Source organism: Streptomyces sp. NPDC101181 (assembly GCF_044767975.1).
GTDB lineage: Bacteria > Actinomycetota > Actinomycetes > Streptomycetales > Streptomycetaceae > Streptomyces.
Genome location: NZ_JBIWOX010000003.1, coordinates 1 through 57671 on the forward strand (window position 1 = coordinate 1; position 57671 = coordinate 57671).

At 72.9% G+C, this 57671-nt stretch carries 39 protein-coding genes and 1 rRNA gene (1 of these 40 running past the window's edge); 21 read left to right on the forward strand and 19 right to left on the reverse strand.

Features of this window, described 5'->3' with window-relative positions:
- Positions 1-95, forward strand: a 5S ribosomal RNA gene (rrf, locus tag ACIRRU_RS06750); the annotation flags it as partial.
- 97 nt (positions 96-192) lie between these two features.
- On the opposite strand, the gene ACIRRU_RS06755 is transcribed toward rrf, so the two are convergent.
- The 5 genes from ACIRRU_RS06755 to ACIRRU_RS06775 are packed head-to-tail and all read right to left on the reverse strand — an operon-like array spanning position 193 to position 5682.
- Positions 193-1506: a DUF58 domain-containing protein gene (locus tag ACIRRU_RS06755; RefSeq protein ID WP_403677062.1), complete on the reverse strand. Its 1314-nt coding sequence runs from the start codon at positions 1504-1506 to the stop codon at positions 193-195.
- Between the two features lie 10 nt (positions 1507-1516).
- Positions 1517-2545: an AAA family ATPase gene (locus ACIRRU_RS06760; protein WP_403677064.1), complete on the reverse strand. Its 1029-nt coding sequence runs from the start codon at positions 2543-2545 to the stop codon at positions 1517-1519.
- The gene (locus ACIRRU_RS06765; RefSeq protein WP_403677067.1) at positions 2542-3780 is read right to left on the reverse strand and encodes a DUF4350 domain-containing protein; all 1239 of its coding nucleotides are present in this window, start codon (positions 3778-3780) and stop codon (positions 2542-2544) included. The genes ACIRRU_RS06760 and ACIRRU_RS06765 overlap by 4 nt, the downstream gene beginning before the upstream one ends.
- A complete protein-coding gene (locus ACIRRU_RS06770) occupies positions 3777-4466 on the reverse strand; it encodes a DUF4129 domain-containing protein (protein ID WP_403677069.1) in 690 nt (229 codons plus the stop codon). The genes ACIRRU_RS06765 and ACIRRU_RS06770 overlap by 4 nt, the downstream gene beginning before the upstream one ends.
- A 4-nt stretch (positions 4467-4470) precedes the next feature.
- Positions 4471-5682: a hypothetical protein gene (locus tag ACIRRU_RS06775; RefSeq protein ID WP_403677072.1), complete on the reverse strand. Its 1212-nt coding sequence runs from the start codon at positions 5680-5682 to the stop codon at positions 4471-4473.
- A 140-nt stretch (positions 5683-5822) separates the two neighbouring features.
- On the opposite strand from ACIRRU_RS06775, the gene mtnA reads away from it, so the two are divergent.
- The 7 genes from mtnA to ACIRRU_RS06810 all read left to right on the forward strand — a co-directional run bounded on the left by mtnA (position 5823) and on the right by ACIRRU_RS06810 (position 14328).
- On the forward strand, positions 5823-6965 hold the full coding sequence (mtnA, locus tag ACIRRU_RS06780; protein WP_403677075.1) for an S-methyl-5-thioribose-1-phosphate isomerase: 1143 nt from the start codon (positions 5823-5825) through the stop codon (positions 6963-6965).
- Between the two features lie 4 nt (positions 6966-6969).
- The gene (gene mtrA, locus ACIRRU_RS06785) at positions 6970-7659 is read left to right on the forward strand and encodes a two-component system response regulator MtrA (protein WP_007448372.1); all 690 of its coding nucleotides are present in this window, start codon (positions 6970-6972) and stop codon (positions 7657-7659) included.
- A gap of 1 nt (position 7660) precedes the next feature.
- Positions 7661-9700, forward strand: coding sequence for an MtrAB system histidine kinase MtrB (gene mtrB / locus ACIRRU_RS06790; protein WP_403677078.1), 2040 nt, complete (start codon positions 7661-7663; stop codon positions 9698-9700).
- Entirely contained in the window at positions 9690-11564 is a 1875-nt protein-coding gene (locus tag ACIRRU_RS06795; RefSeq protein WP_403677081.1) for an LpqB family beta-propeller domain-containing protein, read from the forward strand. The genes mtrB and ACIRRU_RS06795 overlap by 11 nt, the downstream gene beginning before the upstream one ends.
- Before the next feature lie 78 nt (positions 11565-11642).
- Entirely contained in the window at positions 11643-12371 is a 729-nt protein-coding gene (locus ACIRRU_RS06800; protein ID WP_403677083.1) for a ComF family protein, read from the forward strand.
- 325 nt (positions 12372-12696) lie between these two features.
- Positions 12697-13386 (forward strand): ribosome hibernation-promoting factor, HPF/YfiA family, encoded by a 690-nt coding sequence (hpf, locus tag ACIRRU_RS06805; RefSeq protein ID WP_403677086.1) that lies wholly within the window; start codon positions 12697-12699, stop codon positions 13384-13386.
- 183 nt (positions 13387-13569) lie between these two features.
- A complete protein-coding gene (locus ACIRRU_RS06810) occupies positions 13570-14328 on the forward strand; it encodes a response regulator (protein ID WP_403677089.1) in 759 nt (252 codons plus the stop codon).
- A 42-nt stretch (positions 14329-14370) separates the two neighbouring features.
- Here ACIRRU_RS06810 and ACIRRU_RS06815 read toward each other — a convergent pair whose 3' ends face one another.
- Positions 14371-15558: a winged helix-turn-helix domain-containing protein gene (locus tag ACIRRU_RS06815; protein WP_403677092.1), complete on the reverse strand. Its 1188-nt coding sequence runs from the start codon at positions 15556-15558 to the stop codon at positions 14371-14373.
- Positions 15559-15610: 52 nt separating this feature from the next.
- Positions 15611-16222 carry a GNAT family N-acetyltransferase gene (locus tag ACIRRU_RS06820; protein ID WP_403677096.1) on the reverse strand — a complete coding sequence of 204 codons (612 nt, stop codon included), beginning with the start codon at positions 16220-16222 and terminating at the stop codon, positions 15611-15613.
- Between the two features lie 241 nt (positions 16223-16463).
- On the opposite strand from ACIRRU_RS06820, the gene secA reads away from it, so the two are divergent.
- A complete protein-coding gene (secA, locus tag ACIRRU_RS06825; RefSeq protein WP_403677099.1) occupies positions 16464-19292 on the forward strand; it encodes a preprotein translocase subunit SecA in 2829 nt (942 codons plus the stop codon).
- Between the two features lie 68 nt (positions 19293-19360).
- Here the strand turns inward: secA and ACIRRU_RS06830 are convergent, their stop codons facing one another.
- Positions 19361-19804, reverse strand: a complete 444-nt coding sequence (locus ACIRRU_RS06830; RefSeq protein ID WP_403677102.1) for an Rv3235 family protein — start codon at positions 19802-19804, stop codon at positions 19361-19363.
- A 278-nt stretch (positions 19805-20082) separates the two neighbouring features.
- On the opposite strand from ACIRRU_RS06830, the gene ACIRRU_RS06835 reads away from it, so the two are divergent.
- The 3 genes from ACIRRU_RS06835 to ACIRRU_RS06845 all read left to right on the forward strand — a co-directional run bounded on the left by ACIRRU_RS06835 (position 20083) and on the right by ACIRRU_RS06845 (position 26866).
- Positions 20083-20589: a DUF6912 family protein gene (locus ACIRRU_RS06835; RefSeq protein ID WP_403677105.1), complete on the forward strand. Its 507-nt coding sequence runs from the start codon at positions 20083-20085 to the stop codon at positions 20587-20589.
- Between the two features lie 105 nt (positions 20590-20694).
- Positions 20695-21372: an HAD family hydrolase gene (locus tag ACIRRU_RS06840; RefSeq protein ID WP_403677108.1), complete on the forward strand. Its 678-nt coding sequence runs from the start codon at positions 20695-20697 to the stop codon at positions 21370-21372.
- Between the two features lie 469 nt (positions 21373-21841).
- The gene (locus ACIRRU_RS06845) at positions 21842-26866 is read left to right on the forward strand and encodes an NAD-glutamate dehydrogenase (RefSeq protein WP_403677111.1); all 5025 of its coding nucleotides are present in this window, start codon (positions 21842-21844) and stop codon (positions 26864-26866) included.
- Positions 26867-27030: 164 nt separating this feature from the next.
- Here ACIRRU_RS06845 and ACIRRU_RS06850 read toward each other — a convergent pair whose 3' ends face one another.
- On the reverse strand, positions 27031-27822 hold the full coding sequence (locus ACIRRU_RS06850) for an ABC transporter ATP-binding protein (protein WP_363199815.1): 792 nt from the start codon (positions 27820-27822) through the stop codon (positions 27031-27033).
- Complete coding sequence (locus tag ACIRRU_RS06855; protein WP_403677114.1) at positions 27815-28774, reverse strand: ABC transporter permease; 960 nt, start codon at positions 28772-28774, stop codon at positions 27815-27817. Before ACIRRU_RS06855 ends, ACIRRU_RS06850 begins: the two co-directional genes overlap by 8 nt.
- 142 nt (positions 28775-28916) lie before the next feature.
- On the opposite strand from ACIRRU_RS06855, the gene ACIRRU_RS06860 reads away from it, so the two are divergent.
- Complete coding sequence (locus ACIRRU_RS06860) at positions 28917-29525, forward strand: TetR/AcrR family transcriptional regulator (protein WP_403677117.1); 609 nt, start codon at positions 28917-28919, stop codon at positions 29523-29525.
- A 25-nt stretch (positions 29526-29550) separates the two neighbouring features.
- Here ACIRRU_RS06860 and ACIRRU_RS06865 read toward each other — a convergent pair whose 3' ends face one another.
- Both ACIRRU_RS06865 and ACIRRU_RS06870 read right to left on the reverse strand, forming a co-directional pair.
- Complete coding sequence (locus ACIRRU_RS06865) at positions 29551-30789, reverse strand: hypothetical protein (RefSeq protein WP_403677120.1); 1239 nt, start codon at positions 30787-30789, stop codon at positions 29551-29553.
- 230 nt (positions 30790-31019) lie between these two features.
- The gene (locus tag ACIRRU_RS06870) at positions 31020-34586 is read right to left on the reverse strand and encodes a CDP-glycerol glycerophosphotransferase family protein (protein WP_403677123.1); all 3567 of its coding nucleotides are present in this window, start codon (positions 34584-34586) and stop codon (positions 31020-31022) included.
- 101 nt (positions 34587-34687) lie between these two features.
- Between ACIRRU_RS06870 and ACIRRU_RS06875 the strand changes: the two genes are divergently transcribed.
- The 6 genes from ACIRRU_RS06875 to ACIRRU_RS06900 all read left to right on the forward strand — a co-directional run bounded on the left by ACIRRU_RS06875 (position 34688) and on the right by ACIRRU_RS06900 (position 45390).
- A complete protein-coding gene (locus tag ACIRRU_RS06875; RefSeq protein WP_403677126.1) occupies positions 34688-35887 on the forward strand; it encodes a CDP-glycerol glycerophosphotransferase family protein in 1200 nt (399 codons plus the stop codon).
- 133 nt (positions 35888-36020) lie between these two features.
- Positions 36021-36809, forward strand: coding sequence for a methyltransferase domain-containing protein (locus ACIRRU_RS06880; RefSeq protein ID WP_403677129.1), 789 nt, complete (start codon positions 36021-36023; stop codon positions 36807-36809).
- An 11-nt stretch (positions 36810-36820) separates the two neighbouring features.
- Entirely contained in the window at positions 36821-37705 is an 885-nt protein-coding gene (locus ACIRRU_RS06885) for a TylF/MycF/NovP-related O-methyltransferase (protein WP_403677132.1), read from the forward strand.
- Positions 37706-37952: 247 nt separating this feature from the next.
- Positions 37953-41399, forward strand: coding sequence for a CDP-glycerol glycerophosphotransferase family protein (locus ACIRRU_RS06890; protein ID WP_403677135.1), 3447 nt, complete (start codon positions 37953-37955; stop codon positions 41397-41399).
- Positions 41396-44251: a CDP-glycerol glycerophosphotransferase family protein gene (locus ACIRRU_RS06895; RefSeq protein WP_403677137.1), complete on the forward strand. Its 2856-nt coding sequence runs from the start codon at positions 41396-41398 to the stop codon at positions 44249-44251. The genes ACIRRU_RS06890 and ACIRRU_RS06895 overlap by 4 nt, the downstream gene beginning before the upstream one ends.
- Complete coding sequence (locus tag ACIRRU_RS06900) at positions 44248-45390, forward strand: glycosyltransferase (RefSeq protein ID WP_403677140.1); 1143 nt, start codon at positions 44248-44250, stop codon at positions 45388-45390. Before ACIRRU_RS06895 ends, ACIRRU_RS06900 begins: the two co-directional genes overlap by 4 nt.
- Before the next feature lie 42 nt (positions 45391-45432).
- Here ACIRRU_RS06900 and ACIRRU_RS06905 read toward each other — a convergent pair whose 3' ends face one another.
- Positions 45433-49260 (reverse strand): hypothetical protein, encoded by a 3828-nt coding sequence (locus ACIRRU_RS06905; protein ID WP_403677143.1) that lies wholly within the window; start codon positions 49258-49260, stop codon positions 45433-45435.
- On the reverse strand, positions 49257-49697 hold the full coding sequence (locus ACIRRU_RS06910; RefSeq protein ID WP_403677146.1) for a hypothetical protein: 441 nt from the start codon (positions 49695-49697) through the stop codon (positions 49257-49259). The genes ACIRRU_RS06905 and ACIRRU_RS06910 overlap by 4 nt, the downstream gene beginning before the upstream one ends.
- A 150-nt stretch (positions 49698-49847) precedes the next feature.
- Between ACIRRU_RS06910 and ACIRRU_RS06915 the strand changes: the two genes are divergently transcribed.
- Positions 49848-50432, forward strand: a complete 585-nt coding sequence (locus ACIRRU_RS06915; protein WP_403677149.1) for a tetratricopeptide repeat protein — start codon at positions 49848-49850, stop codon at positions 50430-50432.
- An 81-nt stretch (positions 50433-50513) separates the two neighbouring features.
- Here ACIRRU_RS06915 and ACIRRU_RS06920 read toward each other — a convergent pair whose 3' ends face one another.
- Positions 50514-51350 carry an SDR family oxidoreductase gene (locus ACIRRU_RS06920; RefSeq protein ID WP_403677152.1) on the reverse strand — a complete coding sequence of 279 codons (837 nt, stop codon included), beginning with the start codon at positions 51348-51350 and terminating at the stop codon, positions 50514-50516.
- 64 nt (positions 51351-51414) lie between these two features.
- Here ACIRRU_RS06920 and ACIRRU_RS06925 point away from each other — a divergent pair, with 64 nt between their 5' ends.
- Entirely contained in the window at positions 51415-52059 is a 645-nt protein-coding gene (locus tag ACIRRU_RS06925) for a TetR/AcrR family transcriptional regulator (protein ID WP_403677154.1), read from the forward strand.
- Between the two features lie 123 nt (positions 52060-52182).
- Here the strand turns inward: ACIRRU_RS06925 and ACIRRU_RS06930 are convergent, their stop codons facing one another.
- From ACIRRU_RS06930 to ACIRRU_RS06945, 4 genes are all read right to left on the reverse strand, one after another.
- Positions 52183-54477 (reverse strand): CDP-glycerol glycerophosphotransferase family protein, encoded by a 2295-nt coding sequence (locus tag ACIRRU_RS06930; protein ID WP_403677157.1) that lies wholly within the window; start codon positions 54475-54477, stop codon positions 52183-52185.
- A gap of 207 nt (positions 54478-54684) precedes the next feature.
- Positions 54685-55596, reverse strand: a complete 912-nt coding sequence (locus tag ACIRRU_RS06935; protein WP_403677161.1) for a carbohydrate ABC transporter permease — start codon at positions 55594-55596, stop codon at positions 54685-54687.
- Positions 55593-56879, reverse strand: coding sequence for a carbohydrate ABC transporter permease (locus ACIRRU_RS06940; RefSeq protein ID WP_403677164.1), 1287 nt, complete (start codon positions 56877-56879; stop codon positions 55593-55595). The genes ACIRRU_RS06935 and ACIRRU_RS06940 overlap by 4 nt, the downstream gene beginning before the upstream one ends.
- A 106-nt stretch (positions 56880-56985) precedes the next feature.
- A protein-coding gene (locus ACIRRU_RS06945) for an ABC transporter substrate-binding protein (RefSeq protein WP_403677167.1) crosses the window boundary here: on the reverse strand, positions 56986-57671 show its 3' portion. Its footprint extends 679 nt past the window's final position; only the last 686 of its 1365 coding nucleotides appear in the window; its start codon lies beyond the right edge, outside the window; the stop codon is at positions 56986-56988.

The following is a 57671-nucleotide window of genomic DNA, read 5'->3' on the forward strand; positions in this document are numbered from 1 at the left end:
AAACGCCCGGTTACATTCCGAACCCGGAAGCTAAGCCTTTCAGCGCCGATGGTACTGCAGGGGGGACCCTGTGGGAGAGTAGGACGCCGCCGAACAATTATTGTGGGGGAGCCCCGTACCGTATGGTACGGGGCTCTCCTGCGTTCAGGGGCTTTTCCGTAGCCCGGGCTCCCCCGCGCTCTCCCGACGCCCCTAGAGGCGGCCGGCGGACTTGAGCGTCAAATAGGCGTCGGAGAGCGCCGGTGCCAGATTGTCGGGGGGCGCGTCTACGACTGTGACGCCATGGCGTCGGAGCCTGTCCGCCGTTCGACGCCGGTCGGCCTGGGCCTGACGAGCCGCGGCGGCCTCGTACACCGCCTCTACAGTGCCCCGTCCTGCGGCCAATTCCTCGACCCGGGGGTCGGACACGGCGGCCAGGAGGACCGTGTGGCGCTGGGTCAGTTGGGGCAGCACCGGGAGAAGACCCTCCTCGACCGGAGCGGCCTCCAGTGTCGTGAGGAGCACGATGAGGGACCCTCGGGGGGCTTCGGCGAGGGCCGCCGTGCTGAGGCCCCGGGCATCCGTCTCGATGAGCTCCGGCTCAAGTGTGGCCAGGGAGTTGACGACGGTCGCGAGAACGTCGCCTGCGGCGGTACGGCCCTGCACACGGGCTCGGACCCGGCGGTCGTAGGCGAGGAGGCTCACCCGGTCGCCTGCTCGGGTCGCTAGAGCGGTGAGGAGCAGGGTGGCGTCCATGGCGGCGTCGAGACGGGGAATGTCTCCTACCCGACCGGCGGATGTGCGTCCGGTGTCCAGGACGATCATGATGTGCCGGTCACGTTCGGGGCGCCAGGTGCGCACTGCTACGGCGGACTGACGCGCGGTGGCACGCCAGTCGATGGACCGGGTGTCATCGCCGGGCACGTAGGCGCGCAGGCTGTCGAACTCGGTGCCTTCACCACGGGTGAGAACGCTGGTGCGGCCGTCTAGTTCCCGTAGCCGGGCCAGCCGGGACGGCAGGTGCTTGCGGCTCGTGAACGGCGGTAGGACGCGTACGGTCCACGGTGCCCGGTGATGGCCTTGGCGCGCGGCGAGTCCGAGAGGTCCGTAGGAACAAACCGTGATGCGCTCGGCATGGCGGTCTCCGCGGCGGGTGGGCCGCAGAACCGTGGTCAGGCGGCGCTGCTCCCCGGCGGGGACTGTCAGAGTGTGCCGGGGTGAGGGGCCGCTGGCGCCCTCAGGCCAGCTGCTCGGTGGCCAGGCGTCCCGCAGCTGGGAGCGGAGACGGCGTCGCGACGTGTTGGTCACGGTGAGTTGCACTTCGGCCGAGCCGCCAAGTCGAACGGATGTATCACCGGATCGGGTGAAACGAAGCGTCCGCACTGGTGCTGCCAGGGCATAGTCGCAGAGAATCGCTAGCGAGAGCGGTGCGTTCACCGCGACCATCCCCATCCAGCTTGGGGCCAGGATGCCTACGGGGAGTGACCCGAGGGCAGCCAGAAGTGCGGTACGTCCGGTGAGGGCCATGGTCACTTCCTCATCGGGGGACGGGGACGTGGGCGAGCACCGAGGCGATGACGGAGTCGGGGGTGACTCCCTCCATGTCAGCCTCGGGCCGCAGGTGCATGCGATGACGGAGCGTGGGGAGCGCGAGGGCCTTCACATCGTCCGGGGTCACGTAGTCCCGGCCGGTGAGCCAGGCCCAGGCGCGGGCGGTCGACAGCAGAGCGGTGGCACCTCGGGGTGAGACACCGAGGGTGAGTGAGGGGGAATCACGAGTGGCGCGGCAGATATCCACGACGTAGCCGGCGATCTCGGGGGAGACGGTGGTCTTCGCGACCGCTTGACGTGCTGCTTCCAGGTCTGCGGGACCGGCGACTGGGCGTATCCCGGCAGCCTTGAGGTCGCGCGGGTTGAAGCCGTCGGCATGACGGGTGAGTACGTCGATCTCGTCCTGGCGTGAGGGGAGAGGGACAGTCAGTTTGAGGAGAAACCGGTCCAACTGCGCTTCGGGCAGAGGGTAGGTCCCCTCGTACTCGACGGGGTTCTGGGTCGCGGCCACCAGGAAGGGATCCGGCAGCGGCCGGGAGGTTCCGTCGACAGTGACCTGGCGCTCCTCCATGGCTTCCAGAAGGGAGGACTGGGTCTTGGGAGGGGTGCGGTTGATCTCGTCGGCGAGCAGCAGGTTGGTGAAGACGGGGCCGGGCTGGAAGGAGAACTCCGCGGTACGCGCGTCGTAGACCAAGGAGCCGGTGACATCGCTCGGCATCAGGTCGGGGGTGAACTGGACGCGCTTGGTATCGAGTTCGAGCGATGCTGCGAGCGCGCGCACCAAGAGGGTCTTGGCGACACCGGGCACACCTTCGAGCAGTACATGACCACGGCACAGCAGTGCCACGACGAGTCCGGTAACCGCGGGGTCCTGGCCGACGACTGCCTTGGCGATCTCGGATCGCAGAGCTTCGAGGGATGCGCGGGCCCTGTCGTACGGCTCCGGTTCCGCGGCAGCCGTGGGGCCGGGCGGGGCCACCGCGGGCTCGGCCGGCTCTGGGGTCGGGGCGCTCATGAAGTGCGTACCTCTCTTTCGAGGGCGTCGAGTTGATCGGCAAGGAGGACAAGCGCCGCGTCGGTGGCGGGAGCCGGGCCGAAGAGCAGGGTGCTGAGGTCGTGGTCCGGGGTGGTGAGGCGTGAGGAAAGGGCGGGGAGGAAGACGGCCGGGGTGTGGGCGTCCCGGCTGGGCACTCCGATGAGGGGCGCTGTGCGGGCGCGGGTGGCGGACCGGAGCGCGTCGGCGGCCCGGTCGCGGGCCTTGGTCCTGCGGTAGAGGAGGGCGCGGCCCTCGGTGGCCTCGGACGCGCGGATGGCTACGGGCAGGCGTTCCGTGACCAGGGGGCCGAGGCGTCGGGCTCGCCAGATCGCTGCGAGGACTGCGGCCAGGAAGAGCTGGGACGTTCCCCAGAGCCATCCGGAGGGGAGCAGGTCGAGGAGGCCGCTCTCTCCCTGAGCGTCCTGACGGGCGCCGTCCTCCCTCTCGCCGCCGGAAGCACCGTCGTCGGTCGTGGCCGACGGATCAGTCAGAGAGGGGAGGTACCAGACGAGATGCGGTCGGGATCCGAGGAGTTGAAGAGCGAGCGAGGCGTTGCCGAGCTGATCGAGGCGCTCGTTGTGGAGGAGGGCCGGGGAGCCGATGAGGACGGTGTCGCCGTGGTCCTCGGCAGGGAGGACGACCAGGCTGGGCAGGTTGTCGCTCGGGTAGCAGGCGGTGGCCGTGGTGTCCTGCGTGAGGTAGCGGATGCCGCCCATGTCGGCTGTGCCGGCCCGGCGGGCGGCGGGCAGGTCGCAGGAGGGGCTGAGTGCGCCGACCGTCTGGTGGGTCTCGGCGCGTACACCGGGGGCCAGGCGGGACACCGCGCGGGTGCCGGGCGCGACCAGGAGGGTGCGTCCGGCGGAGGTGGAGGTCGCTTCGGCCAGGCGCTGCTGTTGCGTGGGGGTGAGGAGGTTGGGGCCCGCGACGAGAAGGGTGGTGTCGGGGCCGGTCGCGCCGGTCGCTTCGTCGAGGGTGGTGGTGACGGTGATGGATATGCCGCGCGCTTCGAGGAGTTCGGCGACGGCTCGGCTGCCCTTGGGATCCGTGGAGCGGGGATCGAGCCGGCCGTAATGACCGCCGGAGCGTATGGCGGCGAAGGTGATACCGGCGATGACGAGGACGAGGACGACGATCAGGACGGCTCGGGCCCGGGTCCATACCTGATGCGCGGTGGGTGCTGTCGAGGTGGGGGAAGGGGTGGCTGTCGCGGTCATCCGTCGGCTCCTCGGGAGGCGCCGGGCAGCAGGGGCTTTACGCCGTCGAGTTCGAGGTCGAGGGCGCGCAGGGACAGGTACGTGTGCTCGTTCGCGCTGCGTCCGCCGTATGTGACGTCGTCGAAGCTGCGAGCCGCCGCCCGGAGCCGGGTGGCGTGTTCGGGCAGCGATGCGCCTGCCGCGGCTGCGGCCTCGTCCGCGGTGCGGCCTGGGCGGGCGTCGAGCAGGGCCCGCTCCTCCAGGCCGCGGACGATGGCGCGCATGCGTTCCTGGACGGCTTCGCTCCAGCGCAGAGCCGCGGCATGGGTGTCGGCTGCGGCGCGGTGCTGGCCCGCGCTGCGGGGGCCGTCGCTGTCGAAGAGGGCCTCCTGGGCGCGGGAGGAGCGTTGCGGAGTGCCCAGCCGCCACCAGAGGGCGGCGGCCAGGCCGAAGAGTATGACGACCAGGACGACGAGCCCGGCCGGGCCGCCGGGGGTGGCGTTCGCGGCGGTGTCGAAGAGGCCGGAGACCCAGTCCCAGAACTGGTCCAAGGCCCGCTGGACGATGCTCGGGTCGTTCTCGTGGTACATCGGCTTGGAGAGCTCGCCCTCGGCCGCCTCCCGGGCGGGCGCCCGGGGGGTGTCCACCGGAATGTCGCCCGTTGAGATGTTCAGCCGTGCTGCCTTTATGCCCTCCGCCCCCGACACCGCATCAGCTCCTGGGGGTGTCGGGGGCGTAACCGGGCAGGCCCGCTGCCCGTGCGAGGTCGAGGTCGAGTGCCTCGCGACGAATGCGCTGGTCCATGTAGAGCAGGGCCATCACGCCTGCCGTGAACGGGTAGATCAGCGTGGAGACGATGACGTTGCCGATGCCCGAGACGATCAGGAAGGGCCAGCCGGTGGAGGGGGTGGCGCCGCGGAAGAGGTCGCCCGCGTCGGCCCCGTTGGCGATCTCCGCGATGACGTCGAACGGAATGGAGATGACGACGGCGATCAGGAAGGTGAGCAGCCAGGTCAGCGCCAGGATCCCGAAGGTGCGCCACCAGGCGCCGCGGACGAGCTTGGCGGACCTGCGCAGCGCGGCCACGATGCTCTGCCGCTCCAGCATCAGAGCAGGGGCGGCGAGGGCGAAGCTGACATGCAGCCAGAGGGCCACGACGCAGGCGGCGAGGAAGCCGAGGAGGGCGAGCGCGGCACCCGCAGCGGAGCCCAGCAGCAGGCCGGGGCCGATGCCGACGGTCATGGTCACGACCATGATCAGGGTCAGCAGCACGGTCAGTCCGAGCAGCGGGAGGAGGCGGGGGCGGGCCTCGGCCCAGGCGTCGGCCAGCGAGGTAGGGCGGCCCATTACGGAGCGGCTGATCACCACGGTCACGACGGATGCGGTGAAGAGCGTGGCGATCATCGTGATGAGGGTGGCCGGAGCTTGGGAGAGGAGCGTCGACCGGGCGGACTCGGACGCCTGGCGGAGGGCTTCGGAGCCGGTGGCGTTCGGGTCGATGGAGGTCGGTTCCGGCAGGAGGTAGCGCTGCAGGAGGATGACCGCGAGCTGGGTGATCACGGAGACCCCCAGGCTGAACCCGAGTGCCGTGCGCCAGTGCGCGCGCAGCGCGGAGACGGAGCCGTCCAGGATTTCCCCGAGGCTCAGGGGGCGCAGCGGGATGACACCGGGCTGCGCGGCCGGGGGCGGTCCGCCCCAGCCCTGCCGCTGGGGGCTGCCTCCCCATCCGGGGCCGGGTGGGGGTGCACCGGGGCCGCTGCCGGGGTTGCTCGGTGGGGACCACTGCCCGGCGGGCGGTTGCTCGGGGGACCACTGTCCCGTCGGGCCGCTTCCGTCCTGAGGGTCGGAGGGGCGGGGAATCGCCGTCTCCTTGCCGTCGGAGGGGGCAGATCCGGGCGAAGCCCAGCCCGGAGAGTCGTTCATTCTCGCTCCTTCACCGTCCTGACCGCTCATCGGGGCGGCAGGTTGGCAGCCATCGTGCCACGCGCCGCTCTGCCACGGATCAGGCGCTCTATCTCTCTTGCGCCTTCATTTGTGGGCGGCTCACCGGGCAGACTGGGCAGATGGCTGATCAGGACGCGCAATCGCCGGTGGGCATCGAGCCTCCGGCCCTTCCCGTACTTCGCTGGGACGAGCCTCCGGAAGGCCCGGTGCTGGTGCTCCTCGACCAGACGCGGCTGCCCGCCGAGGAGGTGGAGCTGGTGTGCACGGATGTGCCCGCGCTGGTGCGGGCCATCCAGGCGCTGGCGGTGCGAGGGGCCCCGCTGCTCGGGATCGCCGGGGGCTACGGGGTGGCGCTCGCGGCGGCACGGGGGTACGACGTGGCGGAGGCCGCGGGTCTGCTGGAGCGGGCGCGGCCCACCGCGGTCAACCTCGGATACGGGGTCCGGCGGGTGGCCCAGGCCTACTGGGCGGCTGCCGAGAAGGGCGCCGGCACGGAGGCCGCCGCCGCGGCGGCGCTCGCCGAGGCGCGGGCGCTGCACCAGGAGGACGCGCGGGCCAGCGAACGTATGGCGGAGTTCGGGGTGACCCTGCTCGACGAGCTGTTGCCGGGGGGCGGGCACCGGTTGCTGACCCACTGCAACACGGGAGCTCTGGTGTCGGGGGGCGAGGGGACGGCCTTCGCCGTGGCGTTGCGGGTGCACCGGCAGGGGCGGCTGCGGCGGCTGTGGGTGGATGAGACGCGGCCGCTGTTGCAGGGGGCGCGGCTGACCGCGTACGAGGCGGCGCGCAACGGGCTGGCGTACAGCCTGCTCACGGACAACGCGGCGGGCTCCTTGTTCGCCGCCGGTGAGGTGGACGCCGTCCTCGTCGGTGCGGACCGCATAGCCGCCGACGGCTCGGTGGCCAACAAGGTGGGGAGCTATCCCCTGGCGGTGCTGGCGAAGTACCACCATGTGCCCTTCATCGTGGTGGCGCCGACGACGACGGTGGATCTGGAGACCCCGGACGGCACGGCGATCGTCGTCGAGCAACGCCCCGGGCAGGAAGTGACGGAGCTCACACCTCCGCGTGGTGCGGCGGTCGACGGAGGCGGCGGAATGGTGGTCGCGCCCCTCGGAGCCCCGGTGTACAACCCGGCCTTCGACATCACGCCGCCGGAACTGATCACGGCGATCGTCACGGAGGAGGGGGTCATTTCCCCGGTCACCGGGGTCGGACTGGCGGAGCTGTGTGCCAGGTCATCGCAGGTAACGATTAGCTAATGGGATGATGTCGATTATGAAGGGACGCGTCCTTGTCGTCGACGACGACACCGCACTGGCCGAGATGCTCGGCATCGTGCTGCGTGGAGAAGGTTTCGAGCCGTCGTTCGTAGCGGACGGCGACAAGGCACTGGCCGCATTTCGTGAGGCCAAGCCTGACCTGGTGCTGCTCGACCTCATGCTGCCCGGGAGGGACGGCATCGAGGTGTGCAGGCTGATCAGAGCCGAGTCGGGTGTGCCGATCGTCATGCTCACCGCCAAGAGCGACACCGTCGACGTGGTGGTCGGTCTGGAGTCGGGCGCCGACGACTACATCGTCAAGCCGTTCAAACCCAAGGAGCTGGTCGCCCGGATCAGGGCACGGCTGCGGCGGTCCGAGGAGCCCGCCCCGGAGCAGCTCACCATCGGTGACCTGGTCATCGATGTGGCGGGTCACTCCGTGAAACGGGAGGGGCAGTCCATCGCCCTGACTCCGCTGGAGTTCGACCTGCTGGTCGCGCTCGCCCGCAAGCCGTGGCAGGTCTTCACCCGTGAGGTCCTGCTGGAGCAGGTGTGGGGTTACCGCCACGCGGCCGACACCCGCCTGGTGAACGTGCATGTCCAGCGTCTGCGCTCCAAGGTCGAGAAGGACCCGGAGCGGCCGGAGATCGTGGTGACGGTCCGCGGCGTCGGCTACAAGGCCGGACCGAGCTGAGATGGCCGGAGGCAGCGCTGCTCCGGGGCCCGGGGAGCCGGGAGTCCGTACGGAGCGGGCTGCCGGCCCGGGACGGAGGGCACCGCGTATGAGCCGTTTCCTGCGGGGTGGCCGGTTGTTCGAGGACCGGACGCCCGGCGGGCCCGTACCGCGGTTGCTGATGCGGTGGGTGCGCCGTCCGTTGCTCCCCGCCGTCCGGCTGTGGCGGCGCAACCTGCAGCTCCGTGTCGTCGCGGGCACGCTGCTGATGTCGATGGCCGTGGTGCTGCTGCTCGGGTTCGTCGTGATCGGGCAGGTGCGCAACGGGCTGCTCGACGCGAAGGGCAAGGCCGCCCAGACCCAGGCCGCCGGCGGTTTCGCCGCGGCCCAGGAGAAGGCCAACGCTTCCCTCGCCCCCGGGGGGCAGGGAAGCGGCAGCCCCGACGGCGTGACCGGCAGCACCTCCTGGCGTACCGAGCTGGTCGACCAGCTCGCCAGTGGCGGCAAGAACGCGTTCAACGTGGTGGCGCTCAGCGCCGACTCCGTGAACGACGGCGCGGGCAGCCGGGCGCCGCGCGGTTCGGGCAGCGTCGAGGCGTCCAGTGTTCCCGAGCGACTGCGCGAGGACGTCGGCAAGGGCCAGGGCGCTTTCCAGACGTACTCCGAGATCCGGTATTCCTACGGCAAGGATTCGCAGCCGGGGCTCGTCGTCGGCAAGCGGCTCTACGACATCGACCAGCACCCCTACGAGCTGTACTACCTCTTCCCGCTCACCCAGGAGGAGAAGTCGCTGACGCTGGTCAAGACGACCCTGGCGACCGCGGGGCTGTTCGTCGTCGTGCTGCTCGGGGCGATCGCCTGGTTCGTGGTGCGGCAGGTCGTCACGCCGGTGCGGATGGCCGCCGGAATCGCCGAGCGGCTCTCCGCGGGCAGACTCCAGGAACGGATGAAGGTCACCGGTGAGGACGACATCGCCCGGCTCGGTGAGGCCTTCAACAAGATGGCCCAGAACCTTCAGCTGAAGATCCAGCAGCTGGAGGAGCTCTCCCGGATGCAGCGGCGCTTCGTCTCGGACGTCTCGCACGAGCTGCGGACCCCGCTCACGACCGTACGGATGGCCGCCGACGTCATCCACGAGGCGCGCGTCGACTTCGACCCCGTCACCGCGCGCTCCGCCGAACTGCTGGGCGACCAGCTCGACCGGTTCGAGTCGCTGCTCTCCGATCTGCTGGAGATCAGCCGATTCGACGCGGGGGCGGCCGCCCTGGAGGCCGAGCCGATAGATCTGCGGACAGTGGTCCACCGGGTGATCGGCGGCGCCGAGCCGCTGGCCGAGCGCAAGGGCAGCCGGATTCTCGTCGTCGGCGACGACCAGCCGGTCATAGCCGAGGCGGACGCCCGCCGCGTCGAGCGGGTGCTGCGCAACCTCGTCGTCAACGCCGTCGAGCACGGCGAGGGCCGGGACGTGGTGGTGCGGATGGGCGTGGCGCAGGGCGCGGTGGCCGTGGCGGTGCGCGACTACGGAGTCGGGCTCAAGCCCGGCGAGGCCACCCGTGTCTTCAACCGGTTCTGGCGGGCCGACCCGGCCCGGGCCCGGACGACCGGCGGGACCGGCCTCGGCCTGTCGATCGCCGTCGAGGACGCCCGGCTGCACGGCGGCTGGCTCCAGGCCTGGGGCGAGCCGGGCGGCGGGTCGCAGTTCCGGCTGACCCTGCCGCGTACGGCGGACGAGCCGCTGCGCGGGTCGCCGATACCGCTGGAGCCCGAGGACTCCCGGCGCAACCGGGAGGACCGGGAGCGGGACGACGCGGCAGCCGCGTACCCGGCCGGTCACCGGCTGCCGTCCGTGCCGAACCAGCCCGCCGCCGGTGAACGCTCGCCGCTGCCCGTACCCGCGCGCGGCCCCGCGGCCCGGAATCCGGCGACGGCCTCGGTGCACCCCGCGGCCCTGCCCGGCAACGCGGCACGCGTCGTCGCGCGCCCGGTCCCGGAGCGCTCCGGTGAGCGCGCGCCCGACGGCGCGCGGAATTCCGATCAGGAGGACACCACTCGTGGGTACTGACCGCTCTCCGGGCGGCCACGGACGCGCGGTGCGGGTGGCCGTGCTGATCGGCTGCTCCCTCGTCGTCCTGGCCGGGTGCGGATCGATGCCGATGACCGGCGACGTCAAGGCGGTCGACGCCTCGCAGCCCGGCGACTCGCAGGTGCAGGTGTACGCCGTGGCGCCCCGGGAGGGCGCGCCGCCCAGCGAGATCGTCGACGGGTTCCTGGAGTCGATGACCAGTGACGATCCCGCGTTCGCGACCACGCGGAAGTATCTGAGCGCCGACGCCCGGCGGACCTGGCAGCCCAGCGGGGGCACCACGGTCCTGGCCCAGGCCCCCAACCGCAGCGGCCCCCTCCTGCACGACGAGGCCAGCCGGGCCACTCGCGACGCGGAGACGACCTACACGCTGACCGGCAAGAAGGTCGCGGCGGTCGATGACCAGAGCTCCTACCGGCCGCTCGCCCCCACCGACTACTCCCAGACGCTGCATCTGGTGCTGGAGAAGGGGGCGGACGGCAAGCAGGAGTGGCGCATCGACGTCGTCCCGGACGGTCTGCTCCTCGGACAGTCCGACTTCAAGCGGCTCTACCGCTCGGTGAACAAGTACTACTTCGCCACCGGGCGGACGGGCGGGGATCCGATGCTCGTCGCCGACCCCGTCTACGTACGCAACGGTACGGACCCGGTCACCCGGATGGGGACGACCACGCAGACCGTCAGGACGCTGCTCGCCGGGCCGACGAACTGGCTGCGGCCGGTGGTCGACTCCCGGTTCCCGACCGGGACCGCGTTGCGCAGGGACGTCACCGCGCTGGCGCCGGACGACCAGAACGTCCTGAAGGTGCCGCTCAACGCGAAGGCCGACAAGGCGGACCGCAGCGCCTGCCGGATGATGGCCGCCCAGGTGCTCTACACGCTCCGGGACCTGACCTCGGCGCGGGTGGAGCGGGTGGAGCTGGAGGGCGGCCGGGGCAAGCTCTGCTCCCTGGACGCCGACGACGCCGGGGCGTTCTCCGCGGACAGCGGCTCCGGAGGTCCCGACAGCCAGTACTTCATCAACGACAAGGGGCAGGTGGAGAGCCTTCCCGGCGCGGTGGAGAGCAACGCGGCGCCCGAGCCGGTGATCGGTCCGCTCGGCGCGGGCACCGTGCCGATGGGCTCGGTGGGCGTGGCCCGGGACGAGCGGCGGGCTGCCGCGGTGTCGGCCGACGGGCAGAACCTGTACGTGTCCTCCCTGGAATCGGCGGAGGAGCTGGCGGCGCCCCTGGTGACCAGTACGGCCAAGGAGGCCGCCGACCGGCTGTCCCCGCCGAGCTGGGACGGCCACGGTGACCTGTGGGTCGCCGACCGTAACCCGGCCGGTTCCCGGCTGCTGCGGCTGACCGGAGGAGCGGGCGAGCCCCGGGAGGTCCGGGTTCCGGGCCTGGACGGCAGCCGGATCGAAGCGCTGCGGATGTCGGCGGACGGGGTGCGGATCGCGCTGCTGCTGTCGAAGGACGGTCATACGACCCTGAAGATCGGCCGGGTCGAGCGCCGGGGGTCCGCCGTGGCGCCCGAGGTCTCGGTCGAGGACCTCCGTCAGGCCGCGCCGCAGCTCGCCGACGTGACGGCCATCTCCTGGTCCGGCCGCAGCCGTCTGGTGGTGGTCGGCAAGGAGGAGGGCGGCGTACAGCAGGTGCGGTACGTGCAGGCGGACGGTTCCACGTCGTCGTCGGGCGCGCTGCCCGGGGTCAACCAGGTCGAGTCGGTCGCCGCGGCCGACGACGAGCTGCTTCCGCTGATGGCGGAGACGGAGGGCGACGGCATCGTGAAGCTCTCGCCGGGCGACAACTGGCAGACGGTGCTCAAGCAGGGCACCTCGCTGGTCTATCCCGGCTGATCGGAGGCCCGCGGACCCGAGCGGCCGGAGTTTTCCACAGGGGTGGTCCGCTCGCCGCGGCCCCGGCACAGTGGGGTGGTGCTGGGCGGGTGGCGGGAGCTGTGCGGACTGGTGCTGCCGGTCGCCTGCGCGGGCTGCGGCAGACCGCGATCCGACCTGTGCGCGGCGTGCGAGGCCGCGCTGCACGGCACCCCGCCCCGCCGGGTTTGGCCCTCTCCCCGGCCCCCGGGGCTGCCGCCGGTGCACGCGGCGGCGCCGTACGAGAACGCCGTACGCGCGGTTCTGCTGGCCCACAAGGAGCGCGGGGCACTCGGGCTCGCGCGAGTGCTCGGACGGGCCCTGGCGGGTGGTGTGCGGGCCGGGACGAGGCGGTCGGGCGGCCCCGGGCCCCTGCTGCTGGTCCCCGTGCCGTCGGCCCGCTCCGCCACGGCGGCCCGGGGGCACGACCCGGTGCGCAGGATCGCGACGGCGGCCGCGCAGTACCTGCGGCGTACGGGGCTGCCGGCCCAAACAGTCCCGGTGCTGCGGCAGCGGCGCGTGGTCGCCGATCAGTCCGGTCTCGGAGCCCGTCAGCGCCGGGTGAACCTGGCCGGAGCCCTGGAGCTGGTGGCGGGCGGGGAGCGGCTGATCCGCCACGGTGCGGTGATTCTCGTGGACGACCTGTTGACGACGGGTTCGACGCTGGCGGAGGCGGCGCGAGCCGTCGACGAGGGCCTCGGCCGCGACCCGAGGACGGCCGGGAGACCGGTGTGCCGGGCGGCGGTCGTCGCAGCTTCTCCGTCCGCCTTCGAAATAAACCGGAACTGACCGAAAAATTGCATCGTTGCAGGTACAGAGAGGCTGATACCCCCTGAACGGAGGTACGTGCCAGTAGCGGGTGCCGAGAGCAGGGTGCGCAAGCTATGTTCGTTTGTGAGGCGCGGTGAAGACCGAACCTCGACGAATGCACCAGCAGGTTTCGGGCAGGTAACTCACCGCAGGAGAAGGGCGCAAGTCGGTGGGGTTGCGGCTCTTCCGACGGGGGAGGAGGAGGCGAAAGCCACCGAGTCCGAGGCCCCGGTGATCTCCGGGGCTTGGTGTGAAAGGGAGACGCTCCGCCGCTGAGCGGAGCGATCCGGGAACGGAGTTCTGCGTGGACATCGTCGTCAAGGGCCGCAAGACCGAGGTGCCCGAGCGGTTCCGCAAGCACGTGGCCGAGAAGCTGAAGCTGGACAAGATCCAGAAGTTCGACGGCAAGGTGATCAGCCTCGACGTCGAGGTGTCCAAGGAGCCGAATCCCCGTCAGGCCGACCGTTCCGACCGGGTGGAGATCACGCTCCGCTCGCGGGGGCCGGTCATCCGGGCGGAGGCGGCGGCCGGCGACCCCTACGCAGCGCTCGACCTGGCCACCGGAAAGCTGGAGGCCCGGCTGCGCAAGCAGCACGACAAGCGCTACAGCCGCCGTGGCAACGGACGGCTGTCGGCGGCCGAGGTCGGGGATGTGGTGCCTGGTGTCGCCTCGTTCGACGAGGACGGTGAACTGGTAGGCGACCAGCCCTCGGAGTCCGTCCCCACCACGATGGTCGGCTCGCTCGAAGTGCAGGGCGACGGGCCGCTCGTGATGCGCGAGAAGACCCACACCGCCGCACCGATGACGCTCGACCAGGCGCTCTACGAGATGGAACTGATCGGTCACGACTTCTACTTGTTCGTGGACTCCGAGACGAAGGAACCCAGCGTCGTCTACCGGCGTCACGCCTATGACTACGGTGTCATCCACCTGAGGACCGACCCGCTGGCCGCTGACGAGGCGGGCGGCGCGGGCGGTGCGCTCGGCGGCTGAGGCCCCGTCGCCGTGGTGCCCCTGGGGCGTTTTCACGCCACCGGGGGCACACGCGTACGAGCACACGGCCACCGGGGTCGCGTCCCGGCATGGAATCATGGCAGCCCGAGCCAATCGGCGCTCTGAGAAGCGCCGTTGGCGAACGACCGAGACTCCGGGCCGCGGCCTTCAGGGGGAGGATTGATGGCGGACACCTTCGGGCCCGTGCGCGACGCGCGTCACTCCGACAACGACGCCGACGACGCCGATGGGTACACCGGCGCGGACGCGGCGTCACGCAGGGAGCCCATCCGGGTGCTCGTGGTCGACGACCACGCGCTCTTCCGCAGGGGTCTGGAGATCGTCCTCGCGCAGGAGGAGGACATCCAGGTCATCGGCGAGGCCGGGGACGGCTCGGAGGCCGTCGACAAGGCCGCCGACCTGCTGCCCGACATCATCCTGATGGATGTCCGGATGCCCAAGCGCGGAGGTATCGAGGCCTGCACCGCCATCAAGGAGGTGGCACCCAGCGCGAAGATCATCATGCTGACGATCAGCGACGAGGAGGCCGACCTCTACGACGCGATCAAGGCGGGCGCCACCGGATACCTCCTCAAGGAGATCTCCACCGACGAGGTGGCCACCGCCATTCGCGCCGTCGCCGACGGACAGTCCCAGATCAGTCCCTCCATGGCCTCCAAGCTGCTCACCGAGTTCAAATCGATGATCCAGCGCACCGACGAGCGTCGGCTCGTGCCCGCGCCCCGGCTCACCGAACGGGAGCTGGAAGTGCTGAAACTCGTGGCGACCGGGATGAACAACCGGGACATCGCCAAGGAGTTGTTCATTTCCGAGAACACGGTGAAGAACCACGTCCGCAACATCCTGGAGAAATTGCAGCTGCATTCCCGTATGGAGGCCGTGGTCTACGCCATGCGCGAGAAGATTCTGGAGATCAGATAGCGGACGCGACCGCCGCCGAGAGCCCTGCCCCCGCGGAGTCCGTCAGCGGTAGGCGCGTTGCCACGCGTGGCCGATCTCCGTCCTGAGCGGCTCGCGCAGCTCCGGGGCCTCCACCCGGTCCACCCGGATGTCCGTGCAGCCCACCCAGCCCGCCGCCTCCACCAGCGCCTCGGCCATCGGGACCACGGCCCGGGGACCGGCCAGGGACGCCTGCCGGGCGACCAGCGTGGTGCCCTCGCGCGCCGGGTCGACCCGGCCGCGCAGCCTGCCGCCCGTCAGCAACGGCATCGCGAAATAGCCGTGGATCCGTTTCTGCTTGGGGACGTACGCCTCCAGGCGGTGGGTGAAGTCGAAGATCCGCTCCGTGCGCGCCCGCTCCCACACCAGCGAGTCGAACGGTGACAGCAGCGTCGTACGGTGGCGTCCGCGCGGCTCCCTGGTGAGCGCCTCCGGGTCCGCCCAGGCCGGTTTCGCCCAGCCCTCCACCGTCACCGGCACCAGCCCCGAGTCCGCCACCACGGCGTCGAACTCCTCGCCCTTCAGCCGGTGGTAGTCCGCGATGTCGCCGCGGGTGCCGACGCCGAGCGACCGGCCCGCCAGCGCCACCAGCCGCCGCCGGCACTCCCGGTCGTCCAGGTCGTCATGGAGCACGGCGTCCGGAATGGCCCGCTCGGCCAGGTCGTAGACCCGCTTCCAGCCGCGTCGCTCGGTGCAGACCACCTCGCCGTACATCAGGGCCCGCTCGACGGCGATCTTGGACGCCGACCAGTCCCACCACTCGCCGCCGTTCTTCGCGCCGCCCAGCTCGGTGGCCGTCAACGGGCCCTCGGCGCGCAGCTGCTTGATCACCGTGTCGTAGACGCCGTCGGGCAGATCGTGGTGCCAGTGCGGGCGGGAGCGGTAGGCGCGGCGGCGGAACGCGAAGTGCGGCCACTCCTCGACCGGCAGGATGCACGCGGCGTGCGACCAGTACTCGAAGGAGCGGCCGCCCGACCAGTACGCCTCCTCCACCGCGCGGCGGCCCACCGCGCCCAGCCGGGCGTAGGGAATCAGCTCGTGCGAGCGGGCCAGCACCGAGATGGTGTCCAGCTGGACAGCCCCGAGGTGGCGCAGCACCCCCGGCACTCCCGCCCGGCGGTCCGGCGCCCCCAGGAATCCCTGGGCGCGCAGCGCGATACGGCGGGCCTGGTCAGCGGAGAGTTCGACTGCGGGAGGAGGCACAGGCGTCATACGTCGAACCCTAGACGGCGCCACTGACACCCCGGGTCCGGACGCCGCCCGCTCACGGTCCGGAACCCGACGCCTCCCCGGACCGCCGTGCGTCGCGCCCGGGGAGGTAGGGGTGGACGCCCGGCAGCCCCAGATCGCAGGGGAGCAGGGCGGCCGTCCACACATCGCGCCGCACCCCCTTGTTGAGCAGCCCGGACCGCTGTTCGCCCTCCATCTGGAACCCCGCGCGCAGGGCGACCGCGCGGGAGGCGGTGTTGCCGATCTCCGCGCGCCACTCCAGCCGGTCCGCCCCGAGCGAGGTGAAGGCCCACCGCGCGGAGCCGAGCACCGCCTCGCAGACGTAACCGTGACCGCGGTGGTCCGCGGCGCCCCAGAAGCCGACCTCGTAGGTTCCCGGGCGGCTGCGGCGGTGCATCCCCAGGGCGCCGACCAGGGCCTCGGAGTCCCGCAGGACGAGGGCGAAGCTGTACACGGAGTCGTCCTGCCAGCCCGCCGGGGAGAGCCTCGCGGTGAACAGCTCCGCGTCGGTGAGGCGGTAGGGGGAGGGGAGCACCGTCCAGCGCTGGATGTCGGGATCCTGGCAGGCGGCGTGCACCCGGTACGTGTCCTGCGGGCCGAAGGGGCGCAGGATCAGGCGTTCCGTGGTGAGGGTGATCGGCTCCATGGACCGATTCTGGTGAGCCCGGCGCCTCGATGCGAGCACTTTCGGGGCTTCCCGGCACCTTCCGCGCCTCCGGGGCGTTGTCCGTCAAGGGGGGCGGCGAGGTCCACGCGGCAGCAGCCCTCCCGACGCGGTGGTGTCCTCGCTTACGATGGCCGTTGCGGTGGGGCCCACCTGCCGTGCCCGCGCCAGAGTCCATCACACGACCCAGTGCCAGGCCCGACCGGCAAGGAGACCAGCCTCAGTGTCCGTCTTCAACAAGCTCATGCGTGCAGGCGAAGGCAAGATCCTGCGCAAACTGCACCGCATCGCGGACCAGGTCAGCTCCATCGAAGAGGACTTCGTCACCCTCTCCGACGCCGAGCTGCGGGCGCTCACCGACGAGTACAAGGAACGGTACGCGGACGGCGAGAGCCTGGACGACCTGCTTCCCGAAGCGTTCGCCACGATCCGCGAGGCCGCCAAGCGTGTCCTCGGGCAGCGCCACTACGACGTACAGATCATGGGTGGAGCGGCCCTGCACCTCGGCTACGTGGCCGAGATGAAGACCGGTGAGGGCAAGACCCTCGTCGGCACCCTGCCCACGTATCTCAACGCCCTCTCCGGCAAGGGCGTGCACCTGATCACGGTCAACGACTACCTCGCCCAGCGTGACTCCGAGCTGATGGGCCGGGTCCACAAGTTCCTCGGGCTGTCCGTCGGCTGCATCATCGCCAACATGACTCCGGCCCAGCGCCGCGAGCAGTACGGCTGCGACATCACCTACGGCACGAACAACGAGTTCGGCTTCGACTACCTCCGCGACAACATGGCGTGGTCCAAGGACGAGCTCGTCCAGCGCGGCCACAACTTCGCCGTGGTCGACGAGGTCGACTCGATCCTGGTCGACGAGGCCCGTACGCCGCTGATCATCTCCGGCCCGGCCGACCAGGCCACCAAGTGGTACGGCGACTTCGCCAAGCTGGTCACGCGTCTCACCAAGGGCGAGGCGGGCAACCAGCTCAAGGGCATCGAGGAGACCGGCGACTACGAGGTCGACGAGAAGAAGCGGACCGTGGCCATCCACGAGTCCGGCGTCGCCAAGGTCGAGGACTGGCTCGGCATCGACAACCTCTACGAGTCGGTGAACACCCCGCTCGTCGGTTATCTGAACAACGCCATCAAGGCCAAGGAACTGTTCAAGAAGGACAAGGACTACGTCGTCATCGACGGCGAAGTCATGATCGTCGACGAGCACACCGGCCGTATCCTCGCCGGCCGCCGCTACAACGAGGGCATGCACCAGGCGATCGAGGCGAAGGAAGGGGTGGACATCAAGGACGAGAACCAGACCCTCGCCACGATCACCCTCCAGAACTTCTTCCGCCTCTACGACAAGCTCTCCGGCATGACCGGTACGGCCATGACCGAGGCCGCGGAGTTCCACCAGATCTACAAGCTCGGCGTGGTGCCGATCCCGACGAACCGGCCGATGGTCCGCGCCGACCAGTCGGACCTGATCTACCGCACCGAGGTCGCCAAGTTCGCCGCAGTCGTCGACGACATCGCGGAGAAGCACGAGAAGGGCCAGCCGATCCTGGTCGGCACCACCTCGGTCGAGAAGTCCGAGTACCTCTCGCAGCAGCTCTCCAAGCGCGGTGTGCAGCACGAGGTCCTCAACGCCAAGCAGCACGACCGGGAGGCGACGATCGTCGCCCAGGCGGGCCGCAAGGGCGCCGTCACCGTCGCGACGAACATGGCCGGACGAGGCACCGACATCAAGCTCGGCGGCAACCCCGACGACCTCGCCGAGGCGGAGCTGCGCCAGCGCGGCCTCGACCCGGAGGAGAACGTCGAGGAGTGGGCGGCCGCGCTGCCCGCGGCCCTGGAGGCGGCCGAGCAGGCGGTGAAGGCGGAGTTCGAGGAGGTCAAGGATCTCGGCGGGCTCTACGTGCTGGGCACGGAGCGCCACGAGTCGCGCCGCATCGACAACCAGCTGCGCGGTCGTTCCGGCCGTCAGGGCGACCCGGGCGAGTCCCGGTTCTACCTGTCGCTGGGCGACGACCTGATGCGTCTGTTCAAGGCGCAGATGGTCGAGCGCGTCATGTCGATGGCGAACGTCCCCGACGACGTGCCGATCGAGAACAAGATGGTCACCCGCGCCATCGCCTCCGCCCAGTCGCAGGTCGAGCAGCAGAACTTCGAGACGCGGAAGAACGTCCTGAAGTACGACGAGGTGCTCAACCGGCAGCGCGAGGTCATCTACGGCGAGCGCCGCCGCGTGCTGGAGGGCGAGGACCTCCAGGACCAGATCCGGCACTTCATGGACGACACGATCGACGACTACATCCGGCAGGAGACCGCCGAGGGGTTCGCCGAGGAGTGGGACCTGGACCGGCTGTGGGGCGCCTTCAAGCAGCTCTACCCGGTCAAGGTCACCGTGGAGGAGCTGGAGGACGCGGCCGGGGACCTGGCGGGCGTCACCGCCGACTTCATCGCCGAGTCCGTCAAGAACGACATCCACGAGCAGTACGAGGAGCGCGAGAAGACCCTCGGCTCCGACATCATGCGCGAGCTGGAGCGCCGGGTCGTCCTCTCGGTGCTCGACCGCAAGTGGCGCGAGCACCTCTACGAGATGGACTACCTCCAGGAGGGCATCGGCCTGCGGGCCATGGCCCAGAAGGACCCGCTGGTGGAGTACCAGCGCGAGGGCTTCGACATGTTCAACGCCATGATGGAGGGCATCAAGGAGGAGTCCGTCGGCTACCTGTTCAACCTGGAGGTCCAGGTCGAGCAGCAGGTCGAGGAGGTTCCGGTGCAGGACGCCGCCGAGCGCACCTCGCTGGAGAAGGAGGGCGCGGCGGCCACCCCGCGTCCGGAGATCCGCGCCAAGGGCCTGGAGGCTCCGCAGCGCCCGGACCGGCTGCACTTCTCCGCCCCCACGGTGGACGGCGAGGGCGGGGTCGTCGAGGGCGACTTCGCCACCGACAGCGCCGGAGCCACGCGGTCCGGTTCCGCCGACGGCATGACGCGTGCCGAGCGCCGCAAGGCCCAGAAGACCAGCGGCGGTGGCGGTCGCCGCCGCAAGAAGTAGCACCCCGGGCATGAGCACGGCAGGGGCCGGACACCGCATGGTGTCCGGCCCCTGCCGTGTCCTCCCGGTCACCGCGGGCCGGGGCGGCCGGTGGTGAGGCGCTCGCCGCCCAGCTCCACGGCGGCGCAGCGCCAGCGATGGTCGGCGCCCTGTTCCAGCCGGAAGGCCATGGCCTGCACCCGGTCGCCCGCCGTGATGCTGGCGAACGCCTCGACCACCCCGGTGGCGGGCTGCGCGCCGCGGCAGTGCCGCAGCACCGGGCGGCTGCCGCGGGCGGCCCCGAGCGGGGTGCTGGGGGCCAGTTCGGCGAGCTGGTCGTAGGCGTCGCCGATGGTGTGGCCGAGCATCCAGTGCACCGGACGCTGTCCGCTGAGGACGGCGAGCAGCCGTTCGGCGAACCACTGGTGGGGCCGGGGCGGCCGGTGCGGCTGCCGCCGTGACCGCTGGGGAGGTACGACCCGGGGCCTGCGCTGGTCGCGGCGGCCGGTGGGCCTCGTGCTGTCCGTGCTCATGTTCATCGCCCCCGTGAACCGGGCCCGGTGAATACCGGGCGGTAACTTGTGTGGTGGGGATCTTCTACGGGGACGGCCGTCAGCGCCGCAAGCGGCCTTCCGGCGCACACCCGCTCCGGGACGGGTTCACCTATCCGTGGCCCGCCCCGTGCGCCACAAGGGGCAAAGCGGGGGTGACGGCCTGTCCTCGGTGGACGGAGCACCCCGGTTGCCGAAACCCGAAAGGGGACCTCCGCCACGTATCCTTCAGGGCGTTCCCTCTACGAAAGCGGCCTGCGATGCGCGTGTACGTTCCCCTGACCCTCTCCGGTCTCGCAGCGGCGCATGGCACGGGCGAGGTCGGGCCGGCCCCGCTGACGGCGTACGCGGTGACCCCCGGGCTGCGCGAGTGGTACGTCTCCGACGACATCGAGGAGCTGGAGTACGCGGCGCTCAACCGGGCTGCCGCCGCCTCGCTGCGGATGATCGCCGGGAGATCGGACGAGGCGCGGCGCCGGGTCGTCGTCGCCGTCGACGTGCCGGACGGGGAAGCCCTGGCCGACCCCGATCAGGGGCTGAGCGCGTCGTCGCTGGGTGAGGTGCGGATCGCGGCCGCGCTGCCGCTGGCCAAGGCGGCCGCGGTGCACGTGGACGCCGACGACGCCGAGCGGGACGTGGCCGCGGCGGCGGCCGCGCTGGGGGCGGCGGACCTCGGCGACGACGACGCGCAGTTCACCGTGGACGGGGCCGAGGACCACGAGCTGCTGTGGTTCGGGGTGCAGGAGATCGGACAGCTGATCGGCTGAGCCGTCGGCCGGGTGCCCGGCCATCGGCCGCCCCGCCCTTGCGGTTTCCGCAGCTCAGGCGAGGTCCGGGCTCGCGTTGTCAGACCTCGCGGGTACGTTTTCTCCATGGCATCCGCGAAGACACGCACCCATCTGGTCTGGGACTGGAACGGCACGCTGCTCGACGACATCCAGGCCGTCATCCACGCGACGAACGCCGCGTTCGCCGAGATCGAGGTGGCGCCGATCACGCTGGAGCGGTACCGCGAGATGTACTGCGTGCCGATACCCCGGTTCTACGAGCGGCTCATGGGCCGGATGCCCACCGAGGCCGAGTGGGAGCGCATGGACGGCAGCTTCCACCGCCACTACACCGAGCAGCGGGTGGCCTGCGGGCTCACCGCGGGGGTCGAGGAGCTGCTGATCCGGTGGCAGCACGCCGGACGCAGCCAGTCGTTGCTGAGCATGTACGGACACGAGCAGCTCGTCCCGTTGGTCCGGGGCTACGGCATCGAACCGCGGTTCGTCCGCGTGGACGGGCGCACGGGGCCCTCCGGGGGGAGCAAGGCGCTCCACATGGAGCGGCACTTCGCCGCGCTGGCCGCCGCGGGCGGCCCCGCTCCGGAGGACTCGGTGGTCATCGGGGACGCGCTGGACGACGCGGTGGCGGCGGCGCACGTGGGCGCCCGAGCGGTGCTGTACACCGGGGGCGCGCACAGCCGCGGCAGCCTGGAGGCTGCGGGGGTGCCGGTGGTGGACAGCCTGGGGGAGGCGGTCACGCTGGCGGAGACGTTCTCCGGGTAGCCGGTGGCGTCGGCGCGGACCTCGGCGGGGTGCGGCCCGGACGGGCTTCACGGGGCACGCGGTAGCTCACCGACTCCCGCATCTGGGCCGCGCGATCCGGGCGAATGAGCCGGTTTCACGGCTTTCGCCGGAAAGGTGTGGCGGACTGTCCAGAGTGTCAAAGTTCGGGGGGTTGTTTTGTACGCAAGGAGCTCATGACGGGGCGGGGTGCGGGGGCGATAGCCTGGTGCCGTGATCAGCGCGATACGCCTCGGGGGCACTGAAGCCCCCGGCCACCGCCCGGAGTGCCACCGCACCCGGGCGATCCGCGATCTTCCGACCCCGGACCGGCCGTCAAGAACGGCCCATGTGGTCCCGGGGAACTCTCGAAGCGGCATAGCGTCGATCCAGACCGGAAACCCCGCGTCGTGGCGGTACGTCGTTTTTCTCACCTACGTCACGCAACGGCGCGCGACAGGAGCCAGAGGACATGCAGACCAAGCTGGACGAAGCCAAGGCCGAGCTGCTCGCACGGGCTGCCCAGGTAGCTGACAACAGTCCGGGCGGTGGTGCCGGTGGCCCGGGGAGCGCACCCCGGGTGCAGGTCACCACCGGGGTGGACGAGAGCGCCCACCCCGGTCAGGACGCGATGCTCGCCTACCTCCAGCGCTACTACCTCCACACGGCTCCCGAAGACCTCGGCGCCCGGGACCCGGTCGACGTCTTCGGCGCCGCCGCCTCCCACTACCGGCTGGCGGGGAACCGCCCGCAGGGCACCGCCAACGTGCGCGTGCACACCCCGACGGTCGAGGAGAACGGCTGGACGTGCAGCCACTCCGTCGTCGAGGTCGTCACCGACGACATGCCCTTCCTCGTGGACTCCGTCACCAACGAGCTGTCCCGGCAGGGCCGCGGCATCCATGTCGTGATCCACCCGCAGGTCACCGTCCGCCGCGACGTCACCGGCAAGCTCGTCGAGGTCCTCTCCGGCGGCCCCCGTGCCCCCAAGGCCTTCCCGGCCCCCGAGGGCACCCGCGACGCCCAGGAGCAGCCCCGCAACCACGGCCCCGAGCTGCCGCACGACGCTCTGGTCGAGTCTTGGATCCACGTCGAGATCGACCGCGAGACCGACCGCGCCGACCTCCAGCAGATCACCACCGACCTGCTGCGCGTCCTGTCCGACGTCCGCGAGACCGTCGAGGACTGGGGGAAGATGCGGGACTCCGCCCTCCGGATCGCCGACGACCTGCCGGGCGAGCCGCTGGACGACCTGGCCGACGAGGAGGTCGAGGAGGCCCGCGAACTGCTGCGCTGGCTCGCCGCCGACCACTTCACCTTCCTCGGCTACCGCGAGTACGAGCTGAAGGACAGCGACGCGCTCGCCGCCGTCCCCGGCACCGGGCTCGGCATCCTGCGCTCCGACCCGCACCACAGCGAGGACGAGGCCCACCCGGTCAGCCCGTCCTTCGACCGGCTGCCCGCCGACGTCCGCGCCAAGGCGCGCGAGCACAAGCTGCTCGTCCTGACCAAGGCCAACAGCCGGGCCACCGTGCACCGCCCCAGCTATCTCGACTACGTCGGCGTGAAGAAGTTCGACGCCAAGGGGAACGTCGTCGGCGAGCGCCGCTTCCTCGGCCTCTTCTCCTCCGCCGCCTACACCGAGTCCGTGCGCCGGGTCCCCGTCATCCGCCGCAAGGTCGCCGAGGTCATCGACGGCGCGGGCTTCTCGTACAACAGCCACGACGGCCGCGACCTGCTCCAGATCCTGGAGACCTACCCGCGCGACGAGCTGTTCCAGACCCCCGTGGACCAGCTCCGCTCCATCGTCACCTCCGTCCTCTACCTCCAGGAGCGCCGCCGACTGCGGCTCTACCTGCGCCAGGACGAGTACGGCCGCTACTACTCCGCGATCGTCTACCTTCCGCGCGACCGCTACACCACCGGCGTGCGCCTGCGGCTGATCGACATCCTCAAGGAGGAACTGGGCGGCACCAGCGTCGACTTCACCGCCTGGAACACCGAGTCGATCCTCTCCCGGCTGCACTTCGTGATCCGGGTCCCGGTCGGCACCGAGCTGCCGCACCTCACCGACGCCGACGCCGACCGCGTCGAGGCCCGGCTCGTCGAGGCCGCCCGCTCCTGGGCCGACGGCTTCCAGGAAGCCCTCACCGCCGAGCTGGGCGAGGAGCGCGGCGCCGAGCTCCAGCGCCAGTACGGCCACTCGTTCCCCGAGGGCTACAAGGCCGACCACTCGCCGCGCGCCGCCGTCTCCGACCTGGTCCACCTGGAGACCCTCAAGGAGGGGGAGAAGGACTTCGCCCTCAGCCTGTACGAGCCCGTCGGCGCGGGCCCCGGCGAGCGGCGCTTCAAGATCTACCGCACCGGTGAGCAGGTCTCCCTCTCCGCCGTCCTGCCCGCCCTCCAGCAGCTCGGCGTCGAGGTCGTCGACGAGCGCCCCTACGAGCTGCGCTGCGCGGACCGTACCCACGCCTGGGTCTACGACTTCGGGCTGCGGATGCCCCTGGTCAACGGCAACGGCGGCTACCTCGCCGACGACGCCCGCACCCGCTTCCAGGAGGCATTCGCCGCGGTCTGGCAGGGAGCCGCGGAGAACGACGGCTTCAACGCGCTGATCCTCGGCGCCGGACTGAACTGGCGTCAGGCCATGGTGCTCCGCGCCTACGCTAAGTACCTGCGGCAGGCCGGTTCGACCTTCAGCCAGGACTACATGGAGTCCACGCTCCGCAACAACGTCCACACCACCCGGCTGCTCGTCTCGCTCTTCGAGGCGCGGATGTCGCCCGGCCGCCAGAGCGCGGGCCTGGAGCTGACCGACGGCCTCCTGGAAGAGCTCGACGGAGCCCTGGACCAGGTCGCCTCCCTGGACGAGGACCGCATCCTGCGGTCCTTCCTCACCGTCATCAAGGCCACCCTGCGCACCAACTTCTTCCAGCACACGCAGGACGGCACACCGCACTCCTACGTCTCGATGAAGTTCGACCCGCAGGCCATCCCGGACCTCCCCGCGCCCCGCCCGGCGTTCGAGATCTGGGTCTACTCCCCCCGGGTGGAGGGCGTCCACCTGCGCTTCGGCAAGGTCGCCCGCGGCGGGCTGCGCTGGTCCGACCGGCGCGAGGACTTCCGTACGGAGGTGCTCGGGCTGGTCAAGGCGCAGATGGTGAAGAACACCGTCATCGTGCCCGTCGGCGCCAAGGGCGGCTTCGTCGCCAAGCAGCTCCCGGACCCGTCCGCCGACCGGGACGCCTGGTTCGCCGAAGGCATCGCCGCCTACCGCACGTTCATCTCCGCGCTGCTCGACATCACCGACAACATGGTCGCCGGGGAGGTCGTGCCCCCCGCCGACGTCGTACGCCACGACGAGGACGACACCTACCTCGTCGTCGCCGCCGACAAGGGCACCGCGAGCTTCTCCGACATCGCCAACGAGGTCGCCGTCGCCTACGGGTTCTGGCTCGGGGACGCGTTCGCCTCCGGAGGTTCGGCGGGCTACGACCACAAGGGCATGGGCATCACCGCCCGCGGCGCCTGGGAGTCCGTCAAGCGGCACTTCCGGGAGCTGGGCCACGACACCCAGACCCAGGACTTCACCGTCGTCGGCGTCGGGGACATGTCCGGCGACGTGTTCGGCAACGGCATGCTGCTCTCCGAGCACATCCGTCTGGTCGCCGCCTTCGACCACCGGCACATCTTCATCGACCCGGCCCCGGACGCCGCGACCTCCTACGCCGAGCGCCGCCGGCTCTTCGACCTGCCCCGCAGCTCCTGGGACGACTACAACACGAAGCTGCTCTCCGCGGGCGGCGGCATCCACCCGCGCAGCGCCAAGTCGATCCCGCTCAACGCGCACATCCGCGAGGCGCTCGGCATCGACGGCTCGGTCGGCAAGATGACCCCCGCCGAGCTGATGCAGACCATCCTCAAGGCCCCCGTCGACCTGATGTGGAACGGCGGCATCGGCACCTACGTCAAGGCCGTCTCCGAGTCCAACGCCGATGTCGGCGACAAGGCGAACGACGCGATCCGCGTCAACGGCGAGGACCTGCGGGCCAAGGTCGTCGGCGAGGGCGGCAACCTCGGCGCCACCCAGCTCGGCCGCATCGAGTTCGCCCGCGACGGCGGCCGGATCGACACCGACGCGATCGACAACAGCGCCGGTGTGGACACCTCCGACCACGAGGTGAACATCAAGATCCTGCTCAACGGGCTGGTCCGGGACGGCGACATGACCGTCAAGCAGCGCAACAAGCTGCTCGCGGACATGACCGACGAGGTGGGCACGCTCGTCCTGCGCAACAACTACGCGCAGAACGTCGCCCTCTCCAACGCCTCCGCCCAGGCCCCGTCCCTCCTCCAGGCCCAGCAGCGCTTCATGCGCCGCCTGGAGCGCGACGGCGAACTGAACCGGGAGCTGGAGTTCCTGCCCGCCGACCGGCACATCCGGGAGCTGCTGAACAACGGCAAGGGGCTCACCCAGCCCGAGCTGGCGGTCCTGCTCGCGTACACCAAGATCACCGCGGCCGACGAGCTGATCTCCACCGTCCTGCCGGACGACCCGCACCTGCAGAAGCTGGTGCACGCCTACTTCCCCAGCGAGCTGCGCGAGCGGTTCCCCGAGGCGGTCGACGCGCACGCGCTGCGCCGCGAGATCATCACGACGGTCCTGGTCAACGACACGGTCAACACCGCCGGTTCGACCTTCCTGCACCGGCTGCGGGAGGAGACCGGGGCGTCGATCGAGGAGATCGTCCGGGCCCAGTTCACGGCCCGCGAGATCTTCGGCCTCTCCGGGGTGTGGGACGCGGTGGAGGCGCTCGACAACAAGGTCGCCGCCGACGTCCAGACCCGCATCCGGCTGCACTCGCGGCGGCTGGTGGAGCGCGGCTCGCGCTGGCTGCTGGGCAACCGGCCGCAGCCCGTCGCGATCGCCGAGACCATCGAGATGTTCCGGGAGGGCGTCGAGCGGGTCTGGAGCGAGCTGCCCAAGCTGGTCAAGGGCGCGGACCTGGAGTGGTACCACTCGATCCGCGACGAGCTGACGGGTGCGGGCGTCCCGGACGAGCTGGCGGCGCGGGTCGCCGGCTTCTCGTCCGCCTTCCCGGCGCTGGACATCGTCGCCATCGCGGACCGCACGGGCAAGGACCCGCTGGAGGTCGCCGAGGTCTACTACGACCTCGCGGACCGGCTACGGATCACCCAGCTGATGGACCGGATCATCGAGCTGCCGCGGGCCGACCGCTGGCAGTCCATGGCCCGCGTCTCCATCCGCGAGGACCTGTACGCGGCGCACGCGGCCCTCACCGCGGACGTGCTGAGCGTGGGCGACGGGACCTCCACCCCGGAGGAGCGGTTCCGGGCCTGGGAGGAGAAGAACGCGGCGATCCTGGCGCGGTCGCGGTCGACGCTGGAGGAGATCCAGGGCTCGGACGCGTTCGACCTGGCGAACCTGTCGGTGGCGATGCGCACGATGCGGACGCTGCTGCGCACGCACGCGTGAAGCGGCTCGCCTAGCGTCGGGCACTCCGCGTGAGGGGTTCGCGTCAGCGCCTCCCGCGCGAGGCTCACGCGCGGGAGGGACGGCGCCCTACAGGGGCGCCGCCCCTCCCGGCCCAGCGGCTCGTCATGGGCGCGCCGCCCCCTCGGCGCAGGGCTCGGGCGGGGCTACTTGCGCTTGGTGAAGGCCTCGTACTCCTTCACCACGTCCTTCGCCGGGCCGTCCATCCGCAGGGTGCCCGCCTCCAGCCACAGCGCCCGGTCGCAGGTCTCGGTGATCGACTTGTTGCTGTGGCTGACCAGGAAGACCGTGCCCGCCTCGGCGCGCAGCTCCTTGATGCGGTCGGTGCTGCGGCGCTGGAACTTCGCGTCGCCCGTGGACAGCGCCTCGTCGATGAGCAGCACGTCGTGGCTCTTGGCGGCCGCGATGGAGAAGCGGAGCCGGGCGCCCATGCCGGAGGAGTACGTCCGCATCGGCAGGGTGATGAAGTCGCCCTTCTCGTTGATCCCGGAGAAGTCGACGATGTCGTCGTAGCGTTCCCGGATCTGCTCGCGCGTCATCCCCATCGCGAGGCCGCCCAGCACCACGTTGCGCTCGCCGGTCAGATCGCCCATCAGGGCCGCGTTCACCCCGAGCAGCGAGGGCTGTCCCCGGGTATGGACCTTACCGCTCGACGGCGGCAGCAGCCCCGCGACGGCCTTGAGCAGGGTCGACTTCCCGGAGCCGTTGGAGCCGATCAGGCCGATCGCCTCGCCCTTGTACGCGGCGAAGCTGACGCCCTTCACGGCGTGCACCGTGCGGGCGCCGGGCGTACGGCGGCGGGAGGTGATCCGGCTGAGCGCCGAGGTGGCGCTGCCCCTGCCGCCGCGGGCGCCGTTGACGGTGTACGTGATGTGGACGTCGTCGACGACGACCGTCGGGACGCGGGGGTCCCCGGAGTTGTCCTGGAGGTCAGCCACGTCCGTAGGTCTCCTCTGCCTTCCAGAAGTAGACGAATCCCGCCACCCCGCAGAGCAGCGCCCAGCCCGTCGCGGCCGCCCACACGTGCGGGGGCAGCTGTCCCGCGTCGTAGCTGTCGATGAGGGCGAACCGCATGAGGTTGATGTAGACCGCCGCCGGGTTGTACTCCAGCAGCACCATCACCGCGCGCGGCACCCGCTCGCCCGCGAGCAGGTGGTCCAGGCTCCACATCACGCCCGAGGAGTACATCCAGGTCCGCAGCACGAACGGGGTCAGCTGCGCGATGTCCGGGGTCTTCGCCGTCAGCCGGGCCACCGCCATCGACACCCCGGTGTTGAACAGCGCCTGGAGCGCGAGCGCCGGGAGGGCCAGCAGCCAGGACGGCCGCGGGTACTGGCCGAACGCCAGCAGGATCAGGGTCAGCGCGCCCAGCGAGAACAGCAGCTGCTGCAACTGCTGGAGCGCCAGGGCCACCGGCAGTGAGGCGCGCGGGAAGTGCAGGGCCCGCACCAGCCCGATGTTGCCGCTGATGGCCCGGGTCCCCGCGGTGATCGAACTGCTGGTGAAGGTCCAGATGAACACCCCGGTGACCAGGAACGGGACGAAGTCCGCCACCCCGTGCTTGGTGTTCATCAGGACGCCGAAGATGAAGTAGTAGACCGTCGCGTTCAGCAGCGGCGTCATGATCTGCCAGATCTGACCCAGCTTGGCCTGGCTGTACTGGGCCGTCAGCTTGGCCGTCGCGAACGCGGCGATGAAGTGCCGCCGCCCCCAGAGCTGCCGGACGTACTCGGGCAGCGACGGCCGGGCCCCGCTGACCGTCAGGCCGTGCCGGGCGGCCAGGGCCGCCAGCTCCCCGGGGGCGTAGGCGGGGACGTGGGCGGAGGAGGCGACCGGGGCGTCCTTCGAGGGGGCGGTCGCCGGGGGCGGCGGGGCTGCTGTCTGGCTCAACGATCGATCGCTTTCGACGTCGACGGAGGAGGGGGGACGCTACGGACTCGTTGGGACGGCACCGTATCGTCGTAACGCCGAGAGTAGGGCGTCCCTACGTCGCAACGCAACCGTTTCGTCGCGGCCGACTATCATGCGGGCCATGACCACCGAACGGGGAACCCGCCGCCGCGCCCCCGCAGGCGCCGCCGTCCTGCGCGAGGACGTCACCGACGCCATCCGGGCGGCGGTCTTCGAGGAACTGGCCGCGGTGGGGTTCGCCCGGATGTCCATCGAGGGCATCGCGCGGCGGGCCGGGGTCGGCAAGACCGCCGTCTACCGCCGCTGGAAGTCCAAGCTGGCCCTCGTCCTCGACCTGGTCGCCGCCGTCGCCGCGCAGGGGATGCCCGCCCCGGCCACCGGTTCGCTGTACGGGGACGTCCGCGCCGTCCTGGAACTGGCCGCCTACGCCCTGCGCCACCCGGTCGCCTCGCAGGTCATCCCGGACCTGCTGGTGGAGGCCGCCCGCAGTCCGGAGATCTCCGACGCGATCAAGGCCGCCCTCCTGGACCAGCAGCAGGGCGTGGCCGCCGTGGTCGTCCGGGAGGCGGTCGCCCGGGGGGAGCTTCCCGAGGGCAGCGATCCGGACCGGGCGCTCGACCTGATCGTCGGCCCGCTGTACTGGCGTCTCGTCGTCGTCCGGGGCGACCTGCCCGAGGGCTACCTCGACGACCTGGCGGCCTCGGCGGTCGCGGCGCTCCGGCGGAACTGAGCGGAACGGGCCGGGTGCCCGGGTCTCAGCCCCCCGCCGCCCGCGCCTGGGCCTGCCCCGTCCCCGCCACCCGGGCCAGCACCTCGCCCGTGCGCGGGCTGAAGGCCAGCACCGTCGCGTTCTTCGGCAGCCGCTGGTCGCGGGTCAGCAGCAGCCACCGCACCCCGTACCGCTCGATGATCCCGTCCCGCCGGGCCTGCGGGGTCGACGCGTCCAGGTACGCGGCCACCGCCCGGCTCCGCTCCCGCCGCTCCGTGGCCGCGAGCCCGGCGTCCGGCAGCGCGTCGGCCAGGACGTACGCCCCGTGCCCGGCCAAGGCGTACATCGCGGGGCGGCTGTCCGTCAGGACCACCTCGCCCGCCGGGACGTGCGCCGTCGCCCAGGAGTACGGCTCCCCGGCCGTCCGCGCCTCCGCGGTCCCCGGCGGGGACGTGGTCCCGCCCTCGGGCGGGGTACGCGGCGCGGTGAGCCCGTTGTAGTACGGCCACAGCGCCGCCACGGCCGCCGCGCAGACCGCGACGAAGGCCCACCGCCGCAGCGTCGGCCGGATCCGGGTCCGCGAACGGACCGCGATCAGCGCGACGCAGCCGATCGTCGCACCGATCGCCGTCGGCGCGTCGACCAGCAGGACGAGCCCGAGCAGCACGCCCAGACCCGCCGCCTCCGCCCACCGGGGCGTCCGGCGCGGCCGGGGGCCGCCCGGCAGCGGGACGCGGGAGGCCGCGAGACCGGTCCACGCCCACAGGTGCAGGGTGAGCGCGATCGCGAACGTACCGGGCGCGCTCCAGCGGGCCGGGTCCGCCCAGTGCACCAGCGCCAGCGGCACCAGCACGAGGACCGGCGCCCAGCGGCTGGGGGTGAGCATCCTGGTGAGGCGGCCGACCCCGGTGAGCAGGAGCAGCAGGTTCACCGAGGCGCTCAGCGCCACGACGGACGCCCCCGAGAGACCGGACGCACGGGCGGTCAGCCCCTGGAGCAGCGCGTACGGGGAGTAGTGGGCGCTCGCCACGGCGGGCAGGTCCGTCATCGGGAACGCCGGGTGCAGCAGGCTCGCCTTCAGCCGTTCGACGACGGCCGCCTGGAGTCCGGCCTCGCAGCACAGCGGCGCCTGCCAGGCGGCGGCCGAGAACAGCGCCCACAGCACCCCGCCGAGCAGCAGATACGGCGACGGCAGCCACAGGGGCGGCCGGGTCGTCTCGTCGCTTTCGGGCGCGGCGGAGGGCGGGAGGTCGGACGGGGCGGAGGGTGCGGGGGAGAGGGACACACCTGATGGGTTCCGTGCGGCGGGCCCGCTCTCCCCGCCGCCACTCGTCCGGGGGATTTCGCGCGACGACGGCCGGAGCGGACCGGCGGCACCCCGGCGAGCCACTGGCACCCCGCAAGCCGTCGGCACCCCGGCGGCCCAGGGGCGCAGCGGCGGCGGACGCACGCGGGCCGGGTGCCGCGGGCCGGGTGCCGGGCGGCTGGCGGCAGGCGGCCGCTCGACGGCGGGTGCTACTCCGCGAGCAGCCGGTCCGCGACCCGGGCCGCCGCACCTCCGTCGTCCAGATCGCAGTAGTCGCGGCGGAAACTCTCGTACGCGTCGGCGTGCCGGGCGGCCAGGGCGCCGGTGTCGCGCAGCGCCTGCGCCACCTCGTCCGTGGTGACCAGCAGCGGTCCGGGCGCCCGGGTCTCGAAGTCCAGGCAGAACCCGCGCACCGTGTCCCGGTAGTGCTCCAGGTCGTGGGTGTGGAACAGCATCGGGCGGCCCGTCAGCGCGAAGTCGAACATCAGCCCCGCGTAGTCCGTCACCAGGACGTCGGCGAACAGGAGCAGCCCGGCCGCCCCCGGGTGCCCGGAGACGTCGAGCACACCGGGCCCCTCCCCGACGCTCCCGGTGACCCGGGGGTGTCGGCGGACCAGCACCGTGTGGTCCGGGCCGAGCGTCCGGGCCAGGGCGTGCGGGTCGAGCGCCGGGTCCCAGCGGTAGGGGCCGGGGGCCGTGCGGTCGGGGGAGGCGGACGGGGGGTGGGCCAGATGGTCGCGGTAGGTGGGGGCGTACAGCACGATGCGCTGCCCGGCGGGGATGCCGAGCCCGCGCCGCACCTCCTCGGCGGCCTTGTCCCGGTCGGGCGGGAACAGGACGTCGTTGGCGGGCGAACCGGCCTCCAGCACCTCGCCGCCGTACGCGAGCGACCGGCGCAGCCACGGGGTGGCGAACCGGCTCGGGGAGACCACCACCGACCACTGGGCCGATCGGTGCGCCAGGGTGGCGAGGTACTGGTGGTCGGCGTAGAGGGTGTTCGCCAGAGCGGTGCCGAAGCGGCCGAGGGGGGTGCCGTGCCAGGTCTGCACGACCGTCTGCCCGGCCCGGCGCTCGAACCACCCGGGCAGCTGTCCGTCAGTGACGATCCGCCGGGAGCACGCCAGCGCCTCGTACCAGGCGGTGCTGTGCACGGGGAGCGCCCGCGCGCCGGGCGGCACGTGGGTGGCGCGGCCGGGCAGGGTCCCGGTGACCCAGAGGTGTTCGGCGTCCGTGCCCCGGCGGACCAGTTCGGCGTGGACGGCGCGCGGGGAGTCGCCGCCCGCGTAGAGGACGGTGTCGCGGAGGGGGGAGGTGGTGCGCCGGTCGCGGTAGTGCACGGTGCGCAGCAGCCGTCTGCCGTACGCACTGCGCCCGGCGGACGGCTCCCGCGCGCCCGCCTCGCGCGCCCCTTCAGCCCCCGCCGCCTCGCGCACCCCCACGAACGCGACCGCCCCCGCCGCTTCGCCCGCCCCCGGGTCCGGCGCGGGTTCCCCTTCCGGGCCCGCGACGACGTACAGCCGGTCGCCGTGCCGCCGCTCCAGCCGCAGGACGGCGTCCCCGCACGGCAGGTGCGCGGCGGTGGAGGCGAGGACGCGCACGGGGCGGTCGTCCAGCCCCAGGCCCCAGCGGCCCTCCGGGAGCGGCGGGACGATCAGCGCGGAGAACCGGCCGCCCGCCGTACCGTCCGGCGCCCGGTCCACGGCGACCTCCGCGACCGGGACCGTCTCACCCAGCGTCTCGTGGCGCAGGCGCAGACGCGCGGTGCCGGTGCCGGGGCCATCGGTGTACGTCCCCGAGATCCGCACCGCACCCCGTCCGCCGGGCACCGCCTCCACCCGGTCCGCGACCGGTGTCCCCGCCGGGTCGAGCACCAGGTTCCCCGCCGCGTCCGCGCAGGCGGGCGGCGCCAGATCCAGGGCGGCGGGCAGCGGGACCCGGGTGCCGTCGGGCAGCAGCAGCCGGGCCCGCCACCGGGCCGCGCCCGCGGGGTCGTCCGCCGCCTCGACCTCGCGCGGGGCGCGGGGCGGGGCGGGCGGCACGGCGGCGAGTTCGGCGAGCGGAACCCGGACGGTGAAGGCCGCCCCCGCCGCGTCGCCCGCCTCGCACTCCACCGCGAGGGAACGCTCCTGCGCGCCCTCGCGGTCCAGCACCAGCGCGGTGGGGAAGGGGCCCCCGCCGAAGAGCCGCCCGGTGAGCTCCAGCGTGCCGGACCCGTCCACCGCCCGGTGCGTCTCCGCCAGCGCGGTCGGCCGCGACACCGTCAGCCGCAGTCGGCCGCCCCGGTGATCGAGCACCGCCCGCCGCCCGTCCCCCAGATCGTGCACCAGCGGCTGCTCCGCCCCCGTGTCGGTGGCGCGCACCGCGACCCGGCGGACCGTGCCGCGCCCGGCCAGCACCAGGCCGACCAGCCAGCCGCCCTCCTCCGAGGCGGGCAGCCTGTCGGGGTCCAGGACCATCTCGAAGCCCGAGTGGTCGTAACCGTGCAGCTCCTGACCGGAGTTCACCGTGGCCTCGGGCTCCCGCAGCGACCGCACCGGCACCGGGCGCACCCGCCGCCCCCGCTCCGCCCGCAGCATCCCCACGGTGATCCGCCCCCGGTCGGAGGCGGCGGGCAGGTTGCGCGGATAGGCGTACCCGCGCAGCCGCAGCGTGCCGTCCTCACCCCAGCGCGCCTCCAGGAGCCGGGCCACCGCGGGGATGTCCGTGCGCGTGAGCCGGGTGCCCGCGCCGCGCACCCCGGGGTACACGGCCCGCCGTCGGCCGGGCGCCCCGGCCACGGTGAACGTGCCCGCGCCGTTGTCCCGTTCGAAGGCGAGCACGGCCAGCAGCTCGTCGGCCCGCCGCTCGCGCACCAGGGACCACTTCACGCGCAGCTCCACCGGCAGCCCCTCCAGCGCCTCGGGCCCCAGCCGGTCGACGAACGCCCCGGCGTCCTGGAGGAACGCCGCCCGATAGGCGTCACCGCCCATCGGCAGCCCGTCCAGGAAGTACCCGAAGTCGTCGCGCAGACAGGACAGGTCGTACGCCCGCCGCCGCTCCAAGTCCCCGCGCCCGCCCAGGAACGCGCTGACCTGCTCGCACGCGGCGATCCGGTCCCGTACGCCCCGGACGTCCGTGCGCCGCCGGGTGATGGAGCCCTCCCGCACCCGCCAGTAGTAGACGTGCTCGTGCAGGACGTCGACGGACCCGGCGAGATAGTGCGCCGGGATCATGACGGGGGTGTCCTCGTACAGCTTGCCCTCGGGGAAGGCGAAGGCGTGCGCGTCCCAGAACGAGCGGCGGAACACCTTGTTCCACGCCACCCGGTCGGCGAGCAGGCGCGGGTCGCGGGTGATGTGGGTGCGCGGCCGGCTCGCGGTCAGCCAGCGGTACTGCCAGGCCTGGTGGCGTCCCCGCCCGGTCAGCCGCCACACGTTGCCGGTCGCCAGGTCGGAGCCGGTCGCCTCCAGCGAGGCCGTCATCCGCTCGTACGCGTCGTGCACGACGAAGTCGTCGCTGTCGGCGAACGCCAGGTAGGGCGTGGTGGGCGTGGTGTGCCGGACGCCGGTGTTCCGGGCCGCGCTGAGGCCCGCGTTCCGCTGCCGGACCAGGCGGAAGCGGCTGTCCCGGGCGGCGAACTCCGCCGCGATCGCCGCGCTGCCGTCCGTGGAGCCGTCGTCGACCATGACCACCTCGATCGCGTCGAGGCTCTGGTCCGCCACCGAGCGCAGGCAGTCCTCCAGGTAGTCCTCGACGTTGTGGACGGGGACGACGACGCTGAGGAGTGGTGACTTCATGTCCTGGTCAACAGGGGGCGGGTCCCGGGGTCACCGACGCTGACCCGAACGGGTGAACGCGGGCCGCCCGCCGGACCGGTCCGGCACTACGCTCGGCTGCCATGCCCCGCCGACTCTCCGCAGCCTCCGCGAAGCGGTTCCTCCGCCGCCAGGTGCTGCGGGCCGTCTACCGTGCCGACCTCCGCCGCCCGCTCGACCCGCACCTCGCCGTCTACGGGGCGTACTGGAACCGGGGCGTGGCCTGCAACCCGGCCGCGATCCACGCCAAGGCCCGCGAACTCGCCCCGCACATCCGGGGGGTGTGGGTGGTCTCCTCCCGGCACCGCGACCGGATGCCCCCGGGGGTGCCGTACGTCATCGAGGGGTCGCGCCCCTACTGGCGGGCCATGGCCACCGCCACCTACCTGGTCAACAACTCCAGCTTTCCGGGAGGTTTCACCAAGCGGCCCGGACAGCGCTATCTCCAGACCCACCACGGAACCCCGCTCAAGACGATGGGGCTCGACCAGCGCGACTACCCCGTCCTCGCCGGCCGGACCGACTTCGGCAGGATCCTCGCCCATGTCGCCCAGTGGGACTTCAGCCTCTCCGCCAACCCGCACAGTACCGAGATCTGGGACCGCGTCTACCCGGCCCCGGCTCACGCGCCCTACGAACGGCTCGACCTCGGATACCCGCGCAACGACGCGTACTTCACCGCCACCGCCGAGGACATCGCGAAGATCCGCGCCGAACTGGGCATCGCCGAGGGGCAGACCGCCCTGCTGTACGCCCCCACCCACCGCGACTACCGCGACGGCTTCGCACCCGACCTCGACCCGGAACACCTCACCCGCGAACTGGGTCCGGAATACGTCCTGTTGATGCGAGCCCACTACTTCTACGGGCGGTCCGCGGCCGTCGCGGGCGCACCGGAGCCCACCGGCCGGGTCCGCGACGTGACCGCGCACCCCCGTGTCGAGGAACTCTGCCTGGCCGCCGACGCGTTGATCACCGACTACTCCTCGCTGACCTTCGACTACGCCTGCCTGGACCGGCCCGTCGTCGTCCACGCCCCCGACTGGGACGCCTACCGCAGCACGCGCGGCACCTATTTCGACCTGCTCTCCGGCCACCCCGGCGACACCCCCGGCACGGTCACCACCACCTCCGGCGAGCTGGTCGAGGCGTTCCGTACGGGGGAGTGGCGCTCGCCCGCCGCGGCCTCGCTGCGCGGCGCGTTCCGGGAGCGGTTCTGCCCGTACGACGACGGACACGCGGCGGAACGCGTCGTACGGCGGTTCTTCGACCTGCCCGGCTGAGCGAGGCGACCGCCGCCGGGACCGGGCCCGCCGCCACCCGGATGGCCCAACGGCTGTCCGATGCCGAGTCCTCCGCCCCGCACGGTCGTTGAGCCCCACAGCTCGCTCACCCCCGCCATGTTGGGAGACGCCCATGCACCGGTCCGCCTACGAGCAGATGGAACTCTGCGTCAAGGAGTACCTGCCCGTCGAAGGACCCGCGGGGCCCGGGGCGGCGTCGGGCGGCGGGGTCTACCGGGTCGTCGACCTTGGCTCCCGTGTCTCCGGGAAGCAGACCCGCACCCACCGCGCGCTGCTGGCCGGGCACCGGATCGACTACTTCGGCGTCGACGTGCAGGACGGACCCAACGTGGACGCCGTGATGAAGAAGCCGTACCGCATCCCCGCGCGGACCGGCAGCGCCGATGTCGTCCTCTCCGGGCAGGCGTTCGAGCACATCCCGTTCTTCTGGGCGTCGATGCTGGAGATCGCCCGGGTCCTCAAGCCCGGCGGCCTCGCCTTCGTCACCGCCCCCTCGCGCGGCCATGTCCACGACGCGCAGGACTGCTGGCGCTACTACCCTGACGGATTCCGCGCCCTCGCCGCCCACTCCCGGCTCGAACTGGTCGAGGCCTACACCGACTTCCCGCCGCGGAAGGGCATCTGGCACGACTACCGGGCCATCGACAAGAAGGCCGCCTACTGGGGCGACTCCGTCGGCGTCTTCCGCAAGCCGCGGCGCTACCCCCGGCTGACGATGTTCGCCGTACGGGAGCTGGCGGTGTGGTGGGCCAACCGGGTCGGCGGCGTCGACTCCGTACCGCTGCCCGCGCCGCTGGACGGCCGCGCGCGGTGCGGCCGCGCCGAAGAGGTGCCCGCGCAGGGCGCGTCCGTGCACCGGAGCGCGGCCGCGCCGGAGCCGCCCCGATCAATGGCAGGTTGACGAAAGATGACATGAGCCGCAAAACGCGCGTACTGTCCCGGGCCATGGCTTGGCGCAACGCCGTCAACGGCGTCCTTCAGCAGCTCACCGGATATCAGCTCAGGCGCGTCCCGGTGCCCGCCGCCCGCACCGCCCCGGCGGACCCCGCCCCCGCCTCCGTCCCCGCCCCGGACGCGGCGACCTCCCCGGCGCCGAAGCCGAAGCCGAAGAAGCCCGCCCTCGCGTTCCCGCAGGACTACGACGACGAGGCCAAGGAGATCATCCGGGCGGTCAAGCCCTATTCGATGACCTCGCCCGAGCGGCTCAACGCCTTCATCCTCGCCACCCGGTACATCGCCCGGCACGGCATCCCGGGCGACATCGTCGAGTGCGGCGTCTGGCGCGGCGGCTCCATGCAGGCCTGCGCCCGCACCCTGCTGTCCGTCGGCGAGAGCGAGCGCGAGCTGTATCTCTTCGACACGTACGAGGGGATGACCCCGCCCACCGACGAGGACCTGCGGCGCGACGGCCGCCCGGCCCGGGAACTGCTCGACGCCCAGGGCAAGGACCGGCCGATCTGGGCGGTCGCGTCCCTGGAGGACGTCCAGGCCGGCTTCGAGAACGTCCCGTACCCCAAGGAGCGCGTGCACTACGTGCGTGGGCGGGTCGAGGACACCGTCCCCGGGCAGGCCCCCGAGCAGATCTCCATCCTGCGCCTGGACACCGACTGGTACGCCTCCACCAAGCACGAACTGGAGCACCTCTACGAGCGGTTGGTGCCCGGCGGAGTGCTGCTGATCGACGACTACGGCTACTGGCAGGGCTCGCGACAGGCGGTCGACGAGTTCCTCGACAAGACCGGCGAGCGGCTGTTGCTGCTGCGCATGGACGAGGGCCGGATCGCCGTCAAGCCCTGACCCGGCCCCTCCACGGCCTCGCCGGCCTCCGAGCCCCGTGTCCTCCCCGGCGCGGGGCTCGAACGCGTCACCGGCGCGCCCCCCGACGCCGGACTCCGCCCGTCCTGTCACCCGAACGGGCCCCCTCGGGTGACCGGGCACCGTGGCGCGGGTTGTACCCCATGGCCCCCGGGGATGGCCGGACATCCCCCAACACCCCGCGACCGGCACCCCCGATGCCGTCCGCCCGGAAGGATCGTGCGCTGCGATGGCACCCCGTCTCACCGTCGTCGTCCCCCTCTACAACGTCGAGGAGTACCTCGGTGCCTGTCTGACCTCGCTCGCCGCGCAGACCATGACGGACCTGGAGGTCGTCCTCGTGGACGACGGCTCCACGGACGACGGCCCGGTCATCGCCCAGGAGTTCGCGGACCGCGACCCCCGCTTCCGGCTGGTCCGGCAGGAGAACGCCGGGCTCGGCGCGGCCCGCAACACCGGGGTCCGCGAGGCCTGTTCCGCGGCGGAGTTCCTGACGTTCGTGGACAGCGACGACATCGTCCCGCCCGGCGCGTACGCCCGGATGCTGGTCGAACTGGACCGATCCGGCTCCGACTTCGCCACCGGCAACGTGCTCAGGCTGCGAGTGAACGGGGAGCTGGAGCAGTCCCCGATGTACCGCAGGCCGATGGAGAAGGCCCGCTCGGCCACCCATGTCACCCGGGACTGGATGCTGCTCGGGGACCGTATCGCCTGCAACAAGGTCTTCCGCCGGGCCTTCTGGGACGAGCACGCCTTCGCCTTCCCGACCGGGGTGCTCTACGAGGACATCGCCGTCGTCCTGCCCGCCCACTTCCTCGCCCGGTCCGTCGACGTCGTGGCGGAGCCCGTCTACCACTGGCGCGACCGGGACGGCTCGATCACCACCCGCCGGGCCGTGCCCCAGGGCATCCGCGACCGGGTCACCGCCGTCACCACCGTCAGCCGGTTCCTCGCCGGCCGGGCGGACACCCCGGAGGGGGCCGAGGCGAAGCGGCGTTACGACGCCCATGCCCTCTCCGGCGACCTCTGGCTGTTCATCGAGGCCCTGCCGGACGGCGACGCGGAGTTCCACGAGGCGTTCCTCGACCACGCGAACGCGTTCGCCGCCACCGTCGAACCGGACGTCCTCGCCGGGCTGCCCCTGCATCTGCGGGTCAAGTGGCAGCTGATCCGCGAGCGCCGCACGGCCGAACTCCTCGCCCTCCTCGCCGACGAGAAGAAGGACCGGGACACCTTCCACGTACGCGGCCTGCTCCGCCCCCGCGCCCACCACCCCGCCGTCCGGGCCCCGTTGCCGTCCGCCGTCACCGCGCTGACCCCCGCCGACCTGCCCGTCCACGCCCACCTCACCGAGGCCGTCTGGCGGGACGGGCTGCTCCGGCTCACCGGGTACGCCTACGTCCGCAACGCCCCCGGCGGCCCGGTGCGGCTCGGCTGGCTGCGGTCCGGGCGGCGGATGATCCCGCTGCGGACCCGCCCCGTCCCCGGCGACGAGGCCACCGCCCGCTCCGGCCGCTCCCTGCACCGCTACGACCGGGCCGGGTTCGAGGCGGTCATCGACCCGCGCAGGCTCGTCGCCCGGTCCGGGGACGGCCGTACGGTGTGGAAGCCGGAGGCCGTCGTGATCGGCGCGGGCCGCCCGCGCCGGGGCCCCATGCGCCTCGTCGGCACCCCCGCCCCGCCCGCCGTGACCTACACCGACGAGCGGACCCGGGTCGTACCCGTCCTGTCCGGCAACAAGCTGGAGCTGCGCACCGAACGCGTCGCCGCCGTCCTGACCGGGCAGTCGGCCGTGGAGGACGCCGTGCGCCTGGAGGTGAAGCTCCTCGCCGACGCCGGGCCGGTGGCCCTTCGGCTCACCGAATGGCGCAGCAAGGAGACCCGGGAGTTCGCCCTGCGCGGCTCGCGGGGCTCCCGGGCGGCGGACATCCCGCTCAGCGCCTTCCGCGGCGAGGACGACATCTGGGGTGTGCAACTCATCGGCGAGGGCAAGCCGTTGACCGTGGCCGCCCGCCCCGACGCCGAGGACGGCCGCCACCCGCTGCCCGGCGGCCGCGAGCTGCACGTCGCCCCCAACCCCTCCGGCGACCTGGTGCTGACCGACCGGACCGCGGCGCCGCTCGTCACCGCCGTCGAGTGGGACGGGCGGCTGGTCCTCACCGGCACGTTCGCGGCGCCCGCCGCGGCCGCCCACGAACTCGTCCTGCGCCACAGCGGCCACCACGAGGAGGCCGCCGTCCCGCTGGAGCGCCGCGAGGGCGAGGGCTTCCGGGCCGTCGTCGCACCCGCCGCCGTCGACGGCCCCGCGGGCGCCCTGCCGCTGTCCGAGGGGCGCTGGTACCTCTTCCTGCGGGAACCGGGCGAACGCGACCCGGAGGCGTACCGTCCGCTGCGCCTCGGCACCCCCCTGCACGGCACGCTGCCCCGCCACCACCACCTGGGCGGACGGGACTTCACCCTCCAGCGACGCCACCACGACCGGCTCGTCCTGGAGTCCGGCAGCTCCCTCCCGGCCGCCGACCGGGGACCGTACGGGCAGCGTGTCCGGCGCGAACGCTACGCCGTGCTCCGCGCGGTCGCCCCGGCCGCCTCGCGCCCCGCCGTCCTCTACTCCAGCTACGACGGCCGCCAGTTCTCCGACTCGCCCCGCGCCATCCACCGCGAACTCGCCTCCCGCGAGGGGGACATCGAGCACCTGTGGGCCGTCCGCGACCAGCAGGCGGCCGTGCCCGACGGGGTCCGGCCCGTCGCCCTGCACAGCGCCGAGTGGTATAAGGCGCTCGCCCGCAGCCGGTGGATCGTCACCAACACCCATCTGCCGCAGTGGTTCGAGCGGGCCGACGGCCAGTGCGTCGTCCAGACCTGGCACGGCACCCCCCTCAAGCGCATCGGCCGCGACCTCGCGGGCACCCCGCACGCCGACGCCGCCTACATGGCGTCCCTGGAGCGCCGCTCCGCCCAGTGGAGCGTCCTCGTCTCCCCGAACAGCTTCTCCACCCCCGTCCTGCGCCGCGCCTTCGGCTACACCGGCGAGGTCCTGGAGTGCGGCTACCCCCGCAACGACCTGCTGTTCGCCGCCGACCGGGCCAAGGTCGCCGCCGCCGTACGCGAACGCCTCGCGATCCCCGAAGGGCGGCGGGTCGTCCTCTACGCCCCGACCTGGCGCGAGGACCAGCCCCGGCAGGGCGGCCGCTACGGGCTCGACCTCCAACTCGACCTGGAGCGGGCCCGCGAGGCCATCGGCGAGGACAGCGTGCTGCTGGTGCGCCGCCACTACCTCGTCGGCGGCAGCGTCCCCGACACCGACTTCGTCCGCGACGTCTCCCGCCACCCGGACACCACCGAACTGCTGCTCATCAGCGACGTCCTGGTCACCGACTACTCCTCGATCATGTTCGACTTCGCGCAGACCGGGCGCCCGATGCTCTTCCACACCTACGACCTGGCGCACTACCGCGACACCCTGCGCGGCTTCTGCTTCGACTTCGAACGCCGGGCCCCCGGGCCGCTGATCCCCGACTCCGCCGGGGTGGTGGCCGCGCTCCGCGACCCCGAGGCCGCCACCGCCGGACACCGGGAGGCTTACGGACAGTTCCGGGAGGCGTTCTGCGACCTCGACGACGGGACCGCCGCCGCCCGGGTCGTGGACCGGATGCTCAAGGGGGAGCCGGCATGAGCGACTTCAGCTGTGTGATCACCGGTGGCGGGGACGGCGCGGGCGGCCCGGCCGAGGCGGACGCCCTGCGCGCCTCCGTCGACTCCGTGCTCGGCCAGTCCCTGCGCGCCGCCGAGGCCGTCATCGTCCTCGCCTCGGCCGCGGGAGCGGCCACCCGCACCGCCGCCCGCGCCCTCGCCGACCGGGCCCCCGACCGGGTCCGCCTGATCCACGCCGACCCGGCCGCCCGCACCACCGGGGCCCTGCGCAACGCGGGCCTGGACGCGGCGTCCGGCCGCTACGTCCTGGTCCTCGGCCCCGGCGAACGCCTCCAGCGCCACGCCTGCCGCAACCTCTGGCAGGCGGGCGAACGCGGCCGCGCCGACCTGGTCGCGGGCCGCTGGAGCCGGGCCGCCGACGAGGACGGCAAGGAACGGGAGCCGTCCTGGCAGGGCGAGCTGTACGCCCGCTCCCGCACCCTCGCCCACTTCACCGACGCCCCCGGGCTCGTCGTCCGGGACGCCCTGGTGACCGGCTTCTGCCTGCGCCGCGAAGCCGTCCGGCGGCACGGCCTGCGCTACGAGGAGGACCTGGCGCACGGCGAGATCCTGTTCGGGCCGCTCGCCGCCGCCGCGGTCGGCCGGATCGCCCTGGTGCGCCGCCTGATCGTGACCGGGCGGCCCGCCCCCGACCGGGCCCGCGACCTCACCGCCCTGGTCGAGGCGCACCGCAGGGTCGCCAACACCCTGGTCGCCCTCGGACTGCCCGAACTGCGCGAGGCACGTGAGGAGGCCTTCGCCCGCGACCATCTCGTGCCGCTCGCCAAGTCCTTCCCCCGACTGCCCGCCGCCCGCCGCGCGCGGGCCGCCACCGCCGCCGCCCGCACCCTGACCGGCCCCGTCCCGCCGGGCCTGCCGCCGCTGGAGCGGGTCGCGGTGGGCGAGCTGGCCGGCGGCGACCCGGAGCGCGTGCTGGCCGCCGCGTACGCGCTGGTCTGGCCCGCCACCGTGTGCGCCCCGCTCGTCACGGGCCCGGACGGGCGGGTGGCGTGGGACGAGCGGTGCCCCGTCGACGTCACCGACGTCGGCTACCAGTACCGCGGGTTCGGCGAGCAGCGGCTGCTGAACCGGCTCACCCGGTGCGCCGGGGACAGCGGCGCCCTGCTGCTCGAGGGGCGCCTCGTGCTGCCCGGCCACGGCGGGCCGGCCCCCGACGCGCCCCTCACCGCGACTCTGGAGTTCCGGGGCCGGGGCGGGGCGCGCGCCGTCGCGTTCCCGGCCCACGAGGTGCGGCACGACGGGACCGGGATCAGCTGGCGGGTGCGCGCCGACGTCTCGCGCCTGCTGCGCCCCGTGGGCGTACGCGACACGGCGTGGGACGCGCGGCTGATCGTGGAGGCGGACGGGGTCCGGTCCGTCAGCGACCTGTTCGCCCCCCGGGACCAGGTGCCCGACGCCCTCCGGTTCGCCGCCCGGCCCCGGCTCGGTCCGCTCGCCGGGGACACCTGGGAGCCCTACATCACCCTCAAGGACCACCTGGCGCTCCGCCTCACCGCCCGCCGCCGCCCGGCCCGCACCACCCGCCGCCTGGTCCGCTACGCCACCCGCTTCCGCCCCGCCCGCAAGGCCAAACTACTGGCCAGGGCGGTCCGTAAACGCGCGGACCGCTACCGCTCCCGGGGCTTCAAGACCACCGCCTACAACACCTGGCTCACCCGGCTCCCGGTCCGCCGGGGCTCCGTCGTCTTCGAGAGCCACATGGGCACCAACTACGGCGACAGCCCGCGCGCCCTGTACGAGGAGATCCGCCGCCAGGGCCTCCGGCTCCACGCCACCTGGTCCCACGACGCCTCCCCGGCCGGATTCCCGGACGACGCCCGCCTGGTGCGCCGCTGGTCCTGGCGCTACCTGTGGGCGCTGGCCCGCGCCGAGTTCTGGGTCGACAACCAGGGCTTCCCCCAGCACCTGCGCAAGCCCGCCCACACCACCTACCTCCAGACCTGGCACGGCTCCGCGTACAAACGGATGGGCTTCGACGAGACCCGCGTACGGATCCAGAACGCCCCGCACCGCGAACGGCTCCAGCGGGCCGTCGACCGCTTCGACCACTTCCTCGTCCGCTCCGAGCACGACGTGGACACCCTCGCCCGCGCCTACCGCATCCCCGAGGAGCGGCTGCTGCGCACCGGCTACCCCCGCAACGACGCGCTGCTCGCCGCGCGTGACCGCTCCGAGGCGGAGGGACGGCTGCCGCGTCCGCCGCTCGCCGCAGCCCTCGGCCTCGCCGACCACAAGAAGACCGTGCTGTACGCGCCGACCTTCCGCGGCGGACCCGGAAAGCAGCGCAAGCGCCGACTGCTGCTGGACGTAAGGGAGTTCGCCGAGCGGTTCGGGGACACCCACACCCTGCTCGTGCGGGCCCACTACCTGGAGTCGGCGCGGCTGCCCGTCTGCCCGCCCGGGACCGTCGTCGACGTCTCCCGCCACCACGACGTCAGCGAACTCCTCGCCCTCACCGACGTGCTGGTCACCGACTACTCCTCGATCATGTTCGACTTCGCCCTCCTCGACCGGCCGATCCTGCTGTTCGCCCCCGACCTGGAGGCCTACGCGGCCGACCGCGGCAGCTACTTCGACCTGCGGGAGAAGGCGCCGGGGCCGGTGACCGAAACCCAGGACGAGCTGTTCGCCGCCCTCGCCGAGCTGAAGAAGTCCGAGACCCGCCACGCCGGCCGGCGCGCCGCCTTCGCCGCGGAGTTCGGGGCCTTCGACCGGGGTGACGCGGCCCGTGCCACGGTCGCGGCCGTCTTCGGGCCCCGGGCCTCGCGGGGCGCCCGTCAGACCACCGACCACGACCGGGGGGCCGGCCGATGAGCCGCGACATCTTCTTCGTCTCCAACACCACCGACGAACTCGGCGGCGTCACCGGCTGGACGCACCAGACCGCCCGTCTCTTCGCCCAGCAGGGCCACCGCGTCCACGTCGTCGGCATCCACTCCGCCGACCTCACGATGGCGCTGCCCGAGCAGCCCGCCCACCCCGTCACCGCCCTCTACCCCGCGCACCCCCCGACCCCCTGGACGCCCCACGGCCTCCGGGACCGCTTCCGCCTCCCCACCCGCCGCGGGGAGGCGGCCCGGGTCGCCTCCAAGAAGGAGGCGGTGGCCCGGCTCTCGGAGCTCTTCGCGACCGCCCGGCCCGGCGCGGTCGTCATCGTCACCCAGGTCTGGGCGATGGAGTGGGTCTCGGAGGCCGACACCAGCGGGCTGAGGGTCATCGGGATGAGCCACGAGTCCTACGACTACTCCCGGGCCGGTCACCGCTACCGCTGGATCAGGAACCAGTACCGGGACCTCGACCACTGGCTCGTCCTCACCGAGGAGGACGCCGACCGGTGGGCCGCCGACGGCATGAACAACGTCGGCTTTCTGCCCAACGCCCTCGCCCGCCTGCCCGTCCTGCCCTCCCCGCGCACCGCGAGGACCGTCGCCAGCATCGGCCGCCTCTGCGACCAGAAGGCCATTGACCTGCTCCTGGACACCTGGGCCCTGGTCGCCCCGGCCCGCCCCGGGTGGACGCTGCGGGTGTACGGGGCGGGCGAGGACGAGGCCGCCCTGAAGGCCCAGTGCACGGCGCTCGGGCTGGACGGCTCGGTGGAGTGGATGGGCCGCACCGACGACGTGGAGGGGGCGCTCGCGAAGTCCTCGGTCTTCGTGCAGTCCTCGCGCGGCGAGGGCTTCCCGCTCGCGCTGCTGGAGGCGATGGCCTCCGGGGTGCCCTGTGCGGCCTTCGACTGCGCGCCCGGGGTGCGGGAGATCGTCCGGGACGGCGAGGACGGGCTGCTGGCCCCCGCGGGGGACGTCGCCGCGCTCGCCGACCGGCTGCTGCGGCTGACCGGCAACCCCCGGCTGCGCGACGCGATGGGGACCCGCGCGCGGTCCGCGGTGCAGCGGTTCTCCGAGCCGGAGACGCTGCGCCGCTGGGAGGAGCTGTTCGCTTTCCTGGAGCGCTGAGCTGCGGGAGCGCCACCCCCGCCTGCGCCCCTCGGGGGAGCCTCAGCGTCGGGTGGCCATCACGTGCGCGAGGCGCAACAGGTCGCGTACGTCCGGACCGTCGCCTTCGGCCCGAGCCAGCGCCGCGCGTTCGGCGTCGTCCCAGCCCGCCGGGGAGCGCCGCACCAGCGAGCCGGGATGGTGCAGATCGTGCACCCGGGACACGAACGCGGAGGACCGGCGCTGCCCCGGCGCGTCCACGTCGAGATACCCGGAGTACAGCACGTGCCGCCCGCCCGGCGCCGCCAGCACCGCGCGTAGCCAGCTGGCGGAGCCGATGACCGCGGGCGGGACGTCGACCGGGGCGAGATTCCGCCACGGGTCGAAGAAGTGGAGCCGGTCCTGCGACCCGGCGTGCCCGCAGACCACGTCCCAGGCCGGGACCGCGCACAGCCCGGAGAGCATCGGGGTGCCGCGGGACGCCACCGGCCGCATCCCCCCGGCGTCCAGCCGCCACAGCACCAGACCGCCGCCCGGCCCCGCCGTCACCAGCGCGTCCTCCCCGGCGAAGACCAGCTCCCGCACCGGCGCGTGCTCCGCCGGTACCTGGGCCGCGTCCAGCGCGTGGCCGAGCGCCGCGTGGACGGCGATCAGGCGGTGCCCGTCGCTCAGTACCATGCGGTCGCCCCGGGGAGTCACCGCCATCGGACCGCCGGTGCCCAGCGCCCACTGCCCGAGGTCGACCTGGCGCAGCTCCCCCCTCGCCCCCAGGACCAGCGCCCCGGGGACGAGGGGCAGCGAGATGACACAGCCGTACGCCGTGACCGCCAGCCGCGCCCCGGTCAGGGTGCTGCCCTGCGCCAGCACCCGGGTCTCCCGCGAGGTGTGCCGGACCAGTTCCGCCCGGCCCGCGTACCCCTCGCTGCGGCGCAGCGCGACCACGTCCCCGGGGCCGAGGACGGCGAGCGACTCGTGGGCCATGGGGCCGCGGTACAGGACCGTCCGGTCGCCGGTCGCCGGTTCGAAGGTCTCGACCACTTCGGGGTACGGCCCGTCCATGTCGGCCGTCAGCCGCGCGACGGCCAGCACCTCGCCGCCCCGCCCGAACGCGCTGTGCGCCGCGGAGAACACCCCGAAGTCCTCGGGCAGGGTCCGGGTCGCCGCCCCCGCCATGCTCTCCACGGCGGCCTGGGCGCGGCGCGGGGAGAGGGACCGCAGCCAGGAGAACAACTCCGCGTCCACCGGGTGGTCCGGCCGCGCGCGCCGGGGCATCCGGTTCACAAGGCGTACCGCTTCGGCGACGGGGGCGGAGCAGGCCAGCTCCCAGTACGCCGTCCAGTCCCGCCGCCGTGCCAGCTCCCGCGCCGTGTCCGTCAGCGCCGCAGCGGACACGTGCGGCGGCCCGAACAGCTCCTCGTGCCATCCCTCCACGGTGATCCGGGCTTCCGGCACGCGGTGGCCCAGGGAGTCGGGGTCGAGCACCCGACGCGGCACGTCGACCTCCGGCTCCTGCGGCAGGCCCGCCGCCCGCAGGGCGCTGTTCTGCCGCGTCACCGCCCGTCCCAGGGACGACAGATAGGTGGCGGGCGCGCGGTCGGCCAGTCTGCGCAGCCACGTCACCGCCTCCTCGCCGACCTCCACGGCCTCCCGGGGCCGTTCCGCGTCGAGCAGGATCCCGTGCAGGCTCATCAGCGCCGTCGTCCACGCGGAGGTGTACCGGTCGGGGTCCGCCTCGGCGAGAGCCCGGTTGAGGTCGGCGACCTCCTGGGCCGGCGCTACGGCCTCGGCGTGCCGCCCGCGCCCGGACAGCAGTTCGCGCAGCCGCTCCAGCGACGCGACGAGAGGCGTGTCCTCGACCGGTGCCCCCGCGCGCACCATCTCCCGGCCCAGCTCCACCGCCTCGCCCAGGGCGACGTCCTCCCCGGGCGGACGGAACGTGAGGGCCGCCCCGTTGGTCAGCGCGATGGCCAGCCCCCTGCGCTGCTCCGGGTCGTGGACGGCCGCCGCGCGGTACGCGTTTGCCGCCTCCTGGTTCGCCCGGTAGGCCTCCTCCCACCGGCCCACGGACTCCAGATAGACGCTGACGTTGGCCAGCGCGGTCGCCCGGTAGGGCTCGTACCGGCGCGGATCGTTCGGGGCGAGGCGGGTGAAGAGGTCCACCACCTGCTGCTGCGCCGCCATCGCCTCGTCCCTCCGGCCGGTGGCGTGCAGCAGGCTCGCGACGTTGGTCAGGGTGCGCCCGCTGTGCTCCTCGTAGGTCTCCGGGTCGTCCGCGGCCAGCTCCTGGAAGAGCTCGGCGCTGCGCCGGGCCGCCCGCAGCGCCTCCTCGGTGTGTCCCAGGTCGCGCAGGTTGTTGCCGTGCGCGGCGTGCAGCCAGGCGCGTTCGTGCTGGTCCGGGGCGGCTTCGAGGCGGGAGGCGAACAGCCGTACGTTGATGGCCGCCCGCCCCACCACGAGGTTGACGGGGGCCGGGCTCGGCACGGCGGCCACCAGGTCCTCCAGCAGCGCCGTGGTGATGTCGGGCAGCTGGGCAAGCGCGGTGAGGGCGGCCCCTCCGGCGGCCTGGCCGAGGCCGGGGTCGGCGGCCAGCAGCGGATACAGGCAGGCGGATCCGAGGTGCGGCCAGCGGCCCGCCGCCGCGACCAGCGTGGACACCGCCCGAGCGGGACCGGAGCCGTGCCGCAGCACGGTGCCCGCGGTGTCCGCCGCCCACGGCTGGGCGGGGTAGTCGGCCGGGTGGCCCGGTACGGTCAGCGCGACGAAGTCCTCGGCCAGCCGGTCGGGGGAGAGCGGTTCCAGGACCGTGCCGTCCACGCCGTCGAGCGGCGGGTAGCAGACGCCGTGGTCCGCCAGCACGGTGACAGTCGGCTGCCCGAGCTCCAGCGCGTCCACCAGCAGGGCTCCCCGGTCCTCCGTCTGCGCGCCGCTGAGGGAGGCGGCGAAGACCACCCGGTTCATGACCGCGGGGGGCAGGGTGACGCGCCCTTCGCCGCGCCGGTCGTGCAGCAGCGCCCAGCCCAGGTGCTCGCGGTCGAGGAGGTAGAGGGTGAGCCCCGCCAGACCGTGTGGGGCGCGGCGGCCCGAGGAGGCGGTGTCGACGGCCACCAGGGCGGCCATGTGCACGGCGAGCACCAGGCCGAAGTCGTCGTCGGTCAGGTCGGGTTCGTCCGGCGGCGGCTCGATTCCGTACCGCTCGGCGAAGGCGAGGCGTGCCGTACGGAACATCGCCCCCCGCTCGCCCTGCCCGGCCGCCGGACCGCTCGGCTCGTCCAGCGGCCCCAGGGCCTGTGCCGACACGTCGAACTGCTCACCGGCGAGCGCCCCGCGCAGCGCGGGCCACGGATCGGTACCGCGCGCCAGCAGCAGGACGCGGACGCGTGACTCCGGCTGGTGGAGCAGGGCGTTGCTGAACAGCCAGGTGAGGGTGGTCAGCGCCCAGCGGTCCGCGTAGTCGATCACGAGCAGGAGCCCCGCCGAACCGTCCGGTGCCAGATCCTGGCTGCCGGGCGGCGGCAGCACGGTACCGGGCCCCTCGACGGCGGTGACCACCGTCCAGCCCCGCTCGGACAGTTCGGCGGCCAGTTGCTGGGCCAGCCGGGTCTTGCCCTGCCCGCCCGGCGCGTACAGCCAGCGCGCCGCCCGCCGGGGACCGCTCGCGCACCAGTCGTGCAGCGCCCCCAGCTCGTCCTGGCGCCCGGTGAAGGGCGCCACCGCGAACCGCGCGTGGAGCATCCGGCTGGGCTGCTGCCGCAGCCACTCCGGATCCGCCTCGGGGGCCGCCGTCCACCGGCGCAGCACGTACAACGGGGTGCCGTCGCCGAACACATGGATGTCCGCGCCGACGACACCGTAGGCGAACCCGCCCGTCGCGCTGACCCGTTGGCCGCTCACGCCGGGCGGTCGCCGCGGCCGGGGCCGCCCTCCTGATGGATGATCACGTTCCCGCCCTGCGCGCCGAACGCCTGCCCGTGGTCGTGCGCCTCGACGTGCTGCACCCACTGGCGCTGCTGGGCGGGCAGCTCCTCCTGGAGCCGCCGGGTCAGCTCACGCAGTTCGTCGGCGACCTCCGGGTGCGCCTGGAGGAACTGCGCGAGCCGCAGCTGCCACGCCGGTGCCAGCTGGCGGCGGGCCGCCTCCGGGTCTCCCGCCCGGGCGACGAGCGCGGCCTCGCTCTCCAACAACGTGACCAGCGCACCCTGTTCGGGTTCCTCGTCCCGCCGGAACAGCTGGACCAGCCCGGAGCGGGCGGCGCCCCAGGCGTCCGTCGCCATCGCGGCGACGAGCGTGGTCGAGGCGGCCGCGGCGACCGCCGCCAGGGATTCCATCATGAGCATCCTCCTGTTGCCGTGTCCGCACCATCGTGACACCGCGGAGCGCCCCGCGTCCGCGCTCTCGCGCGTCACCGTGCCGCGGTTGTACCGTGGTTGGCCGTAAAGACGGAGACCACGCGGCGGGCAAGCCGTGGGCGAGGGGGCATCGTGTGGCGCCGCGGAGGTCCCGGCCGCTCCGGCCTGCGTCGGCAACTGCGCACGGCGCGAGCGCTGTTCGACACCGGTGACTTCGCCGCGGCGGAGGTGCTGCTGCGCCGTCTGCTGCCCGACTGCGAGGCGGAGCTGGGGCGGGACCACCAGGAGACCATCGGCCTGCTGAACACGCTCGGCTCCGCCCTCTACCAGCAGCGCAAGGTGGACGCGTCGGTGCGGATCGCCCGCCAGGCCACCGACCGCGCGGAGCTGGCCTGGGGTCCCGACCACCCCCGGACCCTCGACTGCGCGCACAACCTCGGTGCGGCGCTGGCCATCCAGGGCGCGGCCGACGAGTCCTTCTCCGTTCTCGACCGGACCTGGCAACGCCGAGCCGCCCGCCTCGGACCCGGCCACGAGTCCACCCTCACCACCGCCCTCACCCTGGGCGCCACCCTCTTCGCCGCGGGCCTGCACCACGACGGCCTGACGGTTCTGCGCCAGGCCCACGCCCAGAGCCAGGCCTTGGCGGCCGGGCATCCGGTGCGGGCGGACATCGCGGAGAATCTGCGGATCGTGGAACGGAACGCGGGCTACTGACCGGCCGGTGCCCCGCCCCGGCTGCACGCACCGGCGTGCCGTCGGATGCCCGGCCGGTCCCGGCCGTTCCGGCGTCCGGGGTCAGTCGCCCCGGGTCAGCCGGCCGGAGCGCACGGCGGCGACGACACCGCCGTCGGCCAGCAGGTCGGTGCCGGTGACGAAGGAGGCGTCCGGGCCGAGAAGGAAGGCCGCGGCGGCCGCGATGTCCTCGGGGGTGCCGAGCCGCCCCGTCCCGGACGCCTCGACCATGGCCCGCATGGTGCGCCCGCTCTCCCCGGCGAGTTCCTGCCGGCCCATCGGTGTGGAGATGACCCCGGGGCTGATGCTGTTGACGCGCGCCCCGCGCTCGCCCCACGGCATGGACGCCGCCTGGACGCGGAGCCGGTTGGCGTACTTGGAGAGCGGATAGGCCTCCTGCGCGCTGAGTGTGTCCGGGTCGAGGAAGGGCAGGGCGAGCAGGTCGTCGGCGGGGGTGTGCGCCAGGGCCCGCTCCGTCTCCGGGGTGAGCGCGCCGGGCAGCATGTGCCCGGCCATGCTGGCGATGACCACTCCGGCGCCGCCCGGTGCGATCACCCTGCCGAACTCCTCCAGGACCAGGGCGGTGCCCAGCAGATCGACCGCGAGGACGGCCTTCCCGGACGCCTGCACCGGGGAGAGTCCCGCCGTGTGGGCGACCTGGACGACCGGACCGAGTTCCGCCGCGGCGTCCGCCAGCGCGGCCACGGAGGCACGCGCCGAGACGTCGACGGTGTGCGTGACCACCGTGTGGCCCTGGCCCCGCGACTCCTCGGCCACGGCGGTGAGGAGCTTCTCGTCGAAGTCCGCGAGCACCAGGGTCCGGCCGGGCCCCTGGCGCCGGGCGATGGCCTGCCCCATGCCGCCGACGCCGATGACGACCACGACGTTCGTCCTGCTCATGGGCACCTCCAATAACGTTACGAACCGTTTCGTAAATGATTGTACGACTCGTAGAATGGCTCCCATGGCACCGGTGGAGCGACGCGGCAGGCCCCGCGGCACGGGGACGGACGAGACGATCCTGGACGCGGCGCGCGACCTGCTGCTGCGCGAGGGCTACGCCGGACTGTCGATGGAGAAGGTCGCCGCAGCGGCGCGGGTCGGGAAGCCGACCCTCTACCGCCGCTGGCCGTCGAAGGCGGCCCTGGTGAGCGACGTCGCCCGCCGGGCCTCCCCGGCGGCCGCCCCCGGTGAGGGCGTGCCCGCGCCCCGCCCGGGGGAGATCGTGCCGTCCCTGGTGACCTGGTTCAGGACGTACGCGCGCTCGGTCACCGACCCCGGCCACGCCGCGCTGGTCCTCGCCCTCACGGCGGCGGCCGCGGAGAGCCCCCGGAACGCCGAGTCCCTCTACCTCGGCGGCACCCGCGACCACCACGCCGCACTCGCCGCCCTGCTCCGCGCCGGAGTCGAGGCGGGGGAGCTGCGCGCCGACACCGACGTCGACGCCGTCGTCGGCGCCCTGACCGGGTCGGTCCTCTACCTGCTGCTCACCGGCAGGCCCGCCGAGGCGCCCGAGCGGGCGGAGGGCTTCCTCCGCGCCGTGCTGGACGGCGCCCGCGCCCCGGAGGCCGGTGCGCCCGGAGACCGGAGCGACGCGGACGGGCCATGACAGCCCGGGAGGGAGTCCGCCGCCCCGCACGGACCGGTGCGGCCGGGCCGCCCGGTGCCGGGGGCGGCGGGAGCCGGGCGCGGACCGGCGGCAGGGGCCCGGGTCCGGTCGCGGCGGTGCGGCTCAGGGACCGCTGGTCCGGCTCGGCGCCGGTCCTGGAGCGCGCGTCACCGAGGGCCGGGCGCCGCCGGTGTGCCCGCCGGTCCGGGCCCTGGCCCCGTCCTGCTCCGGCAGCGCCCCCGGCGCCCGGTGGGCGACCGGGAGGACCGGCGGCCCGTCCGTCTCCCCGAGGAAGACCCGCCGCACCACGCGCTCGGCGGCGCGGCCGTCGTCGTACGGGCAGAACCGGGCCCGGAACGCGGCCCGCAGCTGCGCCGAACGGGAGCCCCGCCAGTGGTCCGTGGCGAAGATGTCGAACAGCTCGTCCTGGCTCCGGGCCACGATGCCGGGCGGGAACGCCGTGATGTCGAAGTACGTGCCGCGCGCCGCCTCGTAGGCCTCGATGTCCTCCAGGTGCAGCACCACCGGGCGGTCCAGGGTGACGTGGTCGAACATCAGCGACGCGTAGTCCGTGATCAGCGCGTCGGAGGCGAGGGCCAGGGTCTCCACGCGGCGGTGGCCGCTGACGTCGATGATCCGGGGGTGCGGGGCCCGCCGCCCGCCGCCGGGGGAGAGCGGGCCGGGCGTGCGGGCCAGGATCACGAACTGCGGGCCCAGCACCCGGATCAGCCGCTCCAGGTCCAGCACGGGCCGCTGTCGGCGGCGGTAGTCGCGGTGCTCGGGCGCGTACAGCAGGGCCGTCGCGCCCTCCGGGACGCCCAGCGTCTCACGCAGCCGGGCCACGTCGGCCGGGCCGGTGCGGTGGTAGACGTCGTTGGCCGGGGAGCCGTACTCCAGCGTCGTGTACGCGGACGGATAGGCCCGCTCCCGTACGAGCGTGGAGTGCGGGTTGGCCGAGAGCGAGAAGTCCCAGGTGTCCACGGAGCGCAGCAGCTGCTCGAAGTCGGTGCCCCCGGCGGCCGCGGGCCGGTCCAGGAGATCGGTGCCCACGGTCCGCAGCGGGGTGCCCTCATGGGTCTGGAGCACCACCTGGCCCCGGCGCTTGACCAGCCGCCGGTCGAAGGAGGCGTTGTGCACCAGATACGCCGACCGGGCCAGCGCCGTCCAGTACGCGGCGGTGTCCGGCGCCAGGTGCCGGGTCCCGGTGGGCACGGTGTGGGCGTCCAGGGGCCGGCAGATCCACGCCGTCCGCAGCCCCGGGACCAGCTCGCGGGCCTTCGCCTCGACCGCCGCCGGGCTGCCCGTGTACCCCTGGTCCCCCCGGGCGGCGAACACCGCGTCCGAGCGGCGCAGCGGCAGCCGCAGCTGGATCCGGTAGTGCGCCTGGAGCGCCGCCCCCCGCAGCGCCCGCCGCAGTGCCGCCGCCCCCCGTCGCAGCCGCCCGCTCAGCCGCTGGGCCCCCGACAGCGTCCGGTAGGTGCGCCGTGCCCCCAGCCGCAGCAGCCCGTGCCGCAGCAGCGCCCGCCGGGGGGCCGGGGCCCCGGGGGTGTGGTAGCGGCGGCAGGACGCGGTGGCCCGGCGGAAGAACGCGGTCCGGCTGTGCGGCGGCAGCCGGTCGCGGGAGGCGTACAGGGCCGAGTAGTGATCGAGCATCCGGCGGTACATCACCGGCCGCCACACGGCGAGTTCGGGCCGGTCGTCGATGAACGCGAAGACCCGGTCGTACTGGTCGAAGACGTCGAAGTGCTTCTCGCTGGTGGTGGAGAGGATGTTGCCGCGCCGCCGCTGCCGGTAGGAGACGCACACCGCGTCCAGCACCGCGATCGACCCGGCCGACATCAGCACCGGGTAGGTCCAGGGGGTGTCCTCGTAGTAGCCGGGCGGGAAGGTGAAGCCCTCGGCCTCCACGAACGTGCGGCGGTAGGCCTTGTTCCAGACGACCATGAGGAGTTGCAGCAGCCCGGGACGGTCGGTCAGGCGGAAGGACGCCGGGCCGCCCTCGTCGAGGTGGGCCGCCAGGACGTTGCGGACACTGCGGCCCGACCAGTACGTACGGGCGTAGTCGTACATCAGGACGTCCGGTTCGCCGCTCGCCGCGATCCGGTCGGCGATGGCCTGGAGCGCGTCCGGCATCAGGGTGTCGTCGCCGTCGAGGAAGATCAGGTAGTCGCCGGTCGCCCGGCCCATCCCGGCGTTGCGCGCAGGGCCGAGGCCGATGTTGGCGGGCAGGTGGAGGGCGGTGACGCGCGGGTCCCGGCGGGCGTACTCGTCGGCGATCGGCCCGCAGGCGTCGGGGGAGCGGTCGTCGACCACGATGATCTCGTAGTCCTTGAAGGACTGGCTCAGCACGGAGTCCAGACATGCGTGGAGATAGGCCTGCACCCGGAACGCGGGCACGATGACGGAGAACCGGGGCACTGCACATCCATGGGTCGATCGTTCGCGGGGACACGCCGGAGGGGCGGGGTACGGCGAGAAGACGGGCAGACCGCAAACGTCCGATGGAATGACAGGGTTACGCCGGACGCGCCAATCGGGCGACGCGCACGGCGAAGCGGCCCGGTTCCGGGGAACCGGGCCGCTCGGGATTGACGTACAGGCGTGCGTACGGCCGTGGCGGGTCGGCTACTTGACCGCTCCCGCCATCACGCCGTTGACGAACTGCCGCTGGAAGGCGAAGAACACCGCCAGCGGGATCACCATCGACACGAACGCGCCGGGCGCCAGGACGTCGATGTTGTTGCCGAACTGGCGCACCTGCTGCTGGAGCGCCACGGTGATCGGCGGGGACTCGGAGTCCGCGAAGATCAACGCGACCAGCATGTCGTTCCACACCCACAGGAACTGGAAGATGCCGAGCGAGGCGATCGCCGGACCGCCCAGCGGCATCACCACCCGGGTGAACAGCCGGATCTCGCCCGCCCCGTCGAGCCGGGCGGCCTCCAGCAGTTCGCGGGGGATCTCCGCGAAGAAGTTCCGCAGCAGGAAGATCGCGAACGGCAGCCCGAACGCCGTGTGGAACAGCACCACCCCGAGCGTCGTCTCGAAGATGCCGATGGTGCCGAAGAGTTCGGACACCGGGATCAGCGCGACCTGCACCGGAACCACCAGCAACCCGACGACCAGCAGGAACCACCAGTCGCGGCCGGGGAAGTCCATCCAGGCGAAGGCGTACGCGGCGAACGAGCCGACCACCACCACCAGCACCGTCGAGGGCACCGTGATCAGGACGGTGCTGGTGAGCGACCCGGTGATCGTCGAATTGTCCAGCAGCCGCTGGTAGTTCTCGAAGGTCAGCTCGGAGGGGGCCGTGAAGACCTTCCACCAGCCGGTCTCCGCGATGTCCCGCGGCCCGCGCAGCGAGGACAGCAGCAGGCCGATCGTCGGCATCAGCCAGAACAGGGCGACCAGGACCAGGAAGACCCGCATCACCCCGCCGCCGGCGCGGGTGGCGACGCGGGCGGCCAGGGACTGCCCGCGCGCCGCGGGAGAGACCCCTTCCCGGGTGCTGCCCGCCCTCTCCTTCGTGGCGCTCATCGCTGGGCCTCCTTCCTGATCCGCCGGATGTTGAACAGCATCACCGGGATCACCAGCAGCAGCAGGAGCACCGCGATCGCACTGCCGATGCCGAGGTCCGCGTCCGTGCCGAACGAGGACCGGTACAGCTGGAGCGCCAGCACGTTGGCGTCGTCCTGGGAGGAGCCCGGCGCGATGATGAACACCAGGTCGAAGACCTTCAGTACGTTGATCATCAACGTCACCAGCACCACCGCCAGCACCGGTGCGAGCATCGGCACGGTGATCCGGCGGAAGACCTGCCACTCGTTCGCGCCGTCCACCCGGGCCGCCTCCAGCAGTTCGCGCGGCAGACCCGCCAGGCCCGCCGCGATCAGCACCATCGCGAACCCGGCCCACATCCACACGTAACTGCCGATGATCCCCGGCGTCACCAGGGACGGGCCGAGCCAGTCGACGCCGTTGTACGGTTCGCGGAAGTTCTCCGCGGGGAGCCGGATCACGGCGCCGTCCGCCGACGCGGGCAGGGTGAAGACGCCGTCCGCGCGGGCCGTGGCGGTGGCGACGACCTTCCCGTCCCGTACCGCCTCGATCTTCAGGCCCTTCAGCCCCAGCTCCTTCGGGTCGACGACGTTGGGTTTCCCGCCGCCGCCCCGGGTGAAGTCCAGCCAGGCCGTGCCGGAGATCCCGTCCCCGGAGACCGCCGGAGCGCCCTCGGCGGGCCGTGCGTCGCCCGGCATCTTCGCCGGGGCCACCCCGACCAGCGGCACCCGCAGCGGCTCGCCCGCCCGGATCGGCTCCTTGGAGACGAAGGTCCCGCCCGCGCCCTTCTCCAGCGGATGGACGGGCAGCGGGCGCGCCTTCGGATAGCCCGCGGACGCGTTGAACGTGTCGTGCACGCCCACCGCCACCGCGTTGGCCACGCCCCGTTCGGGAGCCTGGTCGTACACCAGCCGGAAGATGATGCCCGCCGCCAGCATCGAGATGGCCATCGGCATGAAGACGACCAGCTTGAACGCCGTGCCCCAGCGGATGCGTTCGGTCAGCACCGCGAAGATCAGCCCCAGCGCGGTGGCGACCGTCGGGGCGAACACCACCCAGATCGCGTTGTTCTTCACCGCCGTCAGGATCGTGTCGTCGGTGAACAGCGCCGTGTAGTTGTCGATCCCGGCGAAGCCCGTACCGGCCTGGTCGAAGAACGAGCGGTAGACCGAATACCCGATCGGGTAGACCACCAGCGCCCCGAGCAGCACCAGCGCGGGCAGCAGGAACGCCGCCGCGACCAGCCGCCGAGTGCCGGTCACACTCCGCCTCGACCTCGGTGCCGGTGGCGGCGGAGAGGGGCGCGCGCTCTCGTCGTCTGCGGGGGGCACCGCTCCGGCGCCCCCCGCGGTCGCTGTCGTCACGGCGTCAGTCCTGGTACGCCTTGGCCGCCGCGGACTCCAGTTTCTGCTGGGTCCCGGCGATGTCCTTCGGGTTCTTCAGGAAGTCCTGGAGGATCTTCCACTCGCCCGCCCCCGGCGTCCCGCCGAACGACTGCGGGGCCTGGTCGGACATGTCGAAGCGGACGTCGTCCCCGGCGTCGACCAGCGCCTGGGCCATCGTGCGCTGCACGTCGTTCGGATACGCCTTCACGTCCAGGCCCTTGTTCGGCGAGATGAACCCGCCCGCCTCGGCCCAGATCCTCGCCGCGTCCGCCGAGGCCAGCCAGGTCAGCAGCGCCTGCGCGCCCTTGGTCTCCTTCAGCGCGATCGCCGCGTCGCCGCCGGTCACCACGGGCGAGTCCGCGCCGACCGCGGGGAACGGGAAGACCTTGGCGTCCGTGCCGATCTCCGCCTCGGTCTGCCCGATGTTGACCGCGACGAAGTCACCCTCGAAGACCATCGCGCCCTTGGGCTGGTCGCCCCCGGTGAACGTCTGCGTCACCGAAGCCGGGAACTCCGTCTGGAGCGCCCCGTCGGCCCCGCCCGCGATCAGCTCCGGCTTGCCGAACAGCTCGGCCAGCGTGGTCAGCGCGTCCTTCACCGACGGATCGGTCCAGGGGATCTCGTGCTTCGCCAGCTGGTCGTACTTCTCCGGGCCCGCCTGGGAGAGGT

What these genes read in the sequence shown, in the direction of transcription:
- ACIRRU_RS06755 (WP_403677062.1), bottom strand. Translation starts at nt 1,506, where the DNA reads ATGGCCCTCACCGGACGTACCGCACTTCTGGCTGCCCTCGGGTCACTC.
- ACIRRU_RS06760 (WP_403677064.1), bottom strand. Translation starts at nt 2,545, where the DNA reads ATGAGCGCCCCGACCCCAGAGCCGGCCGAGCCCGCGGTGGCCCCGCCC.
- ACIRRU_RS06765 (WP_403677067.1), bottom strand. Translation starts at nt 3,780, where the DNA reads ATGACCGCGACAGCCACCCCTTCCCCCACCTCGACAGCACCCACCGCG.
- ACIRRU_RS06775 (WP_403677072.1), bottom strand. Translation starts at nt 5,682, where the DNA reads ATGAACGACTCTCCGGGCTGGGCTTCGCCCGGATCTGCCCCCTCCGAC.
- mtnA (WP_403677075.1), top strand. Translation starts at nt 5,823, where the DNA reads ATGGCTGATCAGGACGCGCAATCGCCGGTGGGCATCGAGCCTCCGGCC.
- mtrA (WP_007448372.1), top strand. Translation starts at nt 6,970, where the DNA reads ATGATGTCGATTATGAAGGGACGCGTCCTTGTCGTCGACGACGACACC.
- mtrB (WP_403677078.1), top strand. Translation starts at nt 7,661, where the DNA reads ATGGCCGGAGGCAGCGCTGCTCCGGGGCCCGGGGAGCCGGGAGTCCGT.
- ACIRRU_RS06810 (WP_403677089.1), top strand. Translation starts at nt 13,570, where the DNA reads ATGGCGGACACCTTCGGGCCCGTGCGCGACGCGCGTCACTCCGACAAC.
- ACIRRU_RS06815 (WP_403677092.1), bottom strand. Translation starts at nt 15,558, where the DNA reads ATGACGCCTGTGCCTCCTCCCGCAGTCGAACTCTCCGCTGACCAGGCC.
- ACIRRU_RS06820 (WP_403677096.1), bottom strand. Translation starts at nt 16,222, where the DNA reads ATGGAGCCGATCACCCTCACCACGGAACGCCTGATCCTGCGCCCCTTC.
- ACIRRU_RS06830 (WP_403677102.1), bottom strand. Translation starts at nt 19,804, where the DNA reads ATGAGCACGGACAGCACGAGGCCCACCGGCCGCCGCGACCAGCGCAGG.
- ACIRRU_RS06835 (WP_403677105.1), top strand. Translation starts at nt 20,083, where the DNA reads ATGCGCGTGTACGTTCCCCTGACCCTCTCCGGTCTCGCAGCGGCGCAT.
- ACIRRU_RS06840 (WP_403677108.1), top strand. Translation starts at nt 20,695, where the DNA reads ATGGCATCCGCGAAGACACGCACCCATCTGGTCTGGGACTGGAACGGC.
- ACIRRU_RS06845 (WP_403677111.1), top strand. Translation starts at nt 21,842, where the DNA reads ATGCAGACCAAGCTGGACGAAGCCAAGGCCGAGCTGCTCGCACGGGCT.
- ACIRRU_RS06860 (WP_403677117.1), top strand. Translation starts at nt 28,917, where the DNA reads ATGACCACCGAACGGGGAACCCGCCGCCGCGCCCCCGCAGGCGCCGCC.
- ACIRRU_RS06870 (WP_403677123.1), bottom strand. Translation starts at nt 34,586, where the DNA reads ATGAAGTCACCACTCCTCAGCGTCGTCGTCCCCGTCCACAACGTCGAG.
- ACIRRU_RS06875 (WP_403677126.1), top strand. Translation starts at nt 34,688, where the DNA reads ATGCCCCGCCGACTCTCCGCAGCCTCCGCGAAGCGGTTCCTCCGCCGC.
- ACIRRU_RS06880 (WP_403677129.1), top strand. Translation starts at nt 36,021, where the DNA reads ATGCACCGGTCCGCCTACGAGCAGATGGAACTCTGCGTCAAGGAGTAC.
- ACIRRU_RS06885 (WP_403677132.1), top strand. Translation starts at nt 36,821, where the DNA reads ATGAGCCGCAAAACGCGCGTACTGTCCCGGGCCATGGCTTGGCGCAAC.
- ACIRRU_RS06890 (WP_403677135.1), top strand. Translation starts at nt 37,953, where the DNA reads ATGGCACCCCGTCTCACCGTCGTCGTCCCCCTCTACAACGTCGAGGAG.
- ACIRRU_RS06895 (WP_403677137.1), top strand. Translation starts at nt 41,396, where the DNA reads ATGAGCGACTTCAGCTGTGTGATCACCGGTGGCGGGGACGGCGCGGGC.
- ACIRRU_RS06900 (WP_403677140.1), top strand. Translation starts at nt 44,248, where the DNA reads ATGAGCCGCGACATCTTCTTCGTCTCCAACACCACCGACGAACTCGGC.
- ACIRRU_RS06910 (WP_403677146.1), bottom strand. Translation starts at nt 49,697, where the DNA reads ATGATGGAATCCCTGGCGGCGGTCGCCGCGGCCGCCTCGACCACGCTC.
- ACIRRU_RS06920 (WP_403677152.1), bottom strand. Translation starts at nt 51,350, where the DNA reads ATGAGCAGGACGAACGTCGTGGTCGTCATCGGCGTCGGCGGCATGGGG.
- ACIRRU_RS06925 (WP_403677154.1), top strand. Translation starts at nt 51,415, where the DNA reads ATGGCACCGGTGGAGCGACGCGGCAGGCCCCGCGGCACGGGGACGGAC.
- ACIRRU_RS06935 (WP_403677161.1), bottom strand. Translation starts at nt 55,596, where the DNA reads ATGAGCGCCACGAAGGAGAGGGCGGGCAGCACCCGGGAAGGGGTCTCT.